This window comes from Salinicola aestuarinus, from assembly GCF_003206645.1.
Classification (GTDB): Bacteria; Pseudomonadota; Gammaproteobacteria; order Pseudomonadales; family Halomonadaceae; genus Salinicola; species Salinicola aestuarinus.
On record NZ_PZJP01000008.1, the window covers coordinates 346,030 to 402,352 of the forward strand.

Annotated in this window: 54 protein-coding genes and 1 tRNA gene (1 of these 55 cut by a window edge); 31 read left to right on the forward strand and 24 right to left on the reverse strand. The window is 61.4% G+C overall.

From position 1 onward, the window contains the following. The 3 genes from DOM41_RS13560 to DOM41_RS13570 form a co-directional block, all read left to right on the forward strand. A protein-coding gene (locus DOM41_RS13560; RefSeq protein WP_110687385.1) for a response regulator transcription factor crosses the window boundary here: on the forward strand, nucleotides 1-99 show its 3' portion. It extends 438 nt beyond the left edge of the window; the window shows 99 of its 537 coding nt (coding positions 439-537); the start codon falls outside the window, past its left edge; it ends in the stop codon at nucleotides 97-99. A gap of 97 nt (nucleotides 100-196) precedes the next feature. Then, nucleotides 197-1,021, forward strand: coding sequence for an inositol monophosphatase family protein (locus DOM41_RS13565; RefSeq protein WP_110687386.1), 825 nt, complete (start codon nucleotides 197-199; stop codon nucleotides 1,019-1,021). A gap of 109 nt (nucleotides 1,022-1,130) precedes the next feature. Continuing rightward, nucleotides 1,131-1,400, forward strand: a complete 270-nt coding sequence (locus DOM41_RS13570) for a GrxA family glutaredoxin (protein ID WP_110687387.1) — start codon at nucleotides 1,131-1,133, stop codon at nucleotides 1,398-1,400. A 125-nt stretch (nucleotides 1,401-1,525) separates the two neighbouring features. On the opposite strand, the gene DOM41_RS13575 is transcribed toward DOM41_RS13570, so the two are convergent. Next, nucleotides 1,526-2,875: an MFS transporter gene (locus tag DOM41_RS13575; protein ID WP_110687388.1), complete on the reverse strand. Its 1,350-nt coding sequence runs from the start codon at nucleotides 2,873-2,875 to the stop codon at nucleotides 1,526-1,528. A 366-nt stretch (nucleotides 2,876-3,241) separates the two neighbouring features. Between DOM41_RS13575 and DOM41_RS13580 the strand changes: the two genes are divergently transcribed. The 5 genes from DOM41_RS13580 to DOM41_RS13600 all read left to right on the forward strand — a co-directional run bounded on the left by DOM41_RS13580 (nucleotide 3,242) and on the right by DOM41_RS13600 (nucleotide 7,384). Further along, nucleotides 3,242-4,117 carry an acyltransferase gene (locus DOM41_RS13580; protein ID WP_110687389.1) on the forward strand — a complete coding sequence of 292 codons (876 nt, stop codon included), beginning with the start codon at nucleotides 3,242-3,244 and terminating at the stop codon, nucleotides 4,115-4,117. Between the two features lie 74 nt (nucleotides 4,118-4,191). Then, complete coding sequence (locus tag DOM41_RS13585; RefSeq protein ID WP_342588154.1) at nucleotides 4,192-4,929, forward strand: murein hydrolase activator EnvC family protein; 738 nt, start codon at nucleotides 4,192-4,194, stop codon at nucleotides 4,927-4,929. Nucleotides 4,930-5,062: 133 nt separating this feature from the next. Then, a complete protein-coding gene (locus DOM41_RS13590; protein ID WP_110687391.1) occupies nucleotides 5,063-6,220 on the forward strand; it encodes a glycosyltransferase family 4 protein in 1,158 nt (385 codons plus the stop codon). Continuing rightward, entirely contained in the window at nucleotides 6,189-6,749 is a 561-nt protein-coding gene (locus tag DOM41_RS13595; RefSeq protein ID WP_110687392.1) for a phosphatase PAP2 family protein, read from the forward strand. Before DOM41_RS13590 ends, DOM41_RS13595 begins: the two co-directional genes overlap by 32 nt. 11 nt (nucleotides 6,750-6,760) lie before the next feature. Then, nucleotides 6,761-7,384, forward strand: a complete 624-nt coding sequence (locus DOM41_RS13600; RefSeq protein WP_245391848.1) for an alpha-ketoglutarate-dependent dioxygenase AlkB family protein — start codon at nucleotides 6,761-6,763, stop codon at nucleotides 7,382-7,384. Between the two features lie 140 nt (nucleotides 7,385-7,524). Here DOM41_RS13600 and gcvT read toward each other — a convergent pair whose 3' ends face one another. Both gcvT and DOM41_RS13610 read right to left on the reverse strand, forming a co-directional pair. Beyond that, nucleotides 7,525-8,637: a glycine cleavage system aminomethyltransferase GcvT gene (gene gcvT, locus DOM41_RS13605; protein WP_110687393.1), complete on the reverse strand. Its 1,113-nt coding sequence runs from the start codon at nucleotides 8,635-8,637 to the stop codon at nucleotides 7,525-7,527. Between the two features lie 113 nt (nucleotides 8,638-8,750). Further along, nucleotides 8,751-10,139 (reverse strand): alanine/glycine:cation symporter family protein, encoded by a 1,389-nt coding sequence (locus DOM41_RS13610; RefSeq protein WP_245391849.1) that lies wholly within the window; start codon nucleotides 10,137-10,139, stop codon nucleotides 8,751-8,753. A 653-nt stretch (nucleotides 10,140-10,792) separates the two neighbouring features. Here DOM41_RS13610 and gcvH point away from each other — a divergent pair. Then, complete coding sequence (gene gcvH, locus DOM41_RS13615) at nucleotides 10,793-11,194, forward strand: glycine cleavage system protein GcvH (RefSeq protein WP_110687394.1); 402 nt, start codon at nucleotides 10,793-10,795, stop codon at nucleotides 11,192-11,194. Nucleotides 11,195-11,291: 97 nt separating this feature from the next. Continuing rightward, nucleotides 11,292-14,204, forward strand: a complete 2,913-nt coding sequence (gene gcvP / locus DOM41_RS13620) for an aminomethyl-transferring glycine dehydrogenase (protein WP_110687395.1) — start codon at nucleotides 11,292-11,294, stop codon at nucleotides 14,202-14,204. Nucleotides 14,205-14,294: 90 nt separating this feature from the next. On the opposite strand, the gene DOM41_RS13625 is transcribed toward gcvP, so the two are convergent. Continuing rightward, entirely contained in the window at nucleotides 14,295-15,215 is a 921-nt protein-coding gene (locus tag DOM41_RS13625; protein WP_110687396.1) for a LysR family transcriptional regulator, read from the reverse strand. A gap of 230 nt (nucleotides 15,216-15,445) precedes the next feature. Here DOM41_RS13625 and DOM41_RS13630 point away from each other — a divergent pair, with 230 nt between their 5' ends. Further along, nucleotides 15,446-15,733: a YfcL family protein gene (locus tag DOM41_RS13630; protein WP_110687397.1), complete on the forward strand. Its 288-nt coding sequence runs from the start codon at nucleotides 15,446-15,448 to the stop codon at nucleotides 15,731-15,733. Nucleotides 15,734-15,756: 23 nt separating this feature from the next. Continuing rightward, nucleotides 15,757-17,121 carry a nucleotide 5'-monophosphate nucleosidase PpnN gene (gene ppnN, locus DOM41_RS13635; RefSeq protein WP_110687398.1) on the forward strand — a complete coding sequence of 455 codons (1,365 nt, stop codon included), beginning with the start codon at nucleotides 15,757-15,759 and terminating at the stop codon, nucleotides 17,119-17,121. Between the two features lie 152 nt (nucleotides 17,122-17,273). Here ppnN and DOM41_RS13640 read toward each other — a convergent pair whose 3' ends face one another. The 12 genes from DOM41_RS13640 to cysQ form a co-directional block, all read right to left on the reverse strand. Then, entirely contained in the window at nucleotides 17,274-17,645 is a 372-nt protein-coding gene (locus tag DOM41_RS13640; RefSeq protein ID WP_110687399.1) for a hypothetical protein, read from the reverse strand. An 11-nt stretch (nucleotides 17,646-17,656) separates the two neighbouring features. Next, on the reverse strand, nucleotides 17,657-18,118 hold the full coding sequence (locus DOM41_RS13645; protein ID WP_110687400.1) for a flavodoxin domain-containing protein: 462 nt from the start codon (nucleotides 18,116-18,118) through the stop codon (nucleotides 17,657-17,659). Nucleotides 18,119-18,276: 158 nt separating this feature from the next. After that, the gene (gene ihfA / locus DOM41_RS13650) at nucleotides 18,277-18,585 is read right to left on the reverse strand and encodes an integration host factor subunit alpha (protein ID WP_110687401.1); all 309 of its coding nucleotides are present in this window, start codon (nucleotides 18,583-18,585) and stop codon (nucleotides 18,277-18,279) included. Nucleotides 18,586-18,611: 26 nt separating this feature from the next. Beyond that, a complete protein-coding gene (gene pheT, locus DOM41_RS13655; protein ID WP_110687402.1) occupies nucleotides 18,612-20,990 on the reverse strand; it encodes a phenylalanine--tRNA ligase subunit beta in 2,379 nt (792 codons plus the stop codon). 24 nt (nucleotides 20,991-21,014) lie between these two features. Continuing rightward, nucleotides 21,015-22,034, reverse strand: a complete 1,020-nt coding sequence (gene pheS, locus DOM41_RS13660) for a phenylalanine--tRNA ligase subunit alpha (protein WP_110687403.1) — start codon at nucleotides 22,032-22,034, stop codon at nucleotides 21,015-21,017. Nucleotides 22,035-22,184: 150 nt separating this feature from the next. After that, entirely contained in the window at nucleotides 22,185-22,535 is a 351-nt protein-coding gene (gene rplT / locus DOM41_RS13665) for a 50S ribosomal protein L20 (protein WP_110687404.1), read from the reverse strand. Nucleotides 22,536-22,571: 36 nt separating this feature from the next. Then, entirely contained in the window at nucleotides 22,572-22,766 is a 195-nt protein-coding gene (rpmI, locus tag DOM41_RS13670; protein WP_110665077.1) for a 50S ribosomal protein L35, read from the reverse strand. Between the two features lie 87 nt (nucleotides 22,767-22,853). Continuing rightward, nucleotides 22,854-23,393, reverse strand: a complete 540-nt coding sequence (gene infC, locus DOM41_RS13675) for a translation initiation factor IF-3 (RefSeq protein WP_110687405.1) — start codon at nucleotides 23,391-23,393, stop codon at nucleotides 22,854-22,856. Between the two features lie 34 nt (nucleotides 23,394-23,427). Further along, nucleotides 23,428-25,338, reverse strand: coding sequence for a threonine--tRNA ligase (thrS, locus tag DOM41_RS13680; protein ID WP_110687406.1), 1,911 nt, complete (start codon nucleotides 25,336-25,338; stop codon nucleotides 23,428-23,430). A gap of 295 nt (nucleotides 25,339-25,633) precedes the next feature. Then, on the reverse strand, nucleotides 25,634-26,515 hold the full coding sequence (locus tag DOM41_RS13685) for an OmpA family protein (RefSeq protein WP_110687407.1): 882 nt from the start codon (nucleotides 26,513-26,515) through the stop codon (nucleotides 25,634-25,636). A gap of 367 nt (nucleotides 26,516-26,882) precedes the next feature. After that, entirely contained in the window at nucleotides 26,883-27,383 is a 501-nt protein-coding gene (locus tag DOM41_RS13690; RefSeq protein ID WP_110687408.1) for a DUF2489 domain-containing protein, read from the reverse strand. Nucleotides 27,384-27,433: 50 nt separating this feature from the next. Further along, the gene (gene cysQ, locus DOM41_RS13695) at nucleotides 27,434-28,258 is read right to left on the reverse strand and encodes a 3'(2'),5'-bisphosphate nucleotidase CysQ (protein WP_223160999.1); all 825 of its coding nucleotides are present in this window, start codon (nucleotides 28,256-28,258) and stop codon (nucleotides 27,434-27,436) included. A 160-nt stretch (nucleotides 28,259-28,418) separates the two neighbouring features. Here cysQ and DOM41_RS13700 point away from each other — a divergent pair, with 160 nt between their 5' ends. The 4 genes from DOM41_RS13700 (at nucleotide 28,419) to DOM41_RS13715 (ending at nucleotide 31,364) form a co-directional block, all read left to right on the forward strand. Beyond that, entirely contained in the window at nucleotides 28,419-29,879 is a 1,461-nt protein-coding gene (locus tag DOM41_RS13700; RefSeq protein ID WP_110687409.1) for an SLC13 family permease, read from the forward strand. Nucleotides 29,880-30,095: 216 nt separating this feature from the next. Continuing rightward, nucleotides 30,096-30,172 (forward strand) — tRNA-Pro (locus DOM41_RS13705). 107 nt (nucleotides 30,173-30,279) lie between these two features. Next, nucleotides 30,280-30,645, forward strand: coding sequence for a CidA/LrgA family protein (locus DOM41_RS13710; protein WP_110687410.1), 366 nt, complete (start codon nucleotides 30,280-30,282; stop codon nucleotides 30,643-30,645). Beyond that, entirely contained in the window at nucleotides 30,642-31,364 is a 723-nt protein-coding gene (locus DOM41_RS13715) for an LrgB family protein (RefSeq protein ID WP_110687411.1), read from the forward strand. Before DOM41_RS13710 ends, DOM41_RS13715 begins: the two co-directional genes overlap by 4 nt. A gap of 28 nt (nucleotides 31,365-31,392) precedes the next feature. Here DOM41_RS13715 and DOM41_RS13720 read toward each other — a convergent pair whose 3' ends face one another. Further along, nucleotides 31,393-31,947 carry a KdsC family phosphatase gene (locus DOM41_RS13720; protein WP_110687412.1) on the reverse strand — a complete coding sequence of 185 codons (555 nt, stop codon included), beginning with the start codon at nucleotides 31,945-31,947 and terminating at the stop codon, nucleotides 31,393-31,395. Continuing rightward, nucleotides 31,947-32,792, reverse strand: a complete 846-nt coding sequence (gene kdsA / locus DOM41_RS13725) for a 3-deoxy-8-phosphooctulonate synthase (protein ID WP_110687413.1) — start codon at nucleotides 32,790-32,792, stop codon at nucleotides 31,947-31,949. Before kdsA ends, DOM41_RS13720 begins: the two co-directional genes overlap by 1 nt. A gap of 260 nt (nucleotides 32,793-33,052) precedes the next feature. On the opposite strand from kdsA, the gene DOM41_RS13730 reads away from it, so the two are divergent. The 7 genes from DOM41_RS13730 to guaD all read left to right on the forward strand — a co-directional run bounded on the left by DOM41_RS13730 (nucleotide 33,053) and on the right by guaD (nucleotide 40,335). Next, entirely contained in the window at nucleotides 33,053-34,570 is a 1,518-nt protein-coding gene (locus tag DOM41_RS13730) for a DNA-3-methyladenine glycosylase 2 family protein (protein ID WP_245391850.1), read from the forward strand. Between the two features lie 83 nt (nucleotides 34,571-34,653). Beyond that, on the forward strand, nucleotides 34,654-35,145 hold the full coding sequence (locus tag DOM41_RS13735; RefSeq protein WP_110687649.1) for a methylated-DNA--[protein]-cysteine S-methyltransferase: 492 nt from the start codon (nucleotides 34,654-34,656) through the stop codon (nucleotides 35,143-35,145). A gap of 125 nt (nucleotides 35,146-35,270) precedes the next feature. Beyond that, nucleotides 35,271-35,678: a winged helix-turn-helix domain-containing protein gene (locus DOM41_RS13740; protein WP_110687650.1), complete on the forward strand. Its 408-nt coding sequence runs from the start codon at nucleotides 35,271-35,273 to the stop codon at nucleotides 35,676-35,678. A gap of 105 nt (nucleotides 35,679-35,783) precedes the next feature. Then, nucleotides 35,784-36,572 carry a molybdate ABC transporter substrate-binding protein gene (gene modA, locus DOM41_RS13745; protein ID WP_110687414.1) on the forward strand — a complete coding sequence of 263 codons (789 nt, stop codon included), beginning with the start codon at nucleotides 35,784-35,786 and terminating at the stop codon, nucleotides 36,570-36,572. Between the two features lie 5 nt (nucleotides 36,573-36,577). After that, nucleotides 36,578-37,273, forward strand: a complete 696-nt coding sequence (gene modB / locus DOM41_RS13750; protein ID WP_110687415.1) for a molybdate ABC transporter permease subunit — start codon at nucleotides 36,578-36,580, stop codon at nucleotides 37,271-37,273. Then, on the forward strand, nucleotides 37,270-38,409 hold the full coding sequence (gene modC, locus DOM41_RS13755) for a molybdenum ABC transporter ATP-binding protein (RefSeq protein ID WP_245391851.1): 1,140 nt from the start codon (nucleotides 37,270-37,272) through the stop codon (nucleotides 38,407-38,409). Before modB ends, modC begins: the two co-directional genes overlap by 4 nt. 615 nt (nucleotides 38,410-39,024) lie before the next feature. Beyond that, nucleotides 39,025-40,335 carry a guanine deaminase gene (guaD, locus tag DOM41_RS13760; protein ID WP_110687417.1) on the forward strand — a complete coding sequence of 437 codons (1,311 nt, stop codon included), beginning with the start codon at nucleotides 39,025-39,027 and terminating at the stop codon, nucleotides 40,333-40,335. 97 nt (nucleotides 40,336-40,432) lie between these two features. Here the strand turns inward: guaD and DOM41_RS13765 are convergent, their stop codons facing one another. Then, entirely contained in the window at nucleotides 40,433-41,836 is a 1,404-nt protein-coding gene (locus DOM41_RS13765) for a mannose-1-phosphate guanylyltransferase/mannose-6-phosphate isomerase (protein WP_110687418.1), read from the reverse strand. Between the two features lie 995 nt (nucleotides 41,837-42,831). Next, nucleotides 42,832-43,212 (reverse strand): histone-like nucleoid-structuring protein, MvaT/MvaU family, encoded by a 381-nt coding sequence (locus DOM41_RS13775; RefSeq protein ID WP_110687419.1) that lies wholly within the window; start codon nucleotides 43,210-43,212, stop codon nucleotides 42,832-42,834. Nucleotides 43,213-44,099: 887 nt separating this feature from the next. Between DOM41_RS13775 and DOM41_RS13780 the strand changes: the two genes are divergently transcribed. The 3 genes from DOM41_RS13780 to DOM41_RS13790 all read left to right on the forward strand — a co-directional run bounded on the left by DOM41_RS13780 (nucleotide 44,100) and on the right by DOM41_RS13790 (nucleotide 46,468). Next, complete coding sequence (locus tag DOM41_RS13780) at nucleotides 44,100-44,732, forward strand: hypothetical protein (RefSeq protein WP_110687420.1); 633 nt, start codon at nucleotides 44,100-44,102, stop codon at nucleotides 44,730-44,732. After that, on the forward strand, nucleotides 44,729-45,475 hold the full coding sequence (locus tag DOM41_RS13785; RefSeq protein WP_110687421.1) for a DUF3307 domain-containing protein: 747 nt from the start codon (nucleotides 44,729-44,731) through the stop codon (nucleotides 45,473-45,475). The genes DOM41_RS13780 and DOM41_RS13785 overlap by 4 nt, the downstream gene beginning before the upstream one ends. A 75-nt stretch (nucleotides 45,476-45,550) precedes the next feature. Further along, a complete protein-coding gene (locus DOM41_RS13790) occupies nucleotides 45,551-46,468 on the forward strand; it encodes an N-acetylmuramoyl-L-alanine amidase (RefSeq protein ID WP_110687422.1) in 918 nt (305 codons plus the stop codon). Here the strand turns inward: DOM41_RS13790 and DOM41_RS13795 are convergent. Next, nucleotides 46,440-46,991 (reverse strand): helix-turn-helix domain-containing protein, encoded by a 552-nt coding sequence (locus DOM41_RS13795; protein WP_110687423.1) that lies wholly within the window; start codon nucleotides 46,989-46,991, stop codon nucleotides 46,440-46,442. The genes DOM41_RS13790 and DOM41_RS13795 overlap by 29 nt on opposite strands. 154 nt (nucleotides 46,992-47,145) lie before the next feature. Here DOM41_RS13795 and DOM41_RS13800 point away from each other — a divergent pair, with 154 nt between their 5' ends. The 3 genes from DOM41_RS13800 to DOM41_RS13810 all read left to right on the forward strand — a co-directional run bounded on the left by DOM41_RS13800 (nucleotide 47,146) and on the right by DOM41_RS13810 (nucleotide 51,031). Further along, complete coding sequence (locus DOM41_RS13800) at nucleotides 47,146-48,333, forward strand: benzoate/H(+) symporter BenE family transporter (protein ID WP_110687424.1); 1,188 nt, start codon at nucleotides 47,146-47,148, stop codon at nucleotides 48,331-48,333. A gap of 261 nt (nucleotides 48,334-48,594) precedes the next feature. Continuing rightward, complete coding sequence (locus tag DOM41_RS13805; RefSeq protein ID WP_110687425.1) at nucleotides 48,595-50,049, forward strand: circularly permuted type 2 ATP-grasp protein; 1,455 nt, start codon at nucleotides 48,595-48,597, stop codon at nucleotides 50,047-50,049. A 1-nt stretch (nucleotide 50,050) separates the two neighbouring features. Beyond that, on the forward strand, nucleotides 50,051-51,031 hold the full coding sequence (locus DOM41_RS13810; protein WP_110687426.1) for an alpha-E domain-containing protein: 981 nt from the start codon (nucleotides 50,051-50,053) through the stop codon (nucleotides 51,029-51,031). 121 nt (nucleotides 51,032-51,152) lie between these two features. Here the strand turns inward: DOM41_RS13810 and DOM41_RS13815 are convergent, their stop codons facing one another. The 3 genes from DOM41_RS13815 to DOM41_RS13825 all read right to left on the reverse strand — a co-directional run bounded on the left by DOM41_RS13815 (nucleotide 51,153) and on the right by DOM41_RS13825 (nucleotide 53,533). Further along, the gene (locus DOM41_RS13815; protein ID WP_110687427.1) at nucleotides 51,153-52,214 is read right to left on the reverse strand and encodes a zinc-binding metallopeptidase family protein; all 1,062 of its coding nucleotides are present in this window, start codon (nucleotides 52,212-52,214) and stop codon (nucleotides 51,153-51,155) included. Between the two features lie 60 nt (nucleotides 52,215-52,274). Beyond that, complete coding sequence (locus DOM41_RS13820; RefSeq protein ID WP_110687428.1) at nucleotides 52,275-52,736, reverse strand: hypothetical protein; 462 nt, start codon at nucleotides 52,734-52,736, stop codon at nucleotides 52,275-52,277. 191 nt (nucleotides 52,737-52,927) lie between these two features. After that, nucleotides 52,928-53,533, reverse strand: a complete 606-nt coding sequence (locus DOM41_RS13825; RefSeq protein WP_110687429.1) for a Yip1 family protein — start codon at nucleotides 53,531-53,533, stop codon at nucleotides 52,928-52,930. A gap of 414 nt (nucleotides 53,534-53,947) precedes the next feature. Between DOM41_RS13825 and DOM41_RS13830 the strand changes: the two genes are divergently transcribed. Then, nucleotides 53,948-55,678: a proline--tRNA ligase gene (locus DOM41_RS13830; protein ID WP_110687430.1), complete on the forward strand. Its 1,731-nt coding sequence runs from the start codon at nucleotides 53,948-53,950 to the stop codon at nucleotides 55,676-55,678. A gap of 11 nt (nucleotides 55,679-55,689) precedes the next feature. Next, nucleotides 55,690-56,319 carry a lytic transglycosylase domain-containing protein gene (locus tag DOM41_RS13835; RefSeq protein ID WP_245391852.1) on the forward strand — a complete coding sequence of 210 codons (630 nt, stop codon included), beginning with the start codon at nucleotides 55,690-55,692 and terminating at the stop codon, nucleotides 56,317-56,319. The last annotated feature ends 4 nt before the right edge of the window (nucleotides 56,320-56,323 follow it).

Genomic DNA, 56,323 nt, shown 5'->3' on the forward strand with positions numbered 1-56,323 from the left:
CACGAGCACGACGGCAATATCTCAGCGACGGCCCGTGCGCTCGGGATGCACCGCCGGACGTTGCAGCGCAAACTGCAGAAGCATCCGGTCAGGCGCTAAACGGGGCGCGTAGCCATCAACGTGACGACCGACGTTCGCTCGAGCGTCTCAACGATGCATCCCCGCCGGGGGTGCAGGTAGCCGACAGGAGATCGACGTGGATCATCAGCAGCGACTCGACATTGCCATCCAAATCGCCCAGAAAGCCGGCGAGCAGATCGCCGACGCCCGCCGCCAGCAAAATTTCTCCCACGAGTACAAGGGAGACGATGAACTGGTGACCGAAGTGGACGTCGCCGTCGATCGCTTTATCGCCGAGCAGCTCGAGGCCGCTTTCCCCGAAGAGGCCCGACTCACCGAAGAGCTTTCACCCGATCGAAGCCAGCTTGAGCAGGGGGGGCCACTTTGGGTCGTCGACCCGATCGACGGCACGGTGAACTTCGCCTACGGTCACGTTCATGTGGCAGTCTCGATCGCCCTCGCCGTCGACGGCGAACTACAGCTTGGCGTGGTGCACGCGCCGTTCCTGGGGCAGACGTTCGCGGCGATACGGGGAGACGGTGCCACGCTCAATGGCCAGGCCATCGTCTGCAGCAAGGCCAAGACACTGGAACGCAGCCTGATCGCGACGGGTTTCCCCTACGCCAGGGATCGCCGCGCCCCGCTAATACGCCGCCTTAATCATGTGGTCCACGCCTGCCGGGACATTCGCCGCAACGGCGCCGCGGCGCTTGATCTCTGCCATGTAGCCAGCGGCCTGCTGGACGGGTACTACGAAAGTGTATCGCCGTGGGATTTCGCCGCCGGACTGCTGATCGCGCGGGAAGCCGGTGCGCACACGGGCCACCTCTACGAGTGCCCCGAGAATCTGCCCGCAGACCTTTACGGCGAAAATCTGCTCGTCACCGCTCCCGCGATCTTCAATCCGCTATACGAGCTGCTTCGCCACGCCGATGCCGGCGGTCGGCTGGAGGAAGAATAGGCCGGCGTAATGATTAACGTAGCCAGACTCTATTGGTGACGACGGGTGGAATACGAAAGAATATCCCCCATCTGACTCTCAGCCCATTCACGATGAAGGAAAATCCTCCATGTTGACCGTCATTTTCGGCCGTCCCGGCTGCCCGTTCTGCGTGCGCGCCAAGGAACTCTCCGAAAAGCTCAAAGAAGCGCGGGATGATTTCGACTTCCGTTATATCGACATTCACGAAGAAGGCATCACCAAGGCCGACATGGAGAAGACCATTGGTCAGCCGGTGGACACCGTGCCTCAGATCTTTGTCGATCAGACCCATATCGGCGGCTTCACCGAGTTCGAAGCCTACGTGCAGAACCAGGCGCTGATGCCCGAAAACGCCTGAGGACGCCGCCCCGCCCGGCGCCAGAACACAAAAAAGCCGACCTCGTGTCGGCTTTTTTTGTGTTCTCAGGACACCAGATGCTCACGACGGGTGTCCTGTGACCTCGCTGACCGCCTCCACAAGCTTCAGGCAGCGGTCGGTGACACCCCATAGCCGTCGCGCGCTTCCTGCGGTGGCGCCTCAGGCGACTCGGGCTCGACGCTGGCACCAAAGGCAAGTTCATACTGAATCGGGCCATAGTGTGGGTCGAGCTCATTGATGTAGTGCGTCGACTCGACCAGGGGCACCATCGGCGTGTAGGGCTCCTGCTCGGCCAGAGCCTTAGCCGGATCCCGTCGCAGCAGGCGAAACAGGATGAAAACAGCGAGCCCGGCGGCCGCGGCGCCCAGAAAGAACCAGAGGCCATCCGGGCCAAAGCGCTCCATCAGCAACGAGGCGCTGAACGGCCCCAGCACCGACCCGACGCCATAGCACATGAGGATCTTGGCGTTGGCCTGAATCGTCTCACTCGGCTCCAGCCGATCATGGGTATGGGCAAGGCTCAGTGAGTAGAGGGTGTGCAGCATCGCGGTATGGAAGCTCGCCACGAAAATCAGCAACCAGAAGCTCGACCGCGCCGCCACGGTAATCAGCAACCCCGAAATCGACATCACGATGGTCATGCAGAGGATCACCTTGCGGCGGTCGAAACGGTCCGATACCCGTCCCAACGTCCACTGGGCAATGAGTGCCACCAGCGTGGTAATCGACATGAACTGCGCGGTCTGACTGGTCGTGAGTCCGATCTCCTGACCGTAGTAGGGCGTCATCGCGAAAAACGCCTGAACCATCATGCCGCTGACGAACGCCCCCACCAGCCCCACGGGCGCCCGAGCGAACAGCGTCTTCAACGCGATCTTGGTCGAAACGTCATGGCTCGAACGCGCGGGTCCGTGAATTCGATGAATGGAGAGTGGCACCAGCGACAGCGCGAAGAGAATGCCTGCGACAGAGAACAGCACGAAGGTCGCGGGGTCGGCCGCGTTGAGCATCCACTGTCCACCGGCCAGCGACAGCGTGGAAATGACCAGATACCAGCCCAGCACGCGCCCTCGATTCTCGTTGGTCGACTCTCCAGAAACCCACGACTCCATCACCATCAGTAGTCCTGCGGTGGCAGCGCCGCCAAACAGCCGCCAGACCAGCCAGGCCCAGGGATTGATCCAGAGTCCATGCAGAATCGCTGTGACGGCCAAAAGCGCCGCGCACGCCGAAAACACCCGGATATGGCCGACGCTGCGGATGCGCTTTTCCAGCCAATAGCTTCCCGCCACGAAACCGAGCGAGAAACAGGACATCAGCAGACCGGCCATCTGTGACGGGAAGTCTTCGAGCGACATCCTCACGCCCAGCAGTGTCATGATCAGGCCGTGTCCCAGTAGAAAACTGATTTCACAGAGAAAAAGAATGGGGAGCGTGGCCGGTAGAGCGCGCAAGGAACCTCCAGAAAATGTGAGCATAACCACGCCGAATCGGTGGCCAACGAGCAGGAAACGCTGACTTCAGGGTGCCGACCAGCAAAAAGGGGCCGGCATTCTACCAACCTCCTCGTCGTTTTCCGACCCAGCAATGTCGCTTTTGACCACCCGCCATGAATTATTCACACGATCTGTGGATAACGCTGTGCATTTCCCGTGACTGAAAGCGGTGAATTCCCGCCCCTCCGGCAAAGTGGTTAGATTGATCAGATTTTCGTCGGTAGCCTTCGTCATCAACCACCAGCGGTACGCGCGATGCGACCGGTGCTGGGCAGGCTTTGGGCATTCCAGTAACATCGCCTCACGTTCTTGAGGGAGAATGGCATGTCGAGCTTCAAAGGCGTCCTGAGCATTAGCCTTTTGGTGCTCAATACGCTGTTCTGGGGCGTCCCGCTCCTCGTACTCACGGCAGTCAAACTCGTCACGCCGACTCGTCGTGCACGGCGGCGCTTACTCGCCGGCCTGCATCGCCTCGCACTGGGCTGGATACGCACCAACAACTGGTGGATACGCCATTGGCTCCGCCCCCGTGTCCAACAGGAGCTACCCGAAGGCCTCTCGCCCGCCCATTGGTATCTGGTGATCGCCAATCACCGGAGCTGGACTGACATCATCGTCATGCTTTATACGCTCACCGGACGCGTGCCGATGCCAAAGTTCTTTCTCAAGCGCGAACTGATCTTCGTACCCATTATCGGCCTCGCCTGGTGGGCGCTGGAGTTTCCCTTCATGCGACGGTACGACCGCCAGACACTGGCGCGCCGTCCTCGCCTCGCGGCCAGAGACCGCCAGGCGACCGAGCGCATGTGCGAACGGGCCAGAGAGATGCCGATGACGATCTACAACTTCGTCGAGGGAACACGCTTCACGCCGACCAAGCGCCAAGCGCAGTCGAGCCCTTTCGAGCATCTACTACGACCCAAAGCGGGCGGTGTGGCCCAGGTAATCAGCTTGCTGGGCGAACGGCTCGACGGCATTCTCGACGTCACGCTTCACTACCGCCGCCGTTCACCCAACTTCTGGGATTTCCTCTGCGGGCGGGAATCGGATATCGCCGTGATCGTCCGGCGGTTAGAGGAGCCCGCATGGATGCGAGAAGGCAGCTACGACGATGTCCAATACAAGGAACGTTTCTATTCATGGTTGAATGCACTCTGGCAGGAAAAAGACGAAGCGCTCTCCTCGTTTGCCTGGCGCTGATACTGCTGCTGAGTGGGTGTGCCACAGGGGGGGGAGGCCGAGGCAATACTCAGGCCGGCGCCGGTTGGATCATCGTGCAGCGTGGCGACACGCTGGGCCAGATCGCCAATCGCGCCAACATTCCCCTGCTGCGGCTTCAGCGCTTCAATCCCGGGGTCGATGCACGTCATCTCGCCGTCGGCCAGCGACTGATGTTGCCTTCTCAACGCGAACGCGCACCCGGTAGCGGCCCCTATCGTTACGCCGTTCGCCGCGGGGATACGCTGTACTCAATCGCCCGCCATTTCGGTGCCGATCCAAAGCAGGTGGTAGCGGCCAACGGCAACCCCGCTTCACTGAACATCGGGCAGATGATCGACGTCCCACGGGGACGTGGCGGCAGCGCGTCGACGCCAGCCGCCTCCCGAAGCCTTCCGGATCCCGGTCCGCTACCTTCGTCCGCCAAGGGCTGGCGGTGGCCCCTGGCGCGCTATTCGATCGCGCGACAGTTCGGACGGGACAGCCACGGCACGCTGCAGCCCATGATGCTCTCGACGACCCAACCCGAGCGCGCCATTGCCACCGAGCGCGGTAGCGTTCGCTTTGCCAACAGCATGCGTCAGCTAGGCCAGGTCGTGATACTGCACCACGATGACAACATGCAGAGCGTCTACGCGTTCTGCCAGACGCTACTCGTATCGGAAGGTGAAAGCGTCGAGCCGGGCACGCCACTCTGCGACATCGCCCAGGATCAGGCAGCCAACAATTACCACCTACTCTTCGACCTTCGCCATGGCGGCAAACCCGTGGATCCCGCGCGCGTGCTACGCTAGCGGCGGGCGTCATCTAATCGTCATCTGCGGGTCTCACTAGCGTCATTTGACGAACGCAACATCCAGCATGGGTCAACGCGGCGGCGCACGATAACGTCAGTCATCGTCGCGACAGAGAAGTGGAGCGGCAGCGATGCGTATAGCCCTGGTCAGTGAAACCTGGTCCCCCGAGGTCAACGGTGTTGCGCACACCTTGAGCCACCTCGCCAGCCATCTCGTCAGCAAGGGCATCACGCTGCAACTCATCCGGCCCGAACCGACCGGTGGGGAGCGTGACAGCCTCATGGAGCGAGATCTCCACGTCAGAGGCATCGCACTCCCCATTTATGCCGATGTACACGTCGGCGTACCCTGTCGCCGCCGGCTGATAAGGTTCTGGCGCCAGGAACGCCCGGATGCGATTTACATCGCGACAGAAGGCCCGCTGGGCTGGTCAGCGCTCAACGCGGCGCGCAAGCTGGCGATCCCCATCGTCAGTGGCTTCCACACCAACTTCGATCAATACGCCGCCAACTACGGACTGGGCTGGAGCATTCCCATCGCCCAGCGCGGCCTGCGTTATTTTCATAACCGTTGTGGCGCGACGCTGGTCCCCACCCATGAGCAACGAAAGGCTCTGGAAACGCGGGGTTACCGCAACGTCTCCGTGCTCGCCCGTGGCGTGGATGCCCATCGCTACACCCCTTCTCGCCGCGACGCGGATCTCAGGCGCGAATGGGGTGTGGGACCTCATCAGCCGGTGGCCCTCTATGCCGGGCGCCTGGCCTCAGAGAAAAACATCGAGCTGCTTGCCGATGCCATGAGCGCGATGCAGCAGGCCAACCCCACGCTGGTACAGGTTCTAGTGGGAGACGGTCCGGCCCGCAAGACACTGGCTCAGCGCCTCCCCGATGCCATTTTTACCGGATTTCAAAAAGGCGAGGCGCTGGCACGACACTACGCCAGCGCGGACATCTTCGTGTTTCCGTCGCTGTCGGAGACCTTTGGCAATGTCGTGCCCGAGGCGATGGCCAGCGGCCTGGCGGTGGTGGCGTTCGAGCATGCCGCAGCCAAAGAGCTCATCACCCGCGATATCGACGGATGCCTGGTGTCCCCCGGCGATCGCGCGGGCTTTGTCGACGCCGCGCGCACCCTCAGTTGCCAACCCGCGGTCTATGCCCGGTTGGGTCGTCAAGCGCGCGAACGCGCGGCGAGTTTGAGCTGGGCCAACATCGGTGACCGCTTTCTCGCCCATCTCATTCAGGCTCAGAGACCACTGCATGCAGCATCGCACACCACGTCACACGTTTGAGCGTCTCGATCGATTCGAGAGCCGGCTGAGCCACCGGCTCGCGGATCTGTCGCGCCACCCGCCGACCCTCAAACTCTTCCAGGTGGTGAGCCGCCTGGGCGACTGGCCCGCCTGGGTACTGCTTAGCCTGTGTCAACCGCTTTGGCATGGCCGTGCAGGCTGGATGATTGCCGCGCACTGGGGTGTCACCGCCGCTGTCGCGGCGATCGTCTACCGCACCCTGAAAACCCGGCTTTGTCGTGAGCGTCCTTACATCACCTTCACGACGATACGCTGCAGCATGCCGCCGGTAGATCGTTACAGCTTCCCAAGTGGGCATACCCTGCATGCGGTGATGTTTCTTCTACTCATCACCCCGACAACGCCCTCGCTGCTGCCCGTCGTCTTCCCGCTGGCGTTACTGATCGCCACCTCGCGGGTCGTACTCGGCCTGCACTATCTGAGCGATGTCCTGGTCGGCGCCCTGATCGGCGGCGGACTCGCCTGGCTGAGCCATCTGCTGCTGCCGATCAGCCTTGGCTGGCTTTGAGACACTAAATCGTGACCGATGACCGCTCTAGTTGGCAGACGCTTCGTCGCACTCCCCCGCTGATGCTTAACCCGCATTTTCTGCGCCGCGAGGAAGCCGATGCACTCCTCGCAACGCTGGAGAAAGCGATCCCTTGGGACGCCCCCACGCTCACGCTGTATGGCAAGACTCATGTCATACCGCGGTCTCAATGCTGGATGGGGGATGTCGATCTCGACTATCGCTACTCCGGTCGGACGTTTCGCCCGGAGCCCTGGCTTGGCGCCGTCGAGACACTCCGCGACCGCCTGGTCACCTCGCTGCAACAGAGCGGAATGGCAGCGCTGACGCTGAATAGCGTCTTGCTCAACCGCTACGCCGATGGCCGCCAGCGAATGGGATGGCACAGCGACGACGAACCCGAGCTCGGGACCGACCCCGTCGTGGTCTCGGTGTCGCTTGGCGCGGAACGACCTTTGCGCTTTCGTACGCGGCAACGCGAGAATCGCGACGCGTTCAATGTTTGGCTACCCCACGGCAGCGTGCTGTTGATGGGAGCCGGCGCACAGCGGCACTGGCAGCACGCGCTCGCTCCCCGAGCGGTCGACGGCGTGAGAATCAATCTCACGTTTCGGCACGTTTATCCCCGCGACTGAACGGGTCCAATGACCACGACCTAGGCCGAGCCTTGATTAGTGTCTGGCAAGAAGAGGTAACGGTATAAAGAATGCGGGACAAGAAGGAGAAGACAGGCAGACAGGGCTACCGGCCCAAGGCCGGTAGCGAAAACTACAGGCTAGCCGCGGTAGTAGCTGGCAGTGACAAAGGGCATGGCGCTGATGACCATTGGCAGCCGCTTGCCTCTGACTTCGGCGTACACGGTCTCTCCTCGTTCGGCGGCCTCCACCGACAGGTACGCCATCGCGATCGGGCTGGCAACGCTGGGACCGAAACCGCCGGAAGTGACGCGCCCCACTTCCTGATCGTTCGCGTCAAAGAGCACGGCGCCTTCTCGCACTGGCGCCCGACCCTCGCCAATCAGACCCACCCGCTTGCGTTTGTGGTCCTTGGCCTGGAGTTGATGCAAGACCCTGTCGGCACCGGGAAAGCCCGCCTCACGCTCGCCACCCACTCGACGTGTCTTGCCTACCGCCCATGGCAGGCTCGCCTCGACCGGGGTCGTCGTTTCATCGATATCGTGCCCGTAGAGACAGAGCCCCGCTTCCAGACGCAGGGAGTCGCGCGCGCCCAACCCAACAGGCTCAACCTCTGGCTGATCGAGAAACCATCTGGCCAGGCTCTCGGTCGCGTCCGAGGGCACTGAGATTTCGAAACCGTCTTCGCCGGTATACCCACTACGGCTGATCCAGAGTTCCTGATCCATCACCTCGAAGCGGCCGTGCTGCATGAAGCGGAGTTCACACGCCGCGGGGCAAAGCCGGCGCATTCCCTCGGTTGCCTGCGGCCCCTGGAGCGCCAGCAGTCCGCGATCGAGCACCTCGACGTCGTGGCCACTCCCCAGACCCGTTCGGAGCAGCGCAATATCCTGCTCGCGGCAGGCCGCATTGACGACCAGATAGAGAGACTCGCCATGGTTCACGACCATCAAATCATCGAGGATGCCGCCTTCGCTATTGGTGAAAAGCGCGTAGCGCTGGCCATCGACTGCCAGGCCGACGACATCTGCCGTCACCAGGGTCTCGAGCGCCCGGGCGGGTTCCGGCCCGACAATACGCACCTGTCCCATGTGCGACACGTCGAAAAGCCCACAGGCGCGGCGCGTGTGCTCGTGCTCCTTTTTCACTCCTAGCGGGAATTGCACCGGCATGCTGTAGCCGGCGAAAGGAACCATCTTGGCACCCAACGACTGATGAAGCGCCTGCAGCGGCGTGGCGTGAAGATCGGACATGCGGGTCTCCCGAATCTGGAGTAAAGAAACGTGCCGACCTGAGCCACTCGGAACAGGCCGACACGTCATGCGTCGAATAAACAATTCGAGGCGGGCCACTGCCCGCCTCGCCCTCAATCCCGGTGGGAATTCAGGTCTTCGCCGGGCAGTACCGTCTTGCCGGCGAAATAGTCACGCGTCAGCTTGAAGACCACCGGCGATAGCAGTGCCAGAGCGATCAGGTTGGGAATTGCCATCATCGCGTTGAAGGTATCCGCGATCAGCCAAATGAGATCAAGGTGTGCCATGGCGCCCACCGGCACCGCCAGCACAAAGACCACCCGATAGACGACAATCGCACGATCCCCGAACAGATACTGAAAGCACTTCTCTCCGTAGAAGGACCAGCCAAGAATGGTGGTGAACGCAAATACCGCCAGCGCGATCGCGACCAGCGCTTCTCCGAATCCCGGCAAACCGCTGTCGAACGACAGCGATGTCAGTCCCGCGCCACTCTCGCCATCCAGCCAGTGCGTCGATGTCAGGATAACCAGCGCGGTCATCGTGCAGACCACCAGCGTGTCGATGAAGGTACCGAGCATGGCGATCAACCCCTGGCGGACCGGGTTGCGCGTCTGGGCCGCCGCGTGAGCGATGGGCGCGCTGCCCAGGCCCGCCTCGTTGGAGAAGATACCCCGGGCGACACCAAAACGAATGGCTGCCGCCACAGCCGCGCCGGCGAAACCGCCACTGGCGGCGATCGGCTGGAAGGCATACTCGAAGATCATGCCGAACGCCCCGAGCACTTGATCGGCGTTGATCACCAGCACCACGACACTCGCGCTGAAGTAGGCGATGGCCATCAGCGGCACCAGCTTGCCGGCAACCTGGGAGATCCGCTTGATCCCACCGAGAATGACTGCGCCCGCCAGCACCATGATGACCAGACCCGTCACCCAGGCAGGAATACCGAAGGACGTCGTGAGCGCATCAGCCACCGAATTGGCCTGCACGGTATTGCCGATGCCGAAAGCCGCCACCGCACCGAAAAAGGCAAACATGCCTCCCAGCCAGGCCCAGCGTTTACCCAGCCCGTTGCGGATGTAGTACATCGGACCGCCGACATGGTTGCCCTGCGAGTCCGTCTCACGGTAGCGCACTGCCAGCACCGCCTCGGCGAACTTGGTGGCCATGCCGACAAGGGCGGTAAGCCACATCCAGAACACCGCGCCTGGCCCACCCAGTGCGATCGCCGTCGCGACGCCCGCGATATTCCCCGTACCGATGGTCGCCGACAGCGCCGTCATTAGTGCATTAAAAGGAGAGATTTCACCCTGGTCGCGATCGCTCGATTCGCTGCTTCGCCCCTTCCACAGCAGGCTGAAGCCCTCGCCAAGCTTGCGAATCGGCATCAGCCGGAGCCCGAACTGAAGGTAGAGCCCGACGCCGAACAGCAGAACCAGCATGACCGGTCCCCACACCACGCTGTTGATCGCACTGAAGAAAGAGTTGAGTAGTTCCACGTTGCACCCCACCGTTTCGGTTGTTGTTGGTCCCGCCCGGCATCATCCAGCAGCGCTTGGTGCCGCGAGCGTCAGGCGGTGACTCGGGGCCCGTCGATAGCGCCAAGCGTCATTTATTAGCGCAAAAAGCGCGCTGAACGCAAAGCGTCCGCGGAGAAAGGTGCCCATTATCTTTCACTGAAGCCTCATCGGTGACGTGGCAACCTCACAGCGCCGAACCGACGCTTCAACCAATCCCGGTCTGTCATGGTCGAGGCCAGCCACAAACCCAGTGCCCCGGATGGCAGACCTTCAGCAAGGTGACTCACCTTAACCAACCGCTTCATTGTTTCCAATACGAAACAAGGGACTGAGGCTCATGGGCCTTCGACGTGCGAGCCGCAGACGCCCAGCCCTCACCGCCTACCTGACACCATCCGCCTTTACGAACTGCCGCGGGTGCGGAATTCAGCGCCCTGCAAGAATTGGAACCCGCTCGATCTGGACGCCGGCGACATCAGGGTTCAACCTAAAGTCGCGTGCCTCGTTACGGGTCGCTCGATGCAGCGCACCGCAGGATAAGCTCGAGATTTGGTATCCCAATTCAGGCTCCCTTAGTGCATAATGCTGCTAAAATTTCATCATTTGATAAACGTTTCGTATAGGAAACTTCCATGAGCGAAATTCCCAACAAACTGCTCTACACCGACAGCCACGAATGGGTTCTCGACCACGGTGACGGTAGCGTCACCGTCGGCATTACCGATCACGCCCAGGAAGCCCTGGGTGACGTGGTGTTCGTCGAGTTGCCGGAAGCCGGACGTGAAGTCGACGCAGGTGACGAATTTGGCGTCATCGAATCGGTAAAGGCGGCATCCGATCTGTATGCGCCACTGGGCGGCGAAATCATCGAAGTCAACGAAACCCTCGAAGATGCGCCCGAAACCGTCAACGATTCGCCCTACAGCGACGGCTGGATTCTCAAGCTCAAACTGTCGGATCAGGCCGAGCTCGAGTCACTCATGGACGCTGATGCCTACGCGGATCTCATCGCGGCCGAGCAGGACGACGACTAAAACCGATCCCTCGGCCCACGGGCCGCCAGCCATTGGCTGGCGGCGCCTGCAATACCCTGCGTTTTCCTTTCCTCTGCCACTCTCGCTGGACTCGATCATGCCCTCCGATTCTCGTACGCTCGCCGAGCTGGCCAATCATGAAGACTTCCTGACACGTCATAACGGCCCCAGCCGCAGCGACGTAGCCAACATGCTGTCGACACTCGACCTATCGTCGATCACATCGCTCGTCGAACGCACCATTCCCGCTGCGATTCGACTGGATCGCGAGCTTGCACTGGATGGGCCGCGTGGCGAGTCAGAAGCGCTGGACTACCTCCGCGGCCTCGCGCGTCAGAACAAGGTCTTCAAGAGCTACATTGGTCAGGGCTATCACCCGACGCACTTGCCGGCGGTGATCCAGCGTAACGTGCTCGAGAATCCCGGTTGGTACACCGCCTACACCCCTTACCAGCCGGAGATCGCACAGGGCAGACTCGAGGGGCTGCTCAACTTCCAGCAGATGGTGACCGACCTCACCGGGATGACGATCGCCAACGCCTCGCTGCTCGACGAAGCGACAGCCGCTGCCGAGGCGATGGCGCTCTGCCGACGCTCGAACAAGAAGCACAAGAGCAATCGCTTCTTCGTCGCCGACGACGTGCTCCCGCAGACGCTCGATGTGCTTCGAACGCGTGCGGCGTACCTGGGTTTCGAACTGGTGATAGCACCGGCCGAGTCGGTTGCTGATCATGACGTCTTCGGGGCGCTCCTACAGTACCCCGGCGTCGATGGCGGCATCGACGACCTTGAAGCGCGTATCCGCGACGCCAAGTCGAATCAGACCATGACCTGTGTCGCGGCGGATCTGATGAGCCTGGTATTGCTGAAAGCACCGGGCGAAATGGGCGCGGACATCGTGCTGGGCAGCGCGCAGCGTTTCGGCGTCCCGATGGGTTACGGCGGCCCGCACGCGGCCTATTTCGCCGTGAGCGATGCGCTCAAGCGCTCGCTACCCGGGCGGGTCATCGGTGTCTCACGTGACAGCCGGGGCCGTCCGGCCCTTCGGATGGCGATGCAGACGCGCGAGCAGCACATCCGGCGAGAGAAGGCGACCTCCAACATCTGTACCGCGCAGGCCCTGCTCGCCAACATTGCAGGCTTCTACGCCGTCTACCATGGCGCTGCCGGACTTCGCACCATCGCCGGACGCATTCATCGGCTCACGACGCTACTGGCTCACGGCCTGCGCCAGCACGGTATCGCGTTGAAAAACGAAAGCTGGTTCGACACGTTGACCCTGACCGGTGTCGATAGCCATCGGATTCACGGGCGCGCCATGACCCGCGAAGTGAATCTTCGCTACCCCCAGGACGGTGAAGTCGGCGTGAGTCTCAACGAGACGACCACGGCGGCGGATCTGGCCGAGCTCTTGGACGTTCTCATCGGCGATGAGCACGGGCTGAGCGTCGGTGAACTCGATCGCGCGCTGATTGAGCGTGGTGACAATAGGGGTGACAGCGCCATTCCTGCCGCCTATCGGCGCAACAGCGACTTCCTGACCCACCCGAATTTCAGCCGTTTCCATAGCGAAACGGAGATGCTGCGCTATCTGAAGCGGCTCGAGAATCGCGATCTCTCCCTGACGCACGCGATGATCCCGCTGGGCTCCTGCACGATGAAGTTGAACGCCACCAGTGAAATGGTGCCGATCACCTGGCCCGAATTCTCCAACATTCACCCCTTCGCGCCGGCCGATCAGGTCAGCGGCTATCGTCAAATGATCACCGAGCTCAGCGATTTCCTGATCGAGATCACCGGCTACGATGCGCTGTCGATGCAGCCCAACTCCGGCGCTCAGGGCGAGTATGCCGGCCTGGTGGCGATCAGGCGCTACCAGGCCGCCATCGGCGAGGGACATCGTGACATCTGTCTCATCCCCAGCTCGGCGCATGGCACGAACCCGGCATCGGCCGCGATGGCCCAGATGAAGGTGGTCGTCGTGGAGTGTGATAAAGACGGCAATATCGACATGGCCGACCTGCGCGCCAAGGCTGAGAAACATAGCGACGCGCTCTCGGCGATCATGCTGACCTACCCGTCCACCCACGGTGTCTTCGAAGAGAACGTTCGTGACGCCTGCGCCCTGGTGCATGACAACGGCGGGCAGGTCTATATCGACGGCGCCAACATGAATGCTCAGGTTGGACTGTGCCGTCCGGGGGACTTCGGCGGCGACGTCTCGCACCTGAACCTGCACAAGACGTTCTGTATTCCCCACGGCGGCGGCGGCCCGGGGATGGGCCCGATCGGCGTCAAAGCGCATCTTGCACCGCACCTGCCCAATCATGTCGTCACGCCGATCCACGGCGTCGAGAAAAGCTCCGGAGCCGTCGCGGCGGCGGCGTTCGGCAGCGCCTCCATCCTTCCGATCTCGTGGGCCTACATCAAGATGATGGGCGCCCGGGGGCTGCGCGAGGCAACGGAACTGGCAATTCTCAACGCCAACTACGTCGCCCACCGCCTGTCGGGGCACTACTCGGTCCTTTACAAAGGGGCCAATGGCACCGTCGCCCACGAGTGCATTCTCGATGTCCGACCGCTGAAGGCCGCGAGTGGCATTACCGAGGAAGACATCGCCAAGCGGTTGATGGACTACGGCTTTCACGCACCGACCATGTCGTTCCCGGTGGCCGGCACGTTGATGGTCGAGCCTACGGAATCCGAGTCACGTTATGAGCTGGATCGTTTCTGCGATGCCATGATCGCGATTCGCGAAGAGATCCGCCGTGTCGAATCCGGGGAGTGGTCGAAAACCGACAATCCGCTGGCGCTGGCGCCGCACACGCAGCAGGACATCATCGACGAGACATGGGATCGCCCGTACTCCCGCGAACTCGGCGTATTTCCGATGCAAGCGGTACGCGATGCCAAATACTGGCCGGCGGTGAACCGCGTCGACAACGTCTATGGCGACCGCAACCTGATCTGCAGCTGCCCACCGATCGACGTCTATCGAGACAGCGAGTGAACGGCGACGGCGTCGCCTAATGGCCGGATAGGCCAGCGGCCGCCCTCCCCGGGCGGCCGCTGACGTTGGGCGGTGGGAGAGCCTTGAGTCTTAGGTCCCTTCCAGCGACGGCAGCTCGCTGTAACCGTAGAGTGAATTGAGCCGCTGCTGACGAAAGGTATCCAGAAGCTGACGATAACGCTTAGGGAGCGCCACATCGCGCCGGGCAACCAGGTAGAGCGTTTCGTAGACGGGCTGAGGCAGCGACAGTTCCTTGACCTGGCGCTGCCAGGGCGATGTCTCCAGAACGGGCCGCGGCACGACCGTGAACCCTAGTCCCCGCGCCACGGCGTCGAGCACCTGACCGACTTCATTGGTGAAGCCGCGCCGCGGGAAGCGACTCATGCCACGGAATTCGTCGGCGAAGTTCTGCTTGAGCACCAGGCTGGCGTTGGCTTCACCGTCGTTGTAGTTAACGAAGCCCAGAGCCAACAGCTCACCAAAGGTGGTACCAGCGAAATCGGCGGGGACAACCACACAGAGTGGCTCCTGATGCCACGCCTGACACTCGAGTTCGGCATGCTTGGCGACGTCAGTGGCAATCCCCACGTCGAGGCGCCCTGCCGCCACCTCCTGAGCGATATCGCGGTTGAATGCGAAGCTGTAATTGACCGTAAGGCCCGGATACATCTGCTGGTAGCCGAGCAGAAACGGATAGAACATCAGACCGACGCTACCCGGGGAGGCGATACGACACTCTCCACTATCGGCGGAGTCATCGTCCAGCGAGTGGCGAAACTGCTCGTGCTCGGCGAAAAGCTTCACCGCGTAGTCATAGGTGCGACGGCCCGCCTCGGTGAGCGTAAACCGCCGACCATGACGGTTGAGCAGCGAACGCGCGACATACTCCTCGAGTTTTCTCACGTGCTGACTCACGCCGGGCTGGGTCATCTCCAGCTTGCGCGCAGTCTGGGTGAAGCTGCCGGTTTCGACGAGCATCATGAAGGTACGAAAGTACTGGGCGTTGAACATGAGACAGGGGGTTACTCGGACTGGACGGCAGCCGATCGTTGGGCATTGCCGTTGGAAACAATGGCGTGAAGATAACGGCTGCTTCTACGCTTCAGGCGGGGAAATCATAGCAATTTATACGAACGCTCGCACCGCGACGTCGGCGGGGGTAGCCACAGCGGGCCGCTCTGCCCCTCTGGAAAGCCCGTGTTAACATTCGAGCCAACCTCACTCAGGAGACACCGAGCACCATGTCCGACCCCTTTGCTCAGCGTGCCACCGCGGTGCAGCGCACGCTGCTCGCCATGGAAGAGAAAGCCGACGACGACCAGCTGTTCGCACTGGGCTACATGATTCCCCAGATCGGTCTGGTCCAGGAGATGGCCGACTACGACCCGCAGGCAGTCGTCGCCGAAGACTTCGACGCGACCTACTGGGAGTGGCTCGAGGGGACCTTCACGCAGGACAACATGAGCGACGCCGACCGCGAGCAGATCGCGTCTCTTTGGCGCACCGCGCTGACCCGCATCGATCACTGATCTTTTTTCGCCCGAGGATAGTCATGCCCGAAACGCTCTCGACCATCGTCTCTCCCGAGGGAAGCCTCGAAATTCTCTCGCAGTCGGAGGTCAATCGCCTTCGCGACACCTCGGGAAGTGGCCTACACGATCTCCTTCGCCGTTGCGCCCTGGCGATTCTGAACTGCGACACGCCGACCGACGATGGCCTCGCCGTGATGGAAGCCTATCGAGACTTCGACATCGAGGTACTCCAGCAGGATCGCGGCATTCGCTTGAAGCTCTCCAACGCCCCGTCATGCGCGTTCGTCGACGGCCGAATGATTCGCGGCATCCGCGAGCAGCTATCCGCGGTGCTGCGGGATATCGTTTACGTCTACAACGAGATTCAGAACAACCCGCGGTTCGACCTCGACACGAACGAAGGCTCGACCAATGCTGTCTTCCACATCCTGCGTAACGCCGGTACCTTGCGCACCGCGCAGGAACCCAATCTGGTGGTGTGCTGGGGCGGGCATTCGATCACCCGGGAGGAGTACGACTACACCAAAAGCGTCGGCTACCACATGGGGCTGCGCGGGATGGATATCTGTACCGGCTGCGGGCCGGGTGCCATGAAGGGCCCGATGAAGGGCGCGAATCTGGCGCACGCCAAACAGCGTCGGCATGATAGCCGCTACCTCGGGATCTCCGAGCCGGGGATCATCGCCGCCGAGTCTCCCAACCCTATCGTCAACGAACTTGTCATCATGCCGGACATCGAGAAGCGCCTCGAGGCCTTCGTCCGTGTCGGGCACGGCATCGTGGTGTTTCCCGGCGGCGTCGGCACCGCCGAAGAGATTCTCTATCTGCTGGGCATTCTCGCGCACCCCGACAATCGCGAGATTCCCTTTCCGGTCATTTTCACCGGTCCGGAGAGCGCGCGTGACTACTTCGAGCGTATCGATGAATTCCTTCGCTATACCCTGGGCGACGAGGTGGCGCAGTTTTACCGCATCGTGATCGACGACCCCGCAAGCGTCGCCCAGCAGATGCGAGAGGCGATTGGCGAGGTCGCCAAGTTCCGTCGAGAGCAGGACGACGCCTTTTACTTCAACTGGCGGCTGACGATCGAGCGCAGCTTTCAACAGCCCTTCGAGCCGACCCACGAGGCGATGGCATCGCTGGCGCTGCACCGGGAACAGCCGCGTCACGAGCTTGCGGCGAACCTGCGCCGGGCCTTCTCAGGTATCGTTGCAGGCAACGTCAAGGAAAGTGGCGTTCGCGCCATCGCCGCGCGGGGGCCGTTTCAGTTACACGCCGAGCCCCAGCTGATGAAACGTCTCGATTCGCTGCTGACCTCATTCGTCGCGCAGGGTCGGATGAAGCTGCCGGGGAAGGAGTACGTGCCCTGCTACACCTTGGGCTGACCGGGGCGAGCCGCCGTTGGCCTGTCGGCCGCAGTGGCCATCCCCTCAGACGCGGCGTCATCAACGCGGCGGTTGAATGCAGAACGGCGAGCCATGCTGGCTCGCCGTTCTCACGTTCTGATCGCGCGGTGCTCGCGCTACCGGTGTGTGAACTAGCGCCGTTCGCGCCAAAGCCGAGACACCGCATGCAGCAGCAAGCCTAGGGCCGCCCCCTGCGAGGCCACTTGCGTCCAGATCACCGCGCCGCTCTGGGTCGCCTGCCAGACAGTCATCAGTACGTATCCGCCCATAAAGCAGATCGCCAGCCATTTCAGCGCCCCCGGGCATTTGGCTCGCTCGTTCCCCTGCATCATCCGCCAGAAGACGGTGAGCGCAATAGTGACGGCTGCCAGCAAGATGAGCAGCAGAATCAGGCGCGTGTCGTCACGCACGACCCAGTACCTCGGCAGCGACGAGAGCATGACTGCCGCGAGACCCGCGAGGACGCTCCAGCGGGTCGCCGTGAAGGGAACGGGGCGTGTCATCTCGTGACCACTCACTGCGAAAGCCCCTGCGTCTCTATCCAGGACTCGGCCCACGGAAGCGCTGCATCATCCGCCATGAAGGTCTCCATGGCATCAATCTCCAGTCGCTCACCCAGCCGTTGCGCACCGAGGTCTTCCAGAATGGCGTCGAGCGCGCGTCCGGAGCCACAGAAGGTGTCCGCATACGAGCTGTCTCCGAGCGCAATGAGACCGTAGCGTAGCCCAGTCAGGCTCGGCGGAGTCGACTTCAATTCACGTACAAACGGCACCAGATCGCCGGGGAAATCGCCACTTCCGGTAGTCGATAGGCAGAACAGGGCCAGCGCCGGCATGGGCTCGACCAGATCGCCAAGCCCAGGTTTGTCGAGGATCGAAACGTCGTATCCCGCTCGCTCGAACAAGGGCGCTATCTGTTCGGCAACGTCCAGGGCACCGCCGTAGACCGTTCCGACGTAGATATTCATCTTCGGCATAGACACGCTTCACAGATCAAGAATGGGGCCAGCAGCTTAGCACAGCGATCCCGCGGCCTCAGCCGTGATCCGGCGTCATCCTGGCCGTTACGCACCGACATAAAAAAACCGCCTACCGGCAACGAGCCGGCGGGCGGTTTGATCATGCCAAAGTGACGTCACTCCTGCTGAAGCTCTCCATCGAAACTCTCGACCTTCGCCTTGAGTTTCTGGCCCGGCCGGAAAGTCACGACGCGACGTGCAGAGATGGGAATCTCCTCGCCCGTCTTCGGGTTCCGGCCGGGGCGCTCTCGCTTGTCGCGGAGATCGAAGTTGCCGAAACCGGATAGCTTGACCTGCTCGTTCTCACGCAGGCAGCCACGGATCTCTTCGAAAAATGTCTCCACCATGAACTTGGCTTCCCGCTTCGAGAACCCGAGCTCGGAATGGAGATGTTCCGCCAGTTCAGCTTTGGTCAGCGCTCCCATGATCGCTCCTTGCGCGAAATGACAGATCAACTTCGCAGTACGGCATCAAATCGAACCTGGGTTTGCTCGACCACTGCCGCGATTAACTGGTTGATTTCTTCGTCATTGAGAGTGCGCGAAGGATGTTGCCAGGTCAAGCCTAGCGCGATGCTCTTGTAACCAGGCTCGACTCCCTTGCCTTGATAGACATCGAACAGCTGCGCCTGGGTCAACCACTCGCCCGCCTGTTCTCGAACGGTTTCCATGATCGACCCTACGCTGGCCTTCTCCTCGACGACGAACGCCAAGTCGCGGCGGACTTCAGGAAAACGCGACAGCGGCGAGAATTCGGCGACACGGCCTGCGACCAATGCCGCCTGTTCGATCTCGAAAAGATAGACTTCTGGTTTGATACCCAACTGCGACTGAAGCGAGGGGTGTAACGCGCCGATCCAACCCACCGGTCGATCGTCCCGATAGAGCCGCGCACAGCGACCGGGGTGGAGCGCGGGATGGGCTTCGGCCACGAATCGCCACCGGCTCGATTCCCCACTCAGCGCGATGAGTGACTCCACATCCCCCTTGAGATCGAAGAAGTCGAACGCGTCGCGACGCGCACTCCAGCCTTCGACGTCACGTGACCCACAAATCGCTCCCCCAAGCATCGACGGCTGCTCGAGGTCGTCCAGCGCACCGCGAAACACGAGCCCCGATTCGAACAGGCGAATCCGCGTCTGCTGGCGATTGAGGTTATGCATCAACGCCTTGAGCAGCCCCGGAAATAGGCTATGTCGCATGACCGACATATCGCTCGAAATCGGATTGGCCAGCTCCGGCGATACGCTTTCCGGCGTGACCATTGCCTGTAGCTCTGGAGAGACGAAACTGTAGGTAATCGCCTCCTGGTAACCCCGAGAGACCAGATGGCGACGCAGCCGACCCAGCGGCTGCGTCGCTTCATGGTCCGGCGCCAACGCCAGTCGCGCTTGCGGGCGACGAACCGGCAGCCGATTATAGCCGTGGATTCTCGCCAGCTCTTCAATCAGGTCTTCTTCGATCGCGATATCGAAACGCCAGGACGGCGCTTCCACACGCCAGCCGTCAGCAACCACGGCCACGTTAATGCCCAGCCGAGCAAGAATGTCCTCGACTTCGTCGGCGGGCAGCGCGACGCCCAGACAGGCATCGAGCCGCTCGCGCCGAAGATCAATGTGGGCGGCCGGCGGCAGACGATCACCTCCGGTTTCAACCACGGGGCCGGGGCGACCACCGACGATCGAGATCAACAGCGCCGTGGCACGCTCCATCGCAGCCTCGACAAGCTGAGGATCGACCCCTCGTTCGAAGCGATGCGAGGCATCCGTGTGCAGTCCATAGCGCCGCGCCGTGCCGGCCACGGCCAATGGCGTGAAAAAAGCCGCCTCGATGAAGAGATGGCGAGTGTCCCGAGTCACTCCGGAAGCCACCCCGCCCATGACACCAGCAATGGCCAACGGTCCGCTGCCATCGGCAATGACCAAGGTCTCGCTGTCCAGCGCCACATCCTGTCCATCGAGCAGGGTCAGCGATTCACCGTCGGCGGCCAACCGCACCTCGATAGCAGAGGTCAGACGCTCGCGGTCGAAAGCGTGGAGCGGCTGACCCAGCTCGAGCATCACGTAGTTGGTGACGTCAACGGCGGGATCGATCGTGCGGATACCACTGCGCCGCAGCCGTTCCGACATCCAGAGCGGCGTCTCGGCCGTCAGATCGACATCCTCAAGCATACGACCGAGATAGCGCGGGCAGCGATCACCCACCTTGATGCTTACCGAGAAGCACGCATCCGTCTCAGCTTCGACCGGCTCGACACTTGGCGCTGTCACGCGCTCGCGGGTCAGAACACCCACTTCTCGCGCCATACCGCGAACGCTGAGACAGTCGCCGCGATTGGGCGTCAGATCGACCTCGATGGTGTGATCATCGAGCTGCATCCAGTCGCGGAAGTCGGCGCCCACAGGAGCGTCCTCGGGCAAAACATGGATCCCCGCCGAACGCTCCTCTTCCAAGCCTAGCTCGGAAGCGGAGCAGATCATGCCGCGGGACTCGACGCCACGAAGCTTGGCCTTCTTGATCTTGAAATCATCCGGCAGCACGGCGCCAACCCGGGCGAAAGGCACCTTTTGACCTTCCGCGACGTTGGGCGCACCGCAAACAACCTGAACGGGGTCACCGCTACCGTCATCGACCTGACAGACATTGAGTTTGTCGGCGTCGGGGTGCGGCGCCTTGGCAATCACTTTAGCGACCACCACGCCTTGAAATTCGGTACCGACCGATTCGACCGCGTCGACCTCGAGGCCCGCCATGGTAACGGTATCGGCTAGCGGCTGTGTCTCCAGTGCGGGAGAAACCCACTCGCGCAGCCACGCTTCAGAAAACTTCATCTTGCGACTCCTTGGGCGCGTGGGTCAGTTGAACTGGCGCAGAAAGCGCAGATCGTTATCGAAAAACAGGCGTAGGTCGTTGACGCCGTAGCGCAGCATGGCAAGCCGCTCTGCTCCCATGCCAAAGGCAAAGCCGGTAAACCGCTCGGCATCCACGCCGGCATGCGAGAAGACCGCCGGATGCACCATTCCGCAACCCATCACTTCAAGCCATCCGCTGCGAGAACAGACACGACAGCCTTCACCGCGACACATCACGCACTGGATATCCACCTCAGCGGAGGGTTCCGTGAAGGGAAAGTACGACGGACGGAATCGAACTTCGAGATCGTCTCTCTCGAAAAACGCCTGTAGGAAGTCGGCGATGGTGCCCTTGAGATCGGCAAAGCTCACCCCCTCGTCCACCAGCAGGCCCTCGACCTGATGAAACATAGGCGTGTGCGTGAGATCGGAATCGCTACGGTAAACCCGGCCCGGGCAGACGATGCGGATCGGGGGTTCCTGGGACTGCATGGTCCGCACCTGCACCGGGGATGTGTGCGTGCGGAGTAGGCGCTTGGCATCGAAATAGAAGGTATCGGCCATCCCGCGAGCCGGATGGTGAGCGGGGATATTCAGGGCTTCGAAATTGTGAAAATCGTCCTCGATTTCCGGGCCAACAGCGACGTCGAAACCGATGCGCTGAAAGAGCCCTTCGATCCGCTCGAGCGTTTTGGTGATGGGATGCAGGCCACCGCCCGGCTCTCCACGACCCGGCAACGTCACGTCGACGCGCTCGGCATCGAGCCGAGACGCCATTTCGGCCTGCTCCAGCGCCTGTTTACGGGCATCCAGTTCCTGCTGCAGCAGCTGCTTGGCTTCATTGATGCGCTCACCCGCCGCAGGTCGGTCCTCGGCAGGCAACTTCCCTAGACCTTTGAGTAGCGCCGTAATCTCGCCTTTCTTGCCCAAAAATCGCACCCGAACCTGATCGAGTGACTGCGCGTCTTCGGCCGCGGCGATCGCCGCTTTCGCCTCGCTAACCAGGGCGGGAAGATGGTCCATCCGTCGAGCTCCGCTTATCTTTCGTTACGCTCTGCCGAAACCGTCAATCCAACGACACGGCACAAAAAAACAGGGGAAGAGCGGCTGCCCTTCCCCTGTATCGGTCATAGCTCACGCCACCCGGTTTCCCAGGTGACCAGCCGGACTCGTTTACGCAGCCTTGGCTTTCTCGACAAGCGCCGTAAAGGCAGCCTTCTCGTGAACGGCCAGATCGGCCAGCACCTTACGGTCGATCTCGATACCCGCCTGCTTGAGGCCAGCGACGAAACGGCTGTAGGACATGCCGTTGTTGCGAGCTGCAGCATTGATACGAGTGATCCAGAGCGCGCGGAACTGACGCTTTCGCTGGCGGCGGTCGCGGTACGCGTACTGACCAGCTTTGATGACGGCCTGCTTGGCAACGCGGAAAACACGCGAGCGTGCTCCGTAATAGCCCTTGGCCTGCTTCATGACTTTCTTATGACGGCGACGTGCAACGACGCCACGCTTAACGCGGGACATAGCTTTCTCCTGACTTTAAAAAATGACGACCAAGGGTCAGAGGTTGGGCAGCATGCGCGTGACCAGCTGCTTGTCGGCAGCGTGGATCTGCTTCATGCCACGCAGCTGACGCTTACGCTTGGTGGACTTTTTGGTCAGGATGTGACTACGAAAAGACTGCTTGTGCTTGAAGCCATTGGCAGTCTTCTTGAAGCGCTTAGCCGCGCCACTGTTGCTCTTAACTTTTGGCATGAGTTGAACTCCACTCTGCTTTTTTAGGAAACCCGAGGCCGAATGGGCCGGATTGGACCGACCCACCCCGTTCGACTTGCCCGCGGATCACTTCTTCTTAGGCGCTATGATCATGATCATCTGCCGACCTTCCATTTTCGGGAAGGATTCGACAGCCGCCATGTCTTCAAGATCGTTGGCGATCCGTTCCATCAGCCGACGGCCAATGTCCTGGTGTGCCATTTCACGACCTCGGAAACGTAGCGTGACCTTACCTTTGTCGCCAGCTTCGAGAAAGCGAGTCAGGTTCTTCAGCTTGACCTGATAATCGCCCTCGTCAGTACCAGGCCGGAACTTAACTTCCTTAACCTGAATCTGTTTGGTCTTCTTCTTCTGGGCAGACTTCTGCTTCTTCTGCTCGAAGAGGAATTTACCGTAGTCCATGATCTTGCAGACGATGGGATCGGCGTTGGAAATCTGTACGAGATCCATGCCAACCTCTTCGGCTCGCTGCAGCGCGTCCTGCATAGGAACCACGCCAACCTGCTCACCTTCGCTGTCGATGAGACGAACTTCGTCTGCCCGGATACGGTCATTGATGGGCGCACGCTTCTCTTGAGGACGCCCGCGCTGATTATTTCGCTTGATCGTTAGATCTCCATCTGGCGATTAACGTTGCTGCCTAGTGTTGATCCTGACGGTTCGCTCGATGGAGCTCCTCGAGGAGCGCGTCGATCGGTAGCGAGCCCAGATCTTCACCAGTTCGAGTGCGCACGGCGACGGCACCCGACTCGATCTCCTTGTCTCCCACTACGAGGAGGTAAGGAATCTTCTGCAGCGTATGCTCACGGATTTTAAAGCCGATCTTCTCATTCCTCAAGTCCGCTTCCACCCGGAAGCCCGCTTCACGCAGGCGTTTTAGCAGGTTTTCGGCATATTCACGCTGGGAGTCCGTGATATTGAGGACGACGGCCTGGACCGGCGCCAGCCAGAGCGGCAAGGCGCCGGCGTAGTGCTCGATGAGGATGCCGATGAAACGCTCCATCGAGCCAACGATGGCGCGGTGCAACATAACCGGCACCTGACGGGAGCCATCCTCGGCCACATACTGCGCACCGAGACGATCGGGCATCATGAAATCGACCTGCATGGTGCCGACCTGCCACTCACGACCCAGGCAGTCCTTCATATGATATTCGATCTTGGGGCCGTAGAACGCCCCTTCGCCCGGCAGCTCTTCCCAGGCAACGTCGCAATTGCCCAGCGCCGAGCGCAGAGCGTTTTCAGCGCGGTCCCAGTTCTCGTCGCTACCCAGCCGCTTCTCGGGGCGCAGCGCGATCTTGACCGCGATGTCATCGAAGCCGAAATCGCCGTAGACCTTGAGAGCTTGACGGTGAAAGGCAGCCACTTCCGCCTCGACCTGATCTTCGGTGCAGAAGACGTGGCCATCGTCTTGGGTGAACGCCCGCACTCGCATGATACCGTGAAGGGCACCCGACGGCTCGTTGCGATGACACCCCCCAAACTCGCCGTAGCGCATCGGCAGCTCACGGTAACTGCGCAAGCCTGAATTGAAGACTTGCACGTGGCCCGGGCAGTTCATCGGCTTCAGCGCATATTCACGCTTTTCGGATTCGGTAAAAAACATGTTCTCGGCATAGTTGTCCCAGTGCCCTGACTTCTTCCAGAGTGAGACATCCATGATCTGCGGACACTTGATCTCTTGGTAGCCGCCGATTTTGTAGACATTCCGCATGTACTGCTCGACAGCCTGCCAAAGCGTCCACCCGCGGGGGTGCCAGAAGACCATGCCGGGCGCTTCTTCCTGCATGTGGAAGAAGTCGAATCGACGCGCCAGCTTACGGTGGTCGCGTTTCTCTGCCTCTTCCAGGCGCTGAAGGTAAGCCTTGAGCGCTTTCTTGTCCGACCAGGCCGTGCCGTAGATGCGAGTCAGCATCGGCTTGGACGCATCCCCGCGCCAGTAAGCCCCCGCCAGCTTGGTGAGCTTGAACGCTTTCAGATGACGAGTATTGGGGACGTGGGGCCCCCGACACATGTCGATATATTCTTGGTGATGGTATAGCCGGATGGTGTCGCCTTCGGCGATGCCCTCGACGATCTCCTGCTTGTAGGGCTCGTCTCGCGACTCGAAGGTCTGCAGCGCTTTCGGCTTATCCACGTACTCACGTACGACGTCATAATCTTGATCGATCAGCGCCTTCATACGCGATTCGATCGCCTCCAGCTCCTCGGAAGAAAGGGAAGCACCGAAGTCGACGTCGTAATAGAACCCATTGTCGATGACCGGGCCAATCGCCATCTTGGCCGACGGGTAAAGCTGCTTGATCGCGTGCCCCAGCAAGTGGGCGCAGGAGTGGCGAATGACATCCAGCCCCTCAGCATCACGAGCGGTGAGAATGGCGACGCTGGCGTCGCGATCAATGATGTCAGCCGCGTCAACTTCGACGCCATCTATTTTACCGGCAACACAAGCTTTGGCGAGGCCGGGGCCGATCGATTCGGCCAACTGCATGATGCTCAACGGCGCGTCGAATGTTCTCTGAGTACCGTCCGGCAGGGTCACGATAGGCATGCATGAATCCTTACGCTCAGTGGTGGTCCCTACCAAGGATCACTTGAGCTCAAAATAGGTCGATTTCACCTTTCAAAGGCGCTCGCATACGGGCGAGTCGGATCGTGCGAAAGGCTTAAAGAGGGTTTGCGGGCTTGTCTTGGCCCCGCAGGTAGGCAAGCGTATCAGCGCGGTGCGACGTTTACCAACACGCCGCGAAGGGTCATCAGCCAACGAATTCAGCAACATGACAAGCAGAAAAGAAAAAGGGCGCCCGAAGGCGCCCTCTTGGCTCACATCGTGAAGCGAGGAGTGATTATTCCCACTCACCCAGTTCAACACGACGGTTCTCGGCACGACCTGCAGCAGTATCGTTGGTCGCGATCGGCTGCTCTTCACCGTAGCCGATAGTAGTGATGTTGTCGCCGTTGAAGCCCTTGTTGACCAAGTAAGCTTTAACGGAATCAGCGCGGCGCTGCGACAGATCCTTGTTGTAGGAAGCCGAACCGATGGAGTCAGTGTGACCTTCCAGACGGATGCGGAGCTGGTCGTTGGACATCAGCTTGCTGGAGACGCTATCCAGAATGGATTCGGCACTGGAGGTCAGCTGCGCGGAATCGAACTCGAAGTTGACGTCGCGGAGCACGAGGTCTTCTTCACAGCCCAGCGAGTTGACTTCGGCACCGGCCGGAGTGTTCGGGCACTGATCCTGATAGTCCGGCACGCCGTCGCCGTCTGAATCCAGCGGGCAACCTTGTGCGTTGACTTCGACGCCGGCCGGGGTACCCGGGCACTGGTCCATGTAGTCCGGCACGCCGTCACCGTCGGTGTCGAGCGGGCAACCCACCGCGTCGACAGCCACGCCAGCCGGCGTGTTCGGGCACTGGTCACGGTCATCAGGCACGCCGTCGCCATCGCTATCGAGGACGTCGGAGCCGTAGTCTGCGCACAGCAGGGCACCGGCAGTCGCGCCAGCAACGCCGCCAATCGCCGCGCCATTGTCTTCGTCGGACGTACCGCTGGTAGCGTAACCCAGGCCACCGCCAATCAGGCCACCTGCAACACCACAGACGAAGGGCGAGTTGTACCACGCCTGATCGGACGAGCTGCCGGTGGATTCCATGCCGGAACTGGCACAACCAGAAAGACCGACTACCAAAGCAGAACCCAGTAGTAGGCCAGTCGTTGATTTTTTCATGTAAGACTCCTTCTTAACACAGCGCTAGTCGTAACGGGCGTTACCCAGCGGCTTCGAGTATAGAAGCCGATTTCGTTGGGAGAAAGGCTTTCTCTCTCACGAAGACAAAGAAATCTTGAACGATGAATTTCCTCACCATTTCAAGTCTCGGCCAATGTTCCCATCGCCCTTTCTTTGCAGCTCCATAACAGCATTGTCGATTCCACTGCGGGTTTCAACCCGAGTCGGGAAACACTGTTCTTTTTTAGCACCATTTGCCGGATTGGCAAAGCTTATTGAAGAATAAGTTACCCACCGACCCCAGCCCAACCCAAGGATGTCGTCGCCTGGCGACACCGGCTGCAAGTCAGCCCCTGCGCCCGCCTTATCACGCACCGGTCTGCAGGGTGAAACCTTGCTCATAGACCCCGCGCTCGCGCCATTCACGACACAAACGGCCGAGTTCTGCCGCGCCATTTTTCAGCGACTGCGCATGCTCATGGGCAATCGCTTCCCGCGCCTGATCCTCGCGATGCCGCTGGCGAGGCGACAAGGCATTCCGAGCCTGGTGCGTCTTCAGGTGGGCGGCTCGCTCCTGAACGGTCGCGAAGACACTCAGGGGCTCTTGCTGCACCAGTCGCGTATCGATGATATCCAGTAAAACGCGGCAGCGTAGCGCCCCTTCAACGGGGTCGATCTGCTCGTCGACCATCGCCTTGGCGATGGCTTCCAGGCTGTCGACGCAGTTTCGGTTCGCCCGGATCGCTTCGTCGCGACTGAATGCTTCGCGGCGCCGAACCTCTCGCCAAAGCCGTCGCGCGTACCAGGCAAGAGCGGCCAACACGCAGAGCCCCGCGGCTGCCACCATCATCGTCATCGCAGTGGACATGTTTTCGATCGCCTTTTGATCCGTGTGAGTCTTCGAACATCGCTGTCCGGTCACCAGGCCTTTCGCCAGGCGCCTTCGAGGCTAGCACAGGCCACGAAGCCCGGATTCAACAGCGACGCCTTCGTGTTGTAGCGAAGCGGCGACCAGTCGTGAGTCTCGACGAGACTACCGCCGGCACCTTCGAGAACCGCTTGGGCCGCCGCCGTATCCCATTCGCTGGTGGGCCCGAAGCGGGGATAGAGATCCGCCCGACCGCCGGCAATGAGACAGCATTTCAAGGAGCTTCCCAATGTAGTCACTCGCACACCGGGAATGGCATCGATCAGGCGCTGGGCCTTCGCACCGCGGTGAAACCGACTGACAACGACTCGCGGTGGCTCAGCCGGCGCAACGCTAAGGGGTGACCAGTTCGCGCCCGGCGCGGCTTGATGCCATGCTCCTTCGCTGGGGCGGCCCAGCCACACTTCACGCGTCCGGGGCTTCTCGACGACGCCAAGAATGGGCCGATGGTCGTGAATGAGGGCGACATTGACCGAATACTCATCGGACCCTCGCAGATACTCCTTGGTCCCGTCGAGCGGGTCGATCAACCAGTAGGTCGACCATTGACGCCGCGTTTGCCATGGCACCGAAGCCGATTCTTCGGAAAGGACTGGCCACCCCGGGACACCAAGACGCGTGAGACCCTCGACAAGACAGGAGTGAGCGGCAAAGTCCGCGGTGGTAACCGGGCTATCGTCATCCTTGATCTGCGTTCTCAGCTGCGAATGCGCGACCTCTTCGATCGCATCGCCTGCCTGGCGACAGAGTGCAACGACCGCACTCGACAGTGACCCGAGGGACGCTGCGATTACCTCATCCTGGTGATGTAACACGCCACAAAACTCCCGATGGTGCGCTACCGACAGGCGCCGATGCGCGAGACAGAACGCCAATGGTATTCGACCAAAGACTAAGGCGCGAGAGATCGCTGGCGCCTGAGTCTTACGTAGACTATGCCTGCTTCATACTCTCCGGGAACAAGGACGAATCTTGATGACGGAAGCAACCGACACGCAAAATTCACCACCCTCGACGGCGGCGAGAGTTGGGCTGATTCTAGGCCCCTTATGGATATTGCTTACCCAGTTACTCCCTGCGCCGGGCGGTCTGGAGCCCGCTGCCTGGCACTGCGTGGGATTGGCCCTGCTTCTTGCTACCTGGTGGGCCACTGAGGCGATCCCGATTCCCGCCACTTCGTTGCTGCCAATTCCTCTCGCCCCCGCGCTCGGTATTGCCGACCTCGAGAGTACGGCGGCGAGCTACGCCAACCCGACGATTTTCCTCTTCCTCGGCGGATTCCTGCTGGGCCTGGCGATGCAACGTTGGAATCTACATCGACGCATCGCACTCAAGATCCTGACGCTGGTCGGTCAGAAGCCCAAACAGCAGATCGGCGGTTTCATGCTAGCCACTGCCTTCATCAGCATGTGGGTCTCCAACACGGCAACCGCCATCATGATGCTGCCGATCGGCATGTCCGTGGTCTCGCTCTTTACCAGCGACGACGATGACGAGGTGAAGCGCTACGCAACCGCCCTCCTCCTGGCGATTGCGTATTCGGCCAGTATTGGCGGTGTCGCGACCCTGATCGGCACACCGCCGAACGCCATTCTAGCCGGTTACCTATCGAGCGAGCAGGGAATCGAACTCGGCTTTGCCCAGTGGATGATCGTCGGCCTGCCCGTCAGTATCGCCATGATCGTCATCGCCTGGTGGTGGCTGACGCGTCAGCGGTTCGATCTCAGGCTGGATTCCGACGACAGTGACGACGATGTCATCGGTAATGAACTGCGTAAGCTGGGCAAACTCAGTCCCGCAGAGACCCGCGTCGGTATCGTTTTTCTGCTGGCGGCGATCGCCTGGGTGACGCGCCCGCTACTCAACGACCTCGGGGTCGCCTGGCTCTCCGATACCGCCATCGCGCTGCTGGCCGGCGTCGCGCTGTTCCTCATTCCCAGTGGCAACGAGCGCCATCGTCCGTTGATGCTATGGGAGGACGCCAAGGAGCTGCCGTGGGGCATTTTATTGCTGTTCGGCGGCGGGCTCGCGCTGGCAGGCGCGATCAGCAGCTCCGGGCTTGCCGACTGGATCGCCGAGCAGCTGAGCGTCTTTGGCGCCCTGCCGCTGGTCCTGCTGATTGGCGCCATCGCACTGGTCATCATCTTTCTCACCGAGCTGACTTCCAATACCGCGACCGCGGCTGCGTTCCTCCCACTGCTCGGGGCGCTGGCGATCTCCCTGGACGTTGATCCGCTATTGATCACCGCCCCGGCGGCGATCGCGGCCAGCTGCGCCTTCATGATGCCAGTGGCGACGCCGCCCAACGCGATCGTCTTCGCGACTGGCCACATGAAAATCCAATCAATGATCCGCGCCGGCTTTTTCCTCAACCTCGTGGGAACGGTCGTGGTCACCCTCATTACCATGACGCTGATCGAATGGCTGTGGCTGTAAGTACCGGCCTGGTTCCGATGGGCTGCAGCACTGACCCGCCATGGAGGATGAGGTAGAGAGAGTTCGCGCCCGGCTCGAGAAGCCGACGAGAATCGGATCGAGCCACCGGCTGGCGCGGCTTTCGCAACTCATTGAAAAAAAGCCCAAACACACGCTTTTCATTTCCGTAAACGCAGGGTAGTATACGCTGCGTTTCGGGGAGACCCGGAAGCAGATCGGAGCGTGGCGCAGCTTGGTAGCGCGCTGCAATGGGGTTGCAGAGGTCGCAGGTTCGAATCCTGTCGCTCCGACCAGATATAGAGAAAGGGCTATCGACGCTGTCGATGGCCCTTTCTTTCGTTTGGCCCGCCTCTTATTCGTCAAGTCGACCTTGTCGGCATCATGCCAGAGCCCGAACGTCATGCCACTGATCGTCGGAATGAGCATTCTCCTGGGGTGTCAGTTTCTGGGCGAGCTCACCAGCCGCGCCCTGTCACTCCCGATACCCGGCCCCGTACTCGGTATGGTGATCCTGCTGGCCGCACTCCTGATACGCGGTGGCGTGCCCGCCGGGCTGCGCAGCATGGGCGAGGGACTACTGAAATACCTGACCTTGCTCTTCGTTCCCGCCGGCGTGGGGCTGATCGAACACTTCGATCTGATCAGTCGCGAGTTCTGGACGCTGATTATCACCCTCGTCGTTTCCTCAGCCATCACACTGCTTGTCACCAGCCAGACGCTCAAGGCTTTGACTCGGCGCCGGCGTGACGATGAGGCGTCTCGATGAGCGGCCTCGGTGACGTCTGGGTCTATCTCTCGGCCAGCCCTCTACTGCACCTGCTGGCGACGCTTCTCGCCTTTCTTATCGCGAGCCGAATCAACCGTCTGGCGGGCGGTAACCCCGTTTTCCATCCGGTGATTATTGCGATCGCCCTGCTCATCGGCTTTCTCACGCTGACGCAAACCGATTACCCAACCTATTTCGAGGGCGCGCAATTTCTGCACTTTCTACTCGGTCCGGCGACCGTGGCACTGGCGATCCCGCTTTACGATCATCGTGAGCGGGTACGACGCATGCTGCTGCCGATCGCCATCGGCACCCTCGTCGGCGTCACGACCGCGATCGTATCGGCGGTGGGGATCGCGCTGACCCTCGGCGCGGGCCGGGAGACCGCACTCACTCTTGCGCCGAAATCGGTGACGTCCCCCATCGCCATGGGGATCGCAGAGAAAATCGGCGGCATTCCCTCCCTCGCTGCGGGCCTGGTACTGCTCACCGGCGTCATTGGTTGCATCATCGGCCCCTGGATCTTTCGCTGGACCCGGATCACCGACCCGACGATTCGCGGTTACACCTTGGGGCTATCCGCTCATGGCTTCGGCACCGCTCACGCCTTCGCCAACTACGGGGCCGTCGCCGGCGCGTTCTCGGGACTGGCGATGGGGCTGTCGGGCCTCGTCACCGCCTTCGTATTGCCTCCGATCGTCCATTTACTAGGCATTTGACGTCGGTGTTCAGCCCGCCCGTCTTGGCTCACTGCACCAGCGACAGCAGCGCATCATCGTCGTCGGTCAGGTGCGCGTACATGGCGTTGAGGTCGAACCCGCGGGCGACGAGAAGATCCTCTGCCACCTCACGAGCCACGCCGTTCCCGCCGGTCTTATGGCAGACGAAGTCCGCCTGCTCGCGCACCAGAGGATGCGCATCTCGCGGGGCGTAGGCGACTCCCACTCGCTGCATCACGGGAATATCGATGACGTCGTCACCGACAAAGCCAATCTGCTCTGGCGGGATCCCCGTGCTCTCAACGATCTGTTGCAGCGCATCGAGCTTGCGCTGAAAGCCCGTCTTGATGACATCCATGCCGAGCTGGTTCGCCCGCGTCAACAGCGGCGCGCTCGACTTCGCCGAAAGCACACCGCTTTGAATGGCATGATGACGCAGCAGGCCCACCGCAATACCGTCGTGCACGTTGAAGGGTTTGAGCGCCTCACCATCGGGGCCGATGAGCAGCGTGCCATCGGTGAGCACCCCGTCGACGTCGAAGAGGATCAGCGCGAGCTCGGCGCGACGGTCGGTCCGGGCCATCAGCGGATCTCGACCGGCGAAAAGCCCTTGACCAGATCGTCGATCGCCTTGATCTGCGCAAGGAAAGGCTCGAGCTTGTCGAGTGGCAGCGCGCTCGGGCCATCGCAACGCGCCCGATCCGGATCGGCGTGAGCCTCGAGAAAGAGACCTGCCAGGCCAACGGCCATGCCCGCCCTTGCAAGTTCCAGGGCCTGCTGGCGCCGACCGCCGGAGGCCTCGCTGGTGGCATCGCGACGCTGAAGGCTATGCGTGACATCGAAGATGACCGGCGCCTGCTGACTCACCGCCATCATCTCGCGGAATCCGAGCATGTCGACAACCAGGTTGTCATAACCGAAGCAGGTGCCCCGCTCACACAGTACGATCTGCTCGTTGCCGGCCTCAGCACATTTGTCGACGATGTTCTTCATCTGTCCGGGGCTGAGAAATTGAGGCTTCTTGACGTTGATCGGTCGGCCGGTGCGCGCCATGGCGACGACCAGATCGGTCTGCCGCGCCAGAAAGGCAGGTAGCTGGATGATATCCGCGACCTCGGCGACAGGCGCGGCCTGCTCGATCTCGTGGACATCGGTGATGACCGGCACCCCAAAGGCCTGCTTGACCGAGTCGAGGATTCTCAGCCCCTCCTCCATGCCCACGCCGCGAAAGGAGTGGATCGAAGAACGGTTGGCCTTGTCAAAGCTCGCCTTGAACACGTAGGGGATGTCGAGCGAGCGGGTCACCTCGACATAGGCCTCGCAAGCCTTCAGCGTACTGTCCCGGTCCTCGAGCACATTGATCCCGCCAAAGAGCGTGAACGGTCGATCATTGGCTACCGGGAGACCGGCTATCGAAACGGACTTCATCGCGCTACCTCTCTTCAACTCTTGCGGTTCGAATGCTCGGATCGAATCTCGGCATCGTTTCGTTCGCGAGTATCCCCAAAAACCCTTTCCGGCTCCAGCTCGATGCCCGCTATCGTGACGGTACGGCTTGGCCGAGGGCGGTCGCGCGCGCAACGCTATCCAGCAGCGAGGTGACATCGATTGCCGGATCCGGCGAGCCCTTGACGCCGAGCGCGCTACACTGGGTTCACTCTCATCGCGCCCGGTCAGGAGCCCATGCCATGACGGAGCCCTCGGTCATGCCAACGCCGACATCAGTCGCGCCTGTCGTCGACTCGACGGCCGGAGCGAACGTGACGGCCGCCAGCAGCGCGACCGCCGTGGGAGCAAGCGCGTTGACGCCGACCGAGTGCCGACGGGCCCGACTGGCGAGGGATGCGCGCTTCGACGGGCGCTTCTTCATCGGCGTCAGCACGACCGGTATCTTCTGTCGGCCGATCTGCGCGGCCACGCCGCCGCTGGAGCACAACGTGCGCTATTTCGACAGCGCGATTGCCGCCGTCGGCGCGGGTTTTCGCCCCTGCCTGCGCTGTCGTCCCGACAGTGCCCCGGGCTCCAGCGCCTGGCGCGGGGTGGAGACGACGTTAACGCGCGCCCTGCGCCTGATTCACGAAGGCGAGCTGCAACGGGGAAGCGTCGGCGGCCTCTGCTCGCGTCTGGGAATCAGCGAGCGCTATCTGCGCCATCTTTTCCAGCACCGCTTCGGCGTGGCTCCCAAGGCTTACGCGCTGTACCGCCAATGTCTTTTCGCCAAGCAGCTGCTTCACCAGACAACACTTCCCGTCACTCGCATTGCCTATGCGAGCGGCTTTTCCAGCCTTCGCCGCTTTAACGACGCTTTCAAACGCCAAATGACAATCGCGCCGACCGATATCCGACGCGACGCCTCGAGTGACGATGCCTTGACACTGAAACTCAGCTATCGCCCGCCTTACGCGTGGGAGCGACTACGCCACTTTCATCGACTCCACGTGATCGATGGGCTGGAATGGATCAACGAGCACGCCTACGGGCGCACGTTGCTTATGGGCGCAGTCAGAGGCGAGTTCACCGCCGTCCATGTCCCGGCGCACCATCGTTTCGACGTCACCGTCAAACTGGATGACCTGAGTGTGCTCGACTCAGTGGTTCAGAGAATTCGTCAGGTCCTGGATCTCGATGCCGACATCACCACCATCGAGAATCATCTGCAGTCCGCGTTGCCTACGCTGGCCCTGCAACACGGCTTGCGCATCCCCGGGCTCTGGAGTCCTTTCGAAGCCGGGGTCCGGGGCATTCTCGGCCAGCATGTCTCCATCGCCGCAGCGACTCGACTGATTCAGCGACTGGTGGACGAACTCGGCGATGGCCACGCCAACAGAGAGGCTGATGCCCCAGGAACACATGACGCCTCGAGTCTTACGCGCCGCGACTTTCCGACACCAGAAGCGGTTGCGCAGAGCGACCTGGCCTTTCTCGGCATGCCCGCCCGCCGTCGTGAGACACTCATTCGCTTCGCCAGCGCCTACCGTGACGCTGAGATCGGTGATGACCCCGACGACTGGACGCAACTCAAGGGAATCGGTCCCTGGACCGCGGCCGTTGCCCGGTTTCGCGGCCTCAACGACCCCGACGTATGGCTCGCCGGCGACGTCGGCATCAAGCGAGCGCTCAGGGGGCTCGAGTCTCCCGTTGAGCCGACAGCCGCCGCCCCCTGGCGGAGTTATTTAACGCTGCAACTCTGGAATGCCGTGATATGACCCAGCTATCGATTGAAACGTCACCCGACGCGCTGGCGGACCCGCCGACCAGGCCAGTACGACCGGGCGTTAGTTCCTCCTCGATGGCACGCGACTACTTCGTGCCGCCGAGTGATGCGTGGCCGGGTGCGCTTGAGATTCGCGCCGACACGACCGGCATTACACGCATCGACTTTGTGTCACAGCGCCAATCGGCTGCGCGGCCGAGCAAACTGACCCAGGAGTGCGCGCGTCAACTCCAGGCGTATTTTGCCGGCGAGCTCGAGCGCTTCGAACTTGCCCTGTCACCTCAGGGTACGGATTTCCAGCAACGCGTCTGGCAAGCACTCGCCGCCATACCTTGGGGCGAGACGAAAAGCTATCGGGAACTCGCCGTTGCCATCGAACACCCGACCGCTTCACGCGCCGTGGGCATGGCCAACGCTCGCAATCCGCTACCTATAATCGTCCCTTGTCATCGTGTCATCGGCACCGATGGAACGCTGACCGGCTACGCCGGTGGGCTCGCACGCAAACGGTGGCTGCTTGAGCACGAGGGGTGGCGCGAAACACCGCACAGGGGATCGCGGCGCTGAACACGTTCGCATGGCACACTCATTCACCCGAGTCGCGGCGTCCTCTAAATGGCACAGGCTCTTCCATCGGCTAGCCGATGCACGGCACCATTCACGCTATTCTCGCCACTGCCTTGGGTGCCCCCATGTCGCGCGCTTTTTCCTCTCCTCCCCGCTTGCAGCTACGACTCGCTGTCGCCGGTGACGTCGCCGTTGGGCCAGGCAAGATCGCTCTGCTCGAGGCGATCGAGCGACACGGGTCGATCGCTGCCGCCTGTCGGGAGATGGGCCTCAGCTACAAGAAGGCCTGGCGACTGATCGAAACGATGAACCGGCACCTGGAGCGCCCGGTGCTGGAAACTCGCGCCGGCGGCAGCCAACGCGGCGGCGCCGTCGTCACATCTTCCGGGCAAGTGCTTGTCGCCCGGTATCGCGCGCTCACCCAGGCCGTCGCCGCGCTCCCCGAAGCCGAGCAGCTAGTAGCTCTCATGGCACTGCCCGACGCGACCGACGCGACCGACGACACGCCGACCGATGACGCGTCGTCGACCTAGGCCCGTGCCGGCTAACCATTACATCGCTCGATCTCTCCTCGACCGAGACTCAAGCGATGACTATAGTGGTCCCGCTATTTCCACCCATACATAGCGGGAATTCGTATGTCATCTCTTCGCTACTCGCCTGCGTCATTGTTAGCACTCACCTTGACCGTTCTTGTCACGCCACTGAACGCGCAGGCAGGCGAAACGGTCCAGGTCTATGCCGCGGCCTCGCTGACGGATGCGATGGACAGCGTCATCGCCCGCTACGAATCGAATCATGACGTCGACATCGTGCCGGTCTACGCCTCCTCGTCGACGCTGGCCCGTCAGATCGCCAATGGCGCCCCGGCAGCGATCTACCTCTCCGCCAACGAGCAATGGATGAACTGGCTGGCCGAACAGGACACGCCCATTCAGCAGCGGATGGATCTTCTCGACAATCGTCTGGTGCTGATCGCCCCAGACGACAGCGATTTGAGCACCACATCGCTCGACGGCAGCCAGCAGTTGGTCTCGCTACTCAAAGATGGCGAGCGCCTGTCGGTGGGCGATACCGATCACGTACCCGCCGGCATTTACGCCAGGCAGGCACTGACATCGCTTGACCAATGGACGGCATTGGCGCCTCGATTGGCCAACGGCGACAACGTCCGCGCCGCCATGGCCCTGGTCGAACGCCACGAGGCGCCGCTGGGTATCGTCTATCAGACGGATGCAGCAGCCAGCGACGGGGTGAAGACACTGGGCGTCTTTCCTGATGCCACCCACGATCCCATCACTTACCCCATGGCGATCGTCAGCGCTCAACCCAGTGAGGCGACTCAGGCGTTTCGGGCGTGGCTGGCTGGCGATACGGCGCGTTCACTCTTTTCAGGCTACGGCTTTACGCCGGCCAGCGCCGACTGACTGTGATGCTTTCCGAAGCCGAATGGCAGGCGATAGCACTCAGCCTGAAGATCGCCGGCACCGCCGTTGGCTGGATCGCGGTTCCCGGCATCGCCCTGGCCTGGCTGCTGGCACGGCGCGAGTTCCGCGGCAAGGCATTGCTCGATGGCCTGATACACCTCCCATTAGTTCTACCGCCGGTGGTGGTCGGTTACTTGCTGCTGCTCTCACTGGGGCGTAGTGGCTGGCTTGGGCAATGGCTTTTCGAGACATTCGGCGTGTCGCTGCCGTTTACCTGGCAGGGCGCGGCGGTCGCGGGCGGCGTCATGGCGTTTCCTCTACTGGTGCGAGCGGTGCGACTCTCGCTGGAGGCGGTCGACCCCAAACTCGAGGCGGCGGCGAGTACGCTCGGCGCCAATCGGCTGCGTGTGCTCTTCACGATTACGCTACCGCTGGCCATCCCCGGGCTGCTAACCGGTACCGTGCTGGCATTTGCCCGCGCGCTTTCGGAGTTTGGTGCGACCATCACCTTTGCCTCCAACATTCCCGGAGCGACACGCACTTTGCCGCTGGCGCTCTACACCCTGATTCAGACGCCGGGTAAAGAGAACGCCGCCGCCAGGCTCTGCGTCATCGCGGTTGCCATCGCCATGGTCTCGCTGATCGCTTCCGAATGGCTGGCTCGCCGTGCCCGGTTGCGTCTGCAGGAGCGAGACCTGTGAATCGACGAGACGCTTGCGGCGGCGTTCCGGCGGCGACGACACCCAATGCGCTCTCCTGCGAGGTTCGCAAGCGCCAAGGCGCCTTTTCGCTGAACGTCTCTCTCGACGTGCCGGCCAGTGGCGTCACTGCGCTCTTCGGTCCTTCCGGTAGCGGCAAGACCACCCTGCTGCGCTTGATGGCCGGGCTCGATCGCCCGGATAGCGGTCGTGTGACACTGGGGGAACGCGTTCTGGCCGATACGGCGCGCGGCGTCCATCTGCCGATTCACCACCGGGGGCTCGGCGTGGTGTTTCAGGAAGCCCGGCTGTTTCCCCATTACCGCGTCCGAAGCAACCTGACCTACGGCATGCCGCGCGATGGCCGTTCAAAATTCGACGACCTCGTCGCACTGCTCGGTATCCAGCACCTTCTCGATCGCATGCCCGGCATGCTATCCGGCGGCGAGGCACGACGAGTGGCGATCGGGCGCGCCCTGCTTACCGGCCCGCGGCTGCTGCTGATGGATGAGCCTCTCACCGGTCTCGATGGCGAGCGAAAAGGAGAGCTGCTTCGTTATCTGGTACGACTCACGCGGGAAATCGACATCCCGGTGGTCTACGTCAGCCACGACCCAGCCGAGATCACCGCGATCGCCGATCACCTGGCGGTTCTGGAAGACGGCCAAGTCGCCGCCTACGGCGAGCTGGACGCACTCATGCTAAGGCTGGACCTGACGCAGCGCCTCGGCGGATTCGATGCCGCCACGCGCCTGACAGGCAAGGTGATGGCTCATGACCCGCATTATGCGTTGACCGATGTCGGATTGGCTGACGGTCAGCGACTGCGCGTGCCGATGCTCGACCTCTCACCGTCAAGCCCCGTGCGCCTTCGTGTTGGGGTCCGGGACGTCGCAATAGCGCTACGCATGCCAACGAACACCAGCTATCGCAATGGCTTGTGGGCCACTGTTGAAGCGATGATGCCCTCGGATCACGAACCGAGCGCCATGGAGTTGCGACTCGTTATCGGCACGCAGCGACTCCGCGCCCGTCTAACGCGACAGGCCTGTGACGAACTTCAGATCATTCCTGGTAAAAAAGTCGTGGCGTTGATCCGTAGTGTTTCATTTGATGACACCCTCGAGCCTATCAATTAGTTATCTAGTTCAACTGAATTAATACGGCTTAAAAGTAACGTTTTGTAGTATTTGAGGGTTTAAGTCATTTCTTATTAGCGAGCTTGATTGGTAAGCGTTTACAATACGCACCAGGAGCTCGGCTAGCAGGGAAGCGGCCTCATGGAGGAGGCACCGTAGCGCAGGATCTTCGTCAGGGATGGCGTCCAGGGAGAGACGATCGCACGCGAAAAGGATGTCGCCGGACTTTCAGGAAGAGGCTCGACGGGATGTCGAGTGCGAAGGGAATCGCATCCGCATTCGCGCGGATAATCGCTTGAACCGCCACTATCGCCCCGCTCGCCAATCTATCCCCCCATCGACTTCTTGTGTGATTCCGTCATTGCAGCCTGTTCATTACTTGGCCTTGCATTGAATCGATCAGTGCGCGTTGTTGTTATTCATGACACTTAACGGGGCAGGCCAGGTGCCATTTCCTGCGGCAAGCGGCTGCCTTCACCCAAACTTATTCTCCCATTATACTCGGGCCTGACCTCAAGCCGCCTGCGGCAATCGCTAAAGAGGTCCCAGAACCACCTCTGGATTCATTCGACAGTGAGCGGCGCCCTTTGGCCGTCGCCTACCAGCCGAGCGCGCATGACTACCCAGCAAACCTTACTCCGGGGACCGCTTTTCACCTGCCTCGATGACCCGGGTGAAGAGATCATCCCTGCCCCCGGCAGCACGCGCTATCTCGACGACGGCGCCATCTGGATCGTCGATGGACGGATTCACGCCGTAGAGCCTTTCGCGGTACTCGCCGATCACCTTCCGGCCGAGATCGATATCGTCGACTATCGCGACAAGCTGATGATGCCCGGCTTCATCGATAGCCACGTGCATTACGTGCAGCTCGACGTCATGGCCTCCTATGGTCGCCAACTTCTCGACTGGCTCAACGACTACACTTTCCCCGCCGAATGCCGATTCGCCGACGAGGCGTTTGCCAGCGCCGCCGCCGAGCGCTTCCTGAATGAACTGTTACGTGTCGGGACGACCACTGCACAGGTCTTCTGTTCGTCGCACCCCATTTCAGTAGACCGGTTCTTCGAGGCCAGTGCGCGCCGCCGCCTGCGCATGATCGCAGGCAAGGTACTGATGGATCGCAATGCGCCGGAAACCTTGATCGATGACACCCTTGGCAGCATTCGCGACAGTGAACGGCTGATTGCGGATTGGCACGGGCGAGATCGACTGTCTTACACGCTGACTCCGCGCTTTGCACCGACGTCGACTCGCGAGCAGCTCGACGCCGTTGGCGGCGTTCTGCGCGATGCGCCGGATCTCCATCTCCAGACACATTTGTCGGAGAATCGCGGTGAGATTGCCTGGGTGGGAGAGCTCTTTCCCGAGCGACGGGACTACCTGGACGTTTACGAGCATTACGGGCTCGTGGGGCCGAGAAGCACCTTCGCTCATGGCGTTCACCTCGATGCCAACCAACGCCGTCGACTGGCCGAGCGTGGCGCCAATGTCGCTTTCTGCCCGACGTCGAACCTATTTCTCGGCAGTGGCCTGATGGATCGCATCGCATGCCGCGAAGCGGGACTGGCGACCTCGCTGGCCAGCGATATCGGCGCCGGCACCTCGCTGTCGGTTTTTGGGACCTTGCAGGGTGCCTATCAGGTCGGTGCCCTTCTGGGTCAAGCGCTGACCGGCTGGCAGGGGTTTTACCAGGCAACGCTGGGTAATGCGCGGGCGCTGCATCTGGAGGCTAACATCGGCACGTTGCAAGCCGGTCACGAAGCCGACATCGCAGTGCTCGACCCGAATGCCACGCCGCTGCTGTCGCGCCGGCTTTCTCAGGCCGAGACACTGAGTGAAAGGCTCTTCGCCCTGATGATGCTGAGCGATGACCGCACCATCAGCGCCACCTGGGCCGACGGGCGGCAAGTCCATACCCGCTGAGCCCGCGATGGATAAGAGTCTGATGAGGGCGCCACTCACCGGCTAGCGGGATCATCCGCTACTATCGACGGTTCACCGACCATCGCAGAGGGGCCTGTCAGTCGCGGTGATACACGTCGTCGTAACGCTCGATATCGTCTTCTCCCAGATAACTCCCGCTTTGCACTTCGATCAGCTCGAGCTGAATCTTGCCCGGGTTTTCGAGACGATGAATCACGCCCAACGGGATGTAGGTCGACTGATTTTCTTCGAGCAGGAAGGTGTCATCTCCGCGGGTGACGCGTGCCGTGCCCCGCACGACGATCCAGTGTTCGGCCCGATGAAAGTGGCGCTGCAGGGAAAGCCGGGCGCCGGGTGCCACGCAGATCTGCTTCACCTGGTAGCGGTCAGCGGCATGAATGCCGTCGTAACTGCCCCAAGGACGGTGGACGCGGCGATGCTGATTCCATTCCGGGCGGCCTACACGCTTGAGCGATTCCGCCAGCGTCTTGACGGCCTGCGCTGACGCTCGCGGCGCCACCATGACCGCATCCGCCGTCTCGACGATCAGCAGATTTCTCACGCCAACCGCAGCCACTAATCGGCTCTCCGCGTAGATCAGGCTGTCGCCAACGTCCTCGATCATCACATCGCCGTCGAGCGCATTGCCATCGGGGTCCTTGTCCGCGATCTCCCATAGCGATTCCCAGGAGCCGACGTCCGACCATCCCGCATCCAGGGCCACGACACTGGCATCCGGTGTGCTCTCCATCACGGCGTAGTCGATCGATTCCGATTCGCAGCGCGCAAAGGCCTCAGCGTCAAGCCGCAGGAAGTCCAGATCCGATGCTCGTCCTCTCCAGGCAGCCGATACCGCAGCGAGCATTGCCGGTCTTTCGATTGAAAGCGTTTCGAGATAGCGATCCGCGCGCATCATGAACATGCCGCTATTCCAGAGATGTCGCCCCCCTGCGAAATAGTCGGCCGCCACGGCGGGCGCCGGTTTTTCGATGAAGCGAATGACGGGCACCGCAGCGTCGGCCGCCGGCTCTTCAGCCTCGATGTAACCGTAGCCGGTCTCGGCGCGGGTAGGATGGATCCCAAAGGTCACAAGCTTGCCTGTCTGAGCCGCGATCCGCGCGGGTTCCAGCGCGGCCAGCAGTGCTTCTGGCTGGGCGATGGCGTGATCTGCCGGCAGCACTAGCAGCATCGCCTCTTCGTCTCTCTCCAGAGCGGCGAGCGCGGCAACCGCGATCGCTGGCGCAGTATTGCGCATCATCGGCTCGAGTACGATCTCGGCGCGCTGGTTGACCGCCCGGAGCTGCTCCGCGACCAGAAACCGATGAGACTCCTGACAAATCACGATGGGATCGCCGGTGGCAGCCGGCTTCAGGCGCGAGAGCGTCTCGACGAGCATGCTCTGCTCTCCCACGACCGGTAAAAACTGTTTGGGATAGCTCGCACGCGAAACAGGCCACAGTCGCGTGCCGGCACCCCCTGCCAGTATCACGGGTATCAGCATTGCTTCGCTCGCCTTCGCCGGAAATGTAAGAGCGGTTCAACGACGCACCGCCTGCGTCGTTGCCATGAGGCGTGGGTCATTGCCTGACCGGTCATTCGCCAGAATGTCAGCCGAGCGAACTTCTGGAAAGACTAGCAATATTCAAAAGACCGTGCGCATGACCTGCAGCGATTCATTTCGACGGCACCCACTTGCGGCAGCCTACGCTCGTTGAGCCGAACGTTATCGCGTGGTGTCATCGATGCGGCGTCACTCAAGCGTTGCGACGACTCCTGATCAGAGCTGCCTTTGGGAGCTTGGCTGCCATAAGGATAAGGGCCGTCACAAGTCATCTCCTCTCGACTCATCTGCCATTATTATTGTCGATGCGACCTAATGCCGCAGACTCAGCGGCAGGTCTAAAATCTATCAATTGACTCAATAAAATTTCAACTGAACTGTTTGCACTCAACGAGTGTTTCAACCAAGTGGCGAACGCTCTCTCGCGACAGAGCGTATTCCTCCATCAGCAACGACAAGCGCGTTTCGAAATCGGGGCTTTCCGGGGGGGGAGACGTTGGGAGTGGCGAGGAGCCATCCATATCTCTCAGTGCTTGAGCGAAAGCATCGTCAATTTCTCGAAACTTACGGAGTTTTTCTCGTTCATCCATCGGGCGGGGTTTATTGAAGCGTTCGTTCGCGGCCATAGCGTAAAAGATCAAACCCTTGATTGGCGTGAAGGGATCGCAGCCGCCGATACACGCAGGAGCGATGACCGGGATATCGAAACCTCCTGCGCTCGCGGCATGCCACGGGACGACCAAGCATAGACGAAGTTGGCATCGAAATCATCCGACATGTCTGGTGCGCGTCCCCTAGGCTACCCGTCGTGGCTCGTGGTGGAATCAAACGCCATGATGTTGGGTACCGCGAAAAAAAACGCTCACCCGGAAGGATGAGCGTTTTTGATCGTTCAGTCGCCAAGCCGGATAATACCCGGACCGACGAGGGGTGCCTCAATCTTCGGTGCGGACCACCCAGGATTCGACGGTTTCGCTACCGTGCTCATCCTTCCAGGCTTTGAGTGTCTTGTGGTTACCCCCACGTGTCTCGACGACCTCTCCGCTATTCGGATTCTTGTAGATTTTCAGCTTGCGCTTCCGGCGACCACCCGTGCTTTTGCCAGACTGCTGCGCCGACCCGTTCGACTCCGGCTTCGGCCCCAGCAGCTCGATGACATCGGCGGCCGATTTGCCGTATTCGGTCATCAGTGCTTCCAGCTTCTCTTTGAACTCGAGCTCGGCCTTGAGACGCTGATCGCCTTCCATCTGCTTGAGCTCTTGCTCGAGCTGCTTGAGAAGTTGTTCTTTTTTGACGTAGTCACTGAGTAGGGACATTATCGGTTTCCGTTGCGTTGTAGAACCATAGGCGCACACATTATTGCCAGATGACGTTAATATGCAAGCCTTTGAACAGTGTAATTCTCACCCGACTCTCATTTCGAGCGATATTACGCCTGGTTCGCGATAGCGGATGCTAAAAACGTCAGACTGAACCGCATTTGAAACCCATTTATCCTTGTAACGTCAGCGCTGCGTTTACACGCTCTCATTTACCCGCCACTTCCCTTTCGATCCTGGCTATCGCGATTTCAAGCGAAAGTCATTCATGGCTTATGGGTGGACAACATTGCTCAGTCTGGGTTCGCGTCGACTGTCGGTCACGCTATCCGGCCATGATGGCCGGGCGCTGGCGTCGGTACAACGCGTGGTCGTCGTTCGCCTCGGCCAGTCGGCCAATCGGCCAGTCGGCCATCATCGAGGTGACCAAGTCCACCCAGCGTCATCAAGAGGGATGAGAGCAATCCCGCCTATCCCTCACCGACGGCAATACGCTCGTTCCTACTGCTTGATTGTCGAAATCGCGACCGGGGTATCTTTCCCCCTGTCCATTTGCCCGCGTGGCTTCTGAATTCGACTGTGGCTCTCCGGCTTGCGCGTCTCATTGGCACCTATGATTGGATCCCAAGCCTTTGGGACACCGTCGTCGTCGACATGAGGCTTTGTCGCCACTATTGCCTAGCAGCCCTGGCGGCGTATCAAAAGCACGGACGGTGACACAAATTAACTGTATGCATGTACAGTCGCTCCGCTACAGTAACCTTCGGTCGATGCCGGATCCCAGAGGCGTATCGAACGATAATTAATAGCCTTTTTTACGCATAGCCTGAATAATAGTGATATAAAGCTATAACGCGTGACGAACCCAGAGGGACGAGGTCGCTATGCAGACGATCGGAATACTCAGCGGTGATATCGTAGGATCGCGGGCGATCGACGATAAGCAGGCGCTGCGCGATGCGCTCGACCTTACACTGGCTCGCGTGCGAGAGAGCTTCGGCGGCGTGGGAATGCGCTATCGTGGCGATGCTTTCCAGATCGCCATTCCCGATGGTGCCGACGTCATGCGCGCCGCGGTATTGATACGCGCCAGTCTGTTAGAACACTCGCCATCAAGACGACAGCCCTGGGACGCCAGAGTCTCCGCTAGCCTGGGCGGGTCTGAAATGCCCACCGAGGGCAATTTCACCGACGCCGATGGCCCCGCGTTCGTACGCTCCGGTCAGGGACTGGATGACTTGAGTCGCAACGATCAGCGACTGGGGCTTTTCCTTTCGCAGGAGCAGCGCGAGATCGATCTGCTGATTCGCTTCGTTGACGACATCGTCGGCCAGTGGTCGCACAACGCCGCCGAGGTGGTTCGACTCAGCCTGACAACGTCGCTGACCCAAAGCGAGTTGGCGATCCGTCTCGAACGATCGCAACCCACCATCAATCGCCGCCTGACTGCCGCCCGATGGTCACTGGTGAAAGATTTCCTGACCTTCATGCGTCAGAGGCTGGAATCACTGGCATGAGCGACTTTGAGCTTTCGATTCTGCTAACGCTGCTGCTCGTCCACGTCATCGGTGACTTCGTGCTACAGAGCGACGCCTGGGCGAAAGAGAAGGCCCAGCGGCACGCGCGCGCCCATGCACTCTATTATCACGTCGGCTTGCACACGCTAATGACGTTCGCCGCCACACTGGCGCTGGGCGTCGAACTCGGCCAGAGCCTGATCGGCGCCGGCGTCGTCGGGGGGTCGCACTGGCTGATCGATACGCTGAAGAGCTACACCCGCGGCTGTCCCATCCGCTACTTTGTTATCGATCAAACGATACACGTTGTCGTGCTCACCGCCGTATGGGCGTGGCTCGCAGGATTCGACTTGACGGTACTCGGCGATCATCTTCACGGGTGGATAACGCCGCGCCTGCTTGTGATGGCCCTCACCTATCTGATTGCCTTGAAGCCCCTGTCGATCTTGATCGCCATGATCATGGCTCGCTGGAGCCGCGATGTGGATACCGGCGGGACATTGGCGGATGCGGGTGCAAGGATCGGCATGCTTGAGCGATTTTTGATCCTGACCTTCGTTCTCAGCGATCAGCTAGCGGCGATCGGTTTTCTGCTCACGGCCAAATCCGTTCTGCGCTTTGGCGATCTTCGTCGTGACAGGGACCGCAAGCTGACCGAGTACGTACTGCTGGGCACCATGCTCAGCGTCTCGATGACGCTAATGCTGGGTCTGACCGCGCGCTATCTGCTGGCGCACCTTTAGCGCCAGACTCACCGCCAAGGGCAAACCATGATGTTCCGTGACTTGTGCGTTTCACTCGGCAGGCTAGGCCTGGTAATGACTCTGCTTGCGCTCGGCGGCTGTGCGGGTGGCGAATTCGAGCAGCGCAACGGCTATCGCGTGGATGCGTCGGCAACGTCCAGCGCCTTCAATCACCGCATTCGCTACGTGGTACTCCACTACACCGACTCCGAGGAACAGCGTGCGCTGACCACGCTGATGGGCCCCAAGGTAAGCTCACACTATCTGGTCTCCCGCTCCCCCATCGCGCACGGTCAACCGGTGGTGCGCCAGCTGGTCGGAGAGCAGCAGCGCGCCTGGCATGCCGGCGTCAGTGCCTGGGAGGATCGCACGCAGCTCAATGACACCTCGATTGGTGTCGAAATCGTCAACGATGGCCCGACCGACACGCCGCGGGGCCGCCGCTGGCAAGAATACCCGGATACACAGATTGAGACCGTCATCGCTTTGGTCAGCGATCTGGCCACTCGCTACGACCTTCCCCCGACGGCAATCGTCGGACACTCGGATATCGCCCCGCAGCGCAAGATCGACCCAGGACCGCGATTTCCCTGGCATCGACTCCACCTCGCCGGCATCGGCGCCTGGCCTCGCGAAGCTGACGTCGAACGGTTCCGGCGCGCCTTCGATCGCGCGCCGCCAACACTTGTGCAGTACCAGCGTGCGCTTCGGGCTTACGGCTATGCCCTGCCCGCCGACGGTGAATGGAGCGAGCTGAACCACGACGTCACCCGCGCCTTTCAGATGCATTTCCGACCTGGGGCGGTTACCGGCGAGCGGGATACCGACACGCTCGCCCGGCTTTGGGCGCTGGTGGCGCGCTATCATCCCGAGGCGATTTCGAGAATCACACCTCCCCCGACGCAGAGTGCCCGACACCAGAATGGCAGCGCCTCCGCGCTCGGCAAACCGTCACTGCCCCCTCTCAACCGCCGGCGCCCGGATAGTGAATGAGATCATGGAACCGTGCCGGCCGCTCGGCATCGTTGCGGTAGGCATGCGGTTGGTCGGCAGCGAATCGCCGCCCGTCGCCTGCGGTCAATACCTGCCATTCCCCATCGACGAATAGCGCCATTTCCCCGTCCACGACGACGACATCTTCGACCACCCCCGGCGAGTGAGGGGCCGATTCGCTCAACGCCCCCGGCTGTAGATCGATCACGAACATCTCAAAACCAAGGGCGGGGTCGAACGGGAAAAGCGGCTGGACCGCCATCCCCGAGGCATCTTGATGCCAGCCTGGCTGCGGCGCGACGGCGGGCAGCGTGGCGGCACCCAGAAAGTACGACAGCGGGGTCCGAAAGGCGCTGGCGACCTTCCAGAGCGTCGACACGGTGGGCATCGACTCGCCGCGCTCGATCTGCCCCAGCATCGCCTTGCTGACACCAGCCTCCATAGCCAGCCGGTCGAGACTCCATTGCTGTTCACGACGTAAGCGCCTGAGCTGCTGACCGATGGCCACTCTGTCCGCCTGCATTTCCCCGCCAGCTGATGTCGCCACCTGTGACTCCTCATCTCAACGTCCGCGATAAATCGACACGTTAACGCTAGACGGTCGACAAGTCGTGCGCTATGACGCACATTAACCTTTGCTATGCGTTATAACGCACACCTGCCGTTCAGGAGACCCCATGGCCGAACCCAGCTTTTGGCGCACGCTCAACGCCTCTCACATCACGGCGGGGTTCGTCGCGGTACTGGTGGGCTATACCAGCTCCGCTGTAATCATCTTTCAGGCAGCGACAGCCGCGGGTGCAACGCCCCGCGAAATCGGCGGCTGGCTAGCGGCGCTCGGGCTAGCCATGGGCATCACCTCGATCGGGCTATCGCTTCGCTACCGTCAGCCGATTCTTACCGCCTGGTCGACACCCGGCGCGGCACTGCTGGCGGTCAGTCTTCCCGGTGTGCCGCTCAGCGATGCGATCGGCATCTTTGTCCTCTGTGCCGCGCTGATCCTGGTCTGCGGAATCACCGGCTGGTTCGCCAAGCTGATGCAGATCATCCCTGACGCTATCGCTGCTGCCATGCTCGCCGGGGTACTGCTGCGATTCGGTCTGGAAGCGTTTGTCTCACTGGAGAGCGAGTTCACGCTCGTCGGTCTGATGCTGGCAAGCTATCTATTGGCTCAGCGCTGGCTGCCAAGGCAACGAATACTGGTGGTGCTGCTGGTGGGGCTGGCCTATGCCGGCGCCTGCGGGAAGATCGATACCGAGGAAGCCCATTTTGCGGTCATCGCGCCGACACTGGTCTGGCCGACGTTCTCTGTCTCGAGCCTAATCGGCATCGGCATCCCGCTGTTCGTCGTCACCATGGCGTCGCAAAACGCGCCGGGTGTCGCCACGCTCCGCGGCGCGGGATTCGACGCGCCCATATCGCCACTGATGATCTGGACCGGACTTACCGCTCTGCTACTCGCTCCGTTCGGCGCCTATACGGTCTGTCTTGCGGCGATCACCGCCGCAATCTGCATGGGCCCGGACGTCGACCCCGACCCCCGCAAGCGCTATCCCGCAGCCGTCTGCGCCGGCGGCTTCTATCTGCTGGCGGGCATCTTCGGCGGTTCCATCGGCACGCTGTTCGACGCGCTTCCGGACGCCTTCGTCATCGCCATCGCAGGCCTGGCGCTGCTGCCGACGATCGGCACCAGTCTATATCGTGCACTCGACGCTGAATCTCACCGGGAACCCGCGCTGATCGCCTTCCTGGTCACCGGATCCGGGGTGACGCTATTCGGTGTCGGTTCGGCATTCTGGGGCCTCGTCGCCGGCATGCTCGCGCTGGGTGTAGCGCGTCTTCGGCTTTCGTCATCGGGGCAGTAGCCTCACGCGGTCAGTGCCATTCACTCTTTGCGTCAGCGGCCAAAGGGATTATCCACGAGCGCCCTGAGGAGGCAAAAAACTCAACCTGCGGCGTTGAACGTCGAAGTAGCGGTCTCCAGCGGTCGTCGCTAAGCTACCAAAGCGCGTCACCTTCCCGCCCGGGATGGGGCTGCCCGCCAAAATCGAACCCGTCGCGAGGGCTTCAGAGCGGAGCGGTCATCACGATGCGATCGCAAACTCACCGCAGAGGAGTCCGGCGATATGGGGAACGTTAACTGGACGCAATACCCGAGTCAGGGCTTTTTCGACGAACTGCTCGATGGTCACGGCCTCCCCCGTGAGGCGGCAAAGCCGCTCTGCGATCGTTTGGCGAGCTTTACGCCAGCGGAGCTCGACGAGCGCAAGACAGCGGCCGAGGTCGCGATCCGCACGATGGGGATCACATTCACGGTCTACACCGAGGGCAGCACAATTGACCGCGCCTGGCCGTTCGACATCGTGCCGCGAGTCATTGCCGCCGATGAGTGGCGCACCATCGAAGCCGGCCTCAAGCAGCGTGCCGATGCGCTCAACCTCTTCATCGACGACTTGTACCACGACCAGAAGGTAGTGTCGGACGGCATCCTGCCGCGCGAAGTGCTCGCACAATCGGTCAATTTTCGTCCGCAATGTGTGGGCGTCACGCCGCCTCAGGGTGTCTGGGCCCATATCTGCGGTTCTGACCTGGTCCGCGACGCGGATGGCGTGGTTTACGTACTGGAGGACAACCTGCGGGTCCCCTCGGGGGTCTCGTACATGCTCGAGAACCGCAACGTCACCAAGCGCATTCTTCCCGAGCTCTTCGAGACCGGACGCATCCTGCCCATCGATGACTATCCGTCACAGCTCTATGACACGCTCGCCAGCCTCTCGCCGCGCCCCAGCGATGATCCTCAGGTCGTGATTCTCACCCCTGGCATTTATAACTCGGCCTACTACGAGCACGCCTATCTCGCTCAGCAGATGGGGGTAGAACTGGTTCAGGGGAGCGACCTGACGGTGGGCCGCGACGACGTCGTCTACATGCACACGGTCGGCGGCTTGAGACGGGTCGATGTCATCTATCGCCGGGTGGACGACCTCTTCCTCGATCCGGAGGCATTTCTTCCCGATTCGATGCTCGGTACGCCAGGTCTGATGAGAGCCTGGCGAGCCGGCAACGTCGCCCTCGCCAACGCACCCGGCGCCGGTGTTGCCGATGACAAGGTCGTCTACACCTTCGTGCCCGAACTGATTCGCTACTATCTCGACCAGCCCGCGCTACTCCCCAACGTCCCGAGCTACCTCTGCATGTTCGAGAAGGATCGACGCTACGTGCTGGAGCATCTCGAGGAGCTGGTGGTCAAACCGGCCAACGAGTCCGGTGGCTACGGTATGTTGATTGGTCCCCGTTCGACGCCGGAGGAACGCCACGAGTTCGCTGCCCGTATCGAACGCGATCCTCGCAACTACATGGCACAGCCGACACTGGGACTCTCCACCGCGCCCACTCTCTTTGATGGGACGCCACACCCTCGTCACGTGGATTTACGCCCTTTCATCCTGTCCGGCACGCAGACACAGGTCACGACCGGCGGACTGACGCGGGTCGCACTGGTGGAGAATTCGCTGGTCGTGAACTCTTCCCAAGGCGGCGGTAGCAAAGACACCTGGATCGTCGAAACCGAGGGGAAGTGAGATGCTGTCGAGAGTCGCCGAAAACCTCTACTGGGTGGCGCGCTACATCGAGCGCGCCGAAGACACCGCGCGCCTGGTCAGTGTCAGCAGCAATCTGTTGCTGGACATGCCGGGCCGTGCGGCGCTGAGCTGGTCCTCGCTGATCGACATTGCCGCCGCGGGCGCACTGTTCGATACCCTTTACGCCGAGCGCAACGAGAAGAATGTCATCACGTTCTTATGCCTCTCACGAGAGCACACAAGCTCGATTCTCTCTTCGCTGGGTCAGGCACGGGAGAACCTGCGCACGACTCGGGACGTGGTACCCCGAGAGATTTGGGAGGAGGTCAACCACTGCTATCTGACGCTCGCCGAACAAAGCGACGACGTGCTGCGTGCACGACACCGCGACGACTTCCTCAAGAATGTCATCCGCGCCTGCCAGACGCTGACCGGCCTGATCGAGGGCACCCTCAGCCATGTCGACGCCCGCACCTTTCTGACATTGGGGCGACATATCGAGCGCGCCGACATGACCACGCGCATTATCGACGTGCGCTCGAGCAACCTGCTGCCGCGGTCACCGGAAGAGCTGGTGCCGTTCGAGAATCTTCAATGGATGAGCGTGCTGAAATCGCTGACGGCCTATCAGATGTATCGTCAGGAAGTGCGATTGCGGGTCCGCGGTCCCGATGTACTGCGGTTTCTCCTGCAGAGCCGAACGCTACCGCGCTCGGTGCTGCGAAGCCTCGAGGAAGTCAGCCGACAACTCGAATCACTGCCGCATCACGACCGTCCGCTAGCGGCCGCGACGATGGTGCGAGCGGAAGTCGCAGAAGCCGACGTTCAGACACTCTCTCATGCGCCAGAGTCGCTGCATCAGGTGATCGATGATCTTCAGATCGGCTTCAACGCCCTCCACGATGCCATCGCCAGTGCCTATTTCGTAGTCAACCACCGCCTGCTGGATGACACCGAAGCGGTAGTAACCGACGAGGATTGATCCCCCCAAGCATCGAAGAGCCCCCGCGACACGTCGGCGACGATGACGCGGGCGTCTCGATGAAATCCAGTCGACAGCCTCCGAACCGCTAGCCATGCCTGATTCACGGCACGGTTAGCGCTCAGTTAACACGGGACCTCTCGACCAGGTCATGCACGTAGGCAAGCTTGTCGCGAATCGTCGGGGTGATGACAACCGGTAGGATATCGACGAGGCCCATCTCACGATTCAGCTCGTTGATCGCAACACCGACCTCCTGGAAGGCGACAATCATTTTGTCGATGCCGCCATCCTGCTCTCCCATTGCCACGCCCATGTTGGTTGCCGTATCCAGCACCGACACAATGTCCTCATAGAGCGAGAAGGTTTCCGCGAAGTCCTCCCACGGGTGCATGGTCGCGTAGGCTGAAACATGGTCGTTCCACCAGTTCGGCGTAGGCCCGGACTCGTAGTAACGCTCCAGCGCCTCGGCGTAGGTGGGCTCGTCATGATTACCAAAGACCTGGCGACTCGCCTCCTCCTCCTGGCCCTTGACCAGAAGATCCCAATAGTAGTGACCAATCTCATGCCGAAAATGACCGATCAGCGTGCGCTGAGGCTCATTGAAGTCGATACGTAGACGCTCTCGCTCGACATCATCGGCCTCCTTGAGATTGATCGTGATATGGCCGCTGGCATGCCCGGTATATACCTTTTCGCCGCTGCCGGCCGCCCGCCACAGCCCCTTGTCCGGCAGCGCATCCGCCATGAAGGCAAAGGTGAGCGGTAGCGGCGATTCGTCCTGCGGGGCGGGGTGCGGCAGGCCCATCACATCCAGGGTGTAAAAGAGTCGCCGCTTGGCCGCTTCCAGCGCGGCCCACCGCTCACGGTGGCCCTCGATGGAGAGATCCGGAATGACCGTGTTGTGGCGGCAGCAGTCGCAGAGACCGCCATAACGCACGTGGTCGCCCGGTGTCTGCAGACGATTGCAGACACCGTGATGCGAGTTGTTGAAGCACTTGACCAGGGCCGCTTGGCAAGCCGGGTTACCGCAGCGATAGCCCCCTTCGTTATCCGGCGTCAGGGCCGTCACATTTTGACAAACGGGACACCAGCCCACCTCCGATAGACAGGTCATGCATTGGGTATTGTCATAGAAAAGTCGAGTCGACGGCTGGCAGTGATGACACTTGAAGGTACGCATGACTCACCTCCTTGAGGCGAAGAACACCGTAGAGCGAAAAGCGGTGAAAAGAGGAAGGGGTCAAGAATCCAGAGCGTTTCGATCCGATTTAGCGGTGTCGGGCAGCGGTGAGACGCCATCGAGACGTGCAACAGTGGCTAGCGTCTCCTCCAGGCTTTCCTGGCTATCGATCCGAAGCACCTCACCGTGCCAGTCGACCGTTCGACCGGTGTGCGTCTTGATCATCTCGGCAAGCCGCGCCTGACTAAGTTCACCGCGGTAGGAGACCGGCTCGACGCGCGTGCCGTGGCTCCCCGGAAGATAGATGGTGTTGTTGGAGAAGTCGATGGCGTAGGCAATGACGCCCGGGACGATGAACAGAAGCAGACCCAGACCGTCGAGGATGGCAATACCGGGATCGACACGCCCGGATAGCTGCCCCTTGCGCTCGGGGTAGAAGAGCGTACCACAACCGCTCAGGGTCACGGTCAGCGCGATCGCCACCGTATAGGCAGTCAGACGACGAAAAAGAAAAGAGGACATGGACAGTTCCGACAGCGAAAGAGAGAAGAGACGATGGGTAACGCCGCGTAACCTATAGCATGCCGACACACCCCGTCCAGCACCTCAATTATCGGCTGGCCGTGCCAACTGTTTAGCGCCGCAGACGCGCATTTCTCGCCTGATGGTGAAGCCAATGGCCGGCCGCTAAACGTCCCGCCCTCAGTGATCGCCTAGCCCATCGACGCGCCGTAACCCCAGAGAATCACCGTCAATGTCAGAAGTGCCTCGAGTACCAGCACTCCGATCGCCAGCGCGGCGCTGGAAGCACGAAGTCCCTGCTTCTGTGTGATGTCGAGCAACGCGGGCATTCCGGCGAAGAGCAGATAGCCGCTGTAACACAGCCCGATGATCCCCGTGAGCAGACAAATCCAGACGACAGGATAGAGCGCCACGATGCCGCTCAGAAACATTGGCGTCGCTGCGTAGCCCGCGACTACCACACAGCGACCGCCCTCGGGGGGCGAACCGTAACGCCGAGCGAGCCAGGCGATCACGTTACCCATGACCCAGACTGCCCCAAGAATCAGTCCATAGAAAATCACCGCCAGCAGAACGGCGGTCGTGGGCGATATCTGCACGCGCTCGGCGACACCATCCGGCGATGTGCCGAAATGCCAGCCGACGGCCGTCGTACCGATGAACGAACAGATCACGGGTATCGCCGCCAGCAACAGCAAGTGCGAGCCGTAGAGCTGCGAGACGGTCTCGTTTTCGCCGCGAATCCGCTGCCACTCTCGGTTGGGATTGATGAGCAGCCCCAAGACATGGTGAATCATGTAATCACTCCTTACTGGCGCCGATCACCCGCGGCGGGTGGCACCGTCTTTGGCGCCCTCACGCGGCTTGTGCTGGCCGACGACGCCCCTTTTTCACTATAGAAAAGAATGCCCGGCAGACGCGGATGGCGATCGCGACGGGTTTTTCCGGTTGGCCCCTCCCCGTCGCTCGGTCGCATCTCTATACTGGCGGGCCCAGATCTTGGTAAATGCTGGATAGACCGACGCGCGAACCGACTCGGTAGCAAACCGTCGCCCATGCGCTGAGCCCAACGCAAGACACTCGAGACCGAGGCCCAGCCAGTGCTCGCCCAGCGCCGGCGTTGCGGTCCTGAGTGACGTTTCAGGGTGCCGAGCCTCGCCGAGATTTATGCAGCATTTCCCTCAGTTGCCGAATACAGGAATGATCAGCTCATGCGTGCCAGCCAGCTTCAGATATCGACCCTCAAGGAAACGCCGGCGGATGCGGAGATCGTCAGCCATCAGCTGATGCTTCGTGCCGGAATGATCCGACGACTCACCTCGGGGCTGTATAGCTGGTTGCCGGTGGGGCTCCGTACCCTGCGTAAGGTCGAACGCATCGTGCGTGAAGAGATGGATGCGGCCGGCGGCCAGGAGATTCTGATGCCCGCCGTGCAACCCGCCGAACTTTGGCAGGAATCCGGCCGCTGGGAGGAGTACGGTCCAGAACTTCTGCGGATGAAGGACCGTCACCAGCGCGAATACTGCGTTGGCCCGACCCACGAAGAGGTAGTCACCGATCTCGTGCGTCGCGAGTTGTCGAGCTACAAGCAGCTGCCGACCAACTTCTACCAGATCCAGACCAAGTTCCGTGACGAGATCCGCCCGCGTTTCGGCGTGATGCGCTCGCGGGAGTTCATCATGAAGGATGCCTACTCCTTCGACGTCGACGAAGCAGGCCTCAAAGCCTCTTACCAGCGGATGTATGATGCCTATGTACGCATCTTCACCCGCCTGGGGCTCGACTTCCGTGCCGTCATGGCGGACAACGGCGCCATCGGCGGCACGGGTTCCCACGAGTTCCACGTTCTCGCCGACTCCGGCGAAGACGCGGTGATCTTCTCCACCGGTTCCGACTACGCCGCCAACATCGAGAAAGCCGAAGCGGTGACGGCGCCCGGCGCCGAGCGTGCCGCGCCTCAGGAAACGCTGCGCCAGGTGCCGACTCCCGGGGTCAAGACCATCGCCGCCCTGGTCGAGGGCTTCGACCTTCCCATCGAAAAGACCGTCAAGACGCTGATCGTCAGAGGCGCCGAGGGCGGCCTGGTCGCGCTGATGGTGCGTGGCGATCATCAGCTCAACGCGATCAAGGCAGAGCATCTGCCGGCCGTCGCAACGCCGCTGACGATGGCAGAAGAAGACGAGATCCGCGCCGCCATTGGCGCCGGCCCCGGTTCCCTCGGCCCGGTCGACCTGCCGCTGCCGCTGGTCGTCGACCGCAGCGTCGCCCTGATGAGCGACTTCGGCGCCGGTGCCAACGTCGATGACCAGCACCTTTTCGGCATCAACTGGGAGCGCGACCTGCCGCTGCCGGAAGTCGCCGATCTGCGCAACGTCGTCGAGGGCGACCCGTCGCCGGACGGCCAGGGCACGCTCGCCATCACTCGCGGCATCGAGGTCGGTCACGTCTTCCAGCTAGGCCGCAAGTACTCCCAGGCAATGAACGCCACCGTACTCGGCGACGATGGCCAGCCGACCGCCCCCTATATGGGCTGCTACGGCATCGGTATTTCTCGCGTTGTGGCCGCGGCCATCGAGCAGAATCACGACAGTGGCGGGATCATCTGGCCCGACGCCATCGCCCCGTTTCGCCTCGCCATCGTGCCGATGAACGCGCACAAGTCCGAGCGCGTCCGGGACACCGCGGAACAGCTCTACCAGGAGCTCTCTCAAGCGGGCATCGATGTGTTGCTCGACGACCGCGATCTGCGTCCTGGCGTCAAGTTCGCCGACCAAGAACTGATGGGCATTCCCCACCGCCTGGTGATCGGCGAGCGCGGTCTCGACAACGGCGAACTCGAGTACAAGGGCCGCCGCGACGAGAGCGTGACCATGGTCGCCGTCGATGAGCTGCGCGCCTTCCTCGACGCCCGCTTCGCTCAGGCGACTGCCCCGCGCGGCTGAGCGATTGCGCCATGTTCCGTGCACTCGCCCGGCTGACCCTCGTCGCCTGGGCGACTGCCGGGGTCTGGACAGCAACGATGGCAACGACCGAGTCAGCCATCGCGCGCTCCAGCCCCCCGCTACAGGAAGCGCCCTCGCCCGCACTGCTCGACGCCCTGGCCCACGCCATCACGTTGCAAAACGGCGCGTCGGACACGTTCGACGCGCAGGTCTGGTTACTCGACATGCAATCTCGTCTGGGCCGACGCCAACCGGTCGCGTTCGCCGACCGGCAGGCGCGGCTGGCATTGCTGCAGCGCGTCCATGCCGAGGCAGCGCGAACATCGCTACCGGCCGAGCTGGTCCTTGCGCTCATCGATGTGGAGAGTCGCTTTCAGCCAGGTGCGATCTCCAGTGCCGGTGCCCAGGGCCTGATGCAGGTCATGCCATTCTGGAAAGCGGAGATTGGCCGACCCGAAGACGATCTCACCGACCCTGCGACCAACCTGCGCTACGGCTGTACCATCCTCGCGTACTACCTCGCGCAGGAGAATGGCGACTGGACACGAGGACTGGCTCGTTACAACGGCAGCCTGGGTCGCACGATCTACCCCGAGCAGGTGATGGCGGCCTGGTTTGGCCGCTGGTGGGTAGAGCGGTGAACGG

Excerpts from the sequence above, each read along its gene's own strand:
- pheT (WP_110687402.1), bottom strand. The coding sequence starts at position 20,990 with ATGAAGTTTTCTGAAGCGTGGCTGCGCGAGTGGGTTTCTCCCGCACTG.
- gcvT (WP_110687393.1), bottom strand. The coding sequence starts at position 8,637 with ATGTCCGATCTTCACGCCACGCCGCTGCAGGCGCTTCATCAGTCGTTG.
- DOM41_RS13580 (WP_110687389.1), top strand. The coding sequence starts at position 3,242 with ATGTCGAGCTTCAAAGGCGTCCTGAGCATTAGCCTTTTGGTGCTCAAT.
- DOM41_RS13810 (WP_110687426.1), top strand. The coding sequence starts at position 50,051 with ATGCTGTCGAGAGTCGCCGAAAACCTCTACTGGGTGGCGCGCTACATC.
- DOM41_RS13775 (WP_110687419.1), bottom strand. The coding sequence starts at position 43,212 with ATGTCCCTACTCAGTGACTACGTCAAAAAAGAACAACTTCTCAAGCAG.
- DOM41_RS13805 (WP_110687425.1), top strand. The coding sequence starts at position 48,595 with ATGGGGAACGTTAACTGGACGCAATACCCGAGTCAGGGCTTTTTCGAC.
- kdsA (WP_110687413.1), bottom strand. The coding sequence starts at position 32,792 with ATGAAGTCCGTTTCGATAGCCGGTCTCCCGGTAGCCAATGATCGACCG.
- DOM41_RS13730 (WP_245391850.1), top strand. The coding sequence starts at position 33,053 with ATGACGGAGCCCTCGGTCATGCCAACGCCGACATCAGTCGCGCCTGTC.
- DOM41_RS13830 (WP_110687430.1), top strand. The coding sequence starts at position 53,948 with ATGCGTGCCAGCCAGCTTCAGATATCGACCCTCAAGGAAACGCCGGCG.
- DOM41_RS13645 (WP_110687400.1), bottom strand. The coding sequence starts at position 18,118 with ATGCCGAAGATGAATATCTACGTCGGAACGGTCTACGGCGGTGCCCTG.
- rplT (WP_110687404.1), bottom strand. The coding sequence starts at position 22,535 with ATGTCCCGCGTTAAGCGTGGCGTCGTTGCACGTCGCCGTCATAAGAAA.
- DOM41_RS13630 (WP_110687397.1), top strand. The coding sequence starts at position 15,446 with ATGTCCGACCCCTTTGCTCAGCGTGCCACCGCGGTGCAGCGCACGCTG.
- DOM41_RS13720 (WP_110687412.1), bottom strand. The coding sequence starts at position 31,947 with ATGGCCCGGACCGACCGTCGCGCCGAGCTCGCGCTGATCCTCTTCGAC.
- ppnN (WP_110687398.1), top strand. The coding sequence starts at position 15,757 with ATGCCCGAAACGCTCTCGACCATCGTCTCTCCCGAGGGAAGCCTCGAA.
- DOM41_RS13590 (WP_110687391.1), top strand. The coding sequence starts at position 5,063 with ATGCGTATAGCCCTGGTCAGTGAAACCTGGTCCCCCGAGGTCAACGGT.
- DOM41_RS13740 (WP_110687650.1), top strand. The coding sequence starts at position 35,271 with ATGTCGCGCGCTTTTTCCTCTCCTCCCCGCTTGCAGCTACGACTCGCT.
- DOM41_RS13780 (WP_110687420.1), top strand. The coding sequence starts at position 44,100 with ATGCAGACGATCGGAATACTCAGCGGTGATATCGTAGGATCGCGGGCG.
- modB (WP_110687415.1), top strand. The coding sequence starts at position 36,578 with ATGCTTTCCGAAGCCGAATGGCAGGCGATAGCACTCAGCCTGAAGATC.
- DOM41_RS13785 (WP_110687421.1), top strand. The coding sequence starts at position 44,729 with ATGAGCGACTTTGAGCTTTCGATTCTGCTAACGCTGCTGCTCGTCCAC.
- DOM41_RS13700 (WP_110687409.1), top strand. The coding sequence starts at position 28,419 with ATGACGGAAGCAACCGACACGCAAAATTCACCACCCTCGACGGCGGCG.
- DOM41_RS13825 (WP_110687429.1), bottom strand. The coding sequence starts at position 53,533 with ATGATTCACCATGTCTTGGGGCTGCTCATCAATCCCAACCGAGAGTGG.
- modA (WP_110687414.1), top strand. The coding sequence starts at position 35,784 with ATGTCATCTCTTCGCTACTCGCCTGCGTCATTGTTAGCACTCACCTTG.
- DOM41_RS13765 (WP_110687418.1), bottom strand. The coding sequence starts at position 41,836 with ATGCTGATACCCGTGATACTGGCAGGGGGTGCCGGCACGCGACTGTGG.
- thrS (WP_110687406.1), bottom strand. The coding sequence starts at position 25,338 with ATGCCTATCGTGACCCTGCCGGACGGTACTCAGAGAACATTCGACGCG.
- DOM41_RS13790 (WP_110687422.1), top strand. The coding sequence starts at position 45,551 with ATGACTCTGCTTGCGCTCGGCGGCTGTGCGGGTGGCGAATTCGAGCAG.
- DOM41_RS13710 (WP_110687410.1), top strand. The coding sequence starts at position 30,280 with ATGCCACTGATCGTCGGAATGAGCATTCTCCTGGGGTGTCAGTTTCTG.
- ihfA (WP_110687401.1), bottom strand. The coding sequence starts at position 18,585 with ATGGGAGCGCTGACCAAAGCTGAACTGGCGGAACATCTCCATTCCGAG.
- DOM41_RS13685 (WP_110687407.1), bottom strand. The coding sequence starts at position 26,515 with ATGAAAAAATCAACGACTGGCCTACTACTGGGTTCTGCTTTGGTAGTC.
- DOM41_RS13690 (WP_110687408.1), bottom strand. The coding sequence starts at position 27,383 with ATGTCCACTGCGATGACGATGATGGTGGCAGCCGCGGGGCTCTGCGTG.
- gcvH (WP_110687394.1), top strand. The coding sequence starts at position 10,793 with ATGAGCGAAATTCCCAACAAACTGCTCTACACCGACAGCCACGAATGG.
- guaD (WP_110687417.1), top strand. The coding sequence starts at position 39,025 with ATGACTACCCAGCAAACCTTACTCCGGGGACCGCTTTTCACCTGCCTC.
- DOM41_RS13835 (WP_245391852.1), top strand. The coding sequence starts at position 55,690 with ATGTTCCGTGCACTCGCCCGGCTGACCCTCGTCGCCTGGGCGACTGCC.
- rpmI (WP_110665077.1), bottom strand. The coding sequence starts at position 22,766 with ATGCCAAAAGTTAAGAGCAACAGTGGCGCGGCTAAGCGCTTCAAGAAG.
- DOM41_RS13795 (WP_110687423.1), bottom strand. The coding sequence starts at position 46,991 with ATGCAGGCGGACAGAGTGGCCATCGGTCAGCAGCTCAGGCGCTTACGT.
- DOM41_RS13715 (WP_110687411.1), top strand. The coding sequence starts at position 30,642 with ATGAGCGGCCTCGGTGACGTCTGGGTCTATCTCTCGGCCAGCCCTCTA.
- gcvP (WP_110687395.1), top strand. The coding sequence starts at position 11,292 with ATGCCCTCCGATTCTCGTACGCTCGCCGAGCTGGCCAATCATGAAGAC.
- pheS (WP_110687403.1), bottom strand. The coding sequence starts at position 22,034 with ATGGACCATCTTCCCGCCCTGGTTAGCGAGGCGAAAGCGGCGATCGCC.
- DOM41_RS13625 (WP_110687396.1), bottom strand. The coding sequence starts at position 15,215 with ATGTTCAACGCCCAGTACTTTCGTACCTTCATGATGCTCGTCGAAACC.
- DOM41_RS13815 (WP_110687427.1), bottom strand. The coding sequence starts at position 52,214 with ATGCGTACCTTCAAGTGTCATCACTGCCAGCCGTCGACTCGACTTTTC.
- DOM41_RS13820 (WP_110687428.1), bottom strand. The coding sequence starts at position 52,736 with ATGTCCTCTTTTCTTTTTCGTCGTCTGACTGCCTATACGGTGGCGATC.
- DOM41_RS13570 (WP_110687387.1), top strand. The coding sequence starts at position 1,131 with ATGTTGACCGTCATTTTCGGCCGTCCCGGCTGCCCGTTCTGCGTGCGC.
- DOM41_RS13800 (WP_110687424.1), top strand. The coding sequence starts at position 47,146 with ATGGCCGAACCCAGCTTTTGGCGCACGCTCAACGCCTCTCACATCACG.
- DOM41_RS13735 (WP_110687649.1), top strand. The coding sequence starts at position 34,654 with ATGGCACGCGACTACTTCGTGCCGCCGAGTGATGCGTGGCCGGGTGCG.
- DOM41_RS13595 (WP_110687392.1), top strand. The coding sequence starts at position 6,189 with ATGCAGCATCGCACACCACGTCACACGTTTGAGCGTCTCGATCGATTC.
- DOM41_RS13640 (WP_110687399.1), bottom strand. The coding sequence starts at position 17,645 with ATGACACGCCCCGTTCCCTTCACGGCGACCCGCTGGAGCGTCCTCGCG.